The sequence below is a fragment of the Alkalihalobacterium sp. APHAB7 genome (assembly GCF_048323755.1).
Lineage (GTDB): Bacteria > Bacillota > Bacilli > Bacillales > Bacillaceae_F > Alkalihalobacterium.
This window is the reverse complement of the sequence record NZ_JBLWFS010000019.1, coordinates 1-56,394: the sequence shown is the minus strand read 5'-3', so window position 1 is coordinate 56,394 and position 56,394 is coordinate 1. Positions and strand designations below refer to the sequence as shown.

The window sequence follows — 56,394 nt, the reverse complement described above, 5'->3', positions numbered from 1 at the left end:
ACCATTGGTGTTAGTAACCATTAATCATTGCTACTACTATATAAACCTGATAAAATATAAATTATCATAATATTATGTTATTATCATCACTTAAGATTTAAAGGAGAGTTTAGAATGAGTAAAGCAGAGATGAGAACAGTAGAGAAAAACGAAAAAGGGTATTTTGGGGAGTTTGGCGGAAGTTTCGTTCCACCACAATTAAACGCAGTGTTAGAGCGTTTAGATGAAAATTTTAATAAGTACAAAGAAGATCCTGAATTTGTAGAGGAATACTTGTACTATTTAAAAGAATATGTCGGTAGAGAAAATCCATTAACTCTAGCTGAAAGGTTAACTGAGAAATGTGGCGGTGCAAAAATTTATTTAAAACGAGAAGATTTAAACCATACAGGTGCCCATAAAATTAACAATGTAATCGGGCAAATTTTGTTAGCTAAAAAAATGGGTGCTCACCGCATCATCGCTGAAACTGGGGCTGGACAGCATGGCGTAGCAACTGCTACGGCATGTGCAATGCTGGGCATGGAATGTATCATTTACATGGGGGCTGAAGACACTCGTCGCCAGGAGTTAAATGTATTTCGTATGGAACTGTTAGGAGCAACGGTTGTCCCTGTTCATAAAGGTCAAGGGCGATTGAAAGATGCTGTTGATGAAGCATTAAATGACCTTGTTGAAAACTACGAGAACACGTTTTATCTTCTTGGATCTGCAGTTGGGCCACATCCATTCCCGACGATGGTTCATCATTTTCAGTCGATCATTAGTAAAGAATCGAAACGCCAGATTCTTGAAAAGGAAGGGAAATTGCCCAACGTTGTCGTTGCTTGTGTGGGTGGAGGAAGTAATGCCATTGGTGCCTTTTCCGAATACTTGCCAGAAGAAAATGTAAGGCTTGTTGGGGTCGAGCCTGAAGAAGCGGCAACTTTAACAAAAGGTACTCCTGGTGTCATCCACGGTTTCAAATGCCTTTGTTTACAGGATGAAGAAGGAAACCCGTTACCTACCCATTCGATTTCTGCTGGATTAGACTATCCTGGAATTGGACCAGAGCATAGTTATCTAAAGGTAACTGAGCGTGCCGAGTATTATTCTGTTTCTAAAAAAGAAGTATTAGATGCCTTTCAAACATTAGCTCGAATAGAGGGTATTATCCCAGCTTTAGAGAGTGCACACGCTGTTGCATATGCAATAAAAGAAGCACGCCATTTAAGCAAAGAGGATATCATTATCGTTAACATTTCAGGTCGTGGTGACAAAGATGTTAATGAAGTAAGGCGTTTGTTACAAGAAGAAAATGAATAGGAAAAATAAGAGGCTGACAGATTTGTCAGCCTCTTATTTTTTCGAAGATGTCTAGCTCCAGGTGCCATCGGCTCGAGGTCGTTTCGGTCCATCAAGCGTGTCTAAAGAGCAAGACACTTATTGCTGGCCCTCCAGCGCTTGTCGCCGATAAGCAGGCAACAAGCGCTTTTTTATGTCCAGCTCCAGCGATTACCGAGACTTCGCTAAACGGGCGCTTGAGCTTTTCTTAGTTATCTAAAACTTGGGAACACATAAGGTTGTTCCGGTTCATCAATAACTGTAATCTCTCTTAAGTGAATAAGTGGGATTTGATAGCCGTTGTAGTCTGTTTTATCAAGAATACCTGCAACATGAACCCACGTATCGTTTTCATATTCTGTTGCTAAGTCTGACTCTACTAAAGTTCCGTATACTGCCGCATCCGCAACACAACACGTCATGGCAAATCGAGCTACGACCAGTTGGTTATCTTCAAACTCAGGTTCACGGTAGACAAAGCCAGTAATGACAAGTTCTCTGCCGATAAATTGATCCATGTGTAAATCTAAGACCGTCATAATATCTAAATAATTATCATCAGTCACAATAATTCTTTGTTGATCTTTCATTTCCTCAGCTAGTTCTTGATAATATTGGTTAAAGCCTTCTTCAGTATAAAAGTCTTCAACAGAATAATGCTCTTCCGTTTCACCCAAACTATCAAAATAACCATCAGGATTTTCGAGAAAAGCTTCAGCTCTCGAAGTACTGCCCGTTGCTTCATTTGGATCGGTTGGTTTTGTTAATATTCCGCTTCCATATTGAACACCGCGGTTGGCAGCAACTGAACTATCCAAAACTTTATCCGGTAGAACAAATCCCATCACAATAGGGGCAACGAAGATGGAGTAAATTGCAATCTTCAATAGCGGTGAGCCTGTCATCGAATGATCCTCGCCACAATCACAATCAATCTCCTGATCATTCTTTCTGGTACTTCTAATGATTTGTACTACACCTAAAATGATAAAAACAACTAATGCAAAATACATAAATGGCATCATTTTAGGGGCAATGTAGTAGCGGATGTTTCCTGATAAAATAAAGGCAAGTAAGAGTAGTGAAAAACCAAGAAGGATAATCCCTCGAATATAGCTATGAAAGCTAAGATCAGTATTTTCTCTATTCATCTTATCCCTCCTCTGAATCTATTATAATACAAATAGTTGAAGTGCTAGAACTGAAATAAAAACAACAGAAGTAACAACGACAATAAAGCTAATGACAAATTTCACTCGGAAAAAGGCAAACAGCATAATAGTGTTTTTCAAATCTAACATCGGTCCATAAACGAGAAAGGCAATAATCGATCCGGTCGTGAACGTATTCCCGAAAGACGCGGCAACAAAGGCATCTGCTTCTGAACATAGGGAAAGTATAAACGCAAAAGCCATCATAACACCTGTTGATGACCACTCATTACTTCCGATTGCTAGTAAAATATTGCGATCTAACAGTGTTTGGAATAAAGCTGCTATAAAAGCACCTGCGATTAAATATTTACCCATTAAGAAAAATTCATCGGCAGCGTGGTAAAAGGTTTGTTTAATTCGATTAGGTTTTTTAGCCGTTTCGACTGGAATTACGACTCGCCCCGTCAACTCTTCTTTTGTCCACTTTAATTGATCTTTGTTTTTAAAGATAACGTACATAATGGCACCGATAATAATCGCTAGCACAAAGGCTAGTCCCATTCTAGCATATAGGACAGTTAAATCGGTACGGAAAGCATAGAAAGTCGATGCTGCAACAACGGGATTTAATATTGGAGCAGCAACTAAAAACACAACACCTACATGAAGGGGCATCCCTTTTTTTATAAGACGGCGAACAACTGGAATAATCGCACATTCACAAATAGGAAAGATGGCTCCTAATACAGCAGCTGGTAGTAACGCCATATAAGCGTTTTTTGGTAAGTATCGTTGCAGTGCATCTTCTGAAACATATATTTGAATGAGGGCTGAAACAAACACCCCAAGCAAAATAAAAGGAACAGCCTCAATGACAATTCCAAGGAAAATTGTATTTACATTAAGCATAACATCAGATACAGGAAAGGTTCCTTCTTTAAAACGTTCAATGTTAAAAAATAGAAGAAGGAAAAAAACAAGTAATATAACTCCGAATAAATCTTTCATCAGAGATGAAATTGAGGTTTTTAAATTCATAGTTCTCTCCTAAATAGGTAGATTTCTAGCTAAATAGTATTTTAACATAGATGATTAAGGTTTCGTAGTAGCAGAATAATTTGTCAAGAAAATGAAATGAAGTGCACAAATAGTAATGATTCTTATTTGTGAAAACACTCTATTTATTGTATGCTTATTTTGATAGATTATGCTAGTAAAGGTGGTTCAAATAACAATGGCTAAATCCATTCCAGTATACTTAATCACTGGTTTCTTAGGAAGTGGAAAGACAACAGTTCTTCAAAAAGCGGTTCAGGCAGCAAAAAATAAAGGTCTTAATCCCGCCCTTATTTTAAATGAATTAGGAGAAGTGAATGTCGAAGAAGGGTTGTTCGACAAAGAGCGAATGGTTGAAATGCTTAATGGATGTATTTGTTGTACGATTTCAGCAGATATGACGAGAGAGCTTGCAGTGTTCTTAGAAGTGAATGAAGATGTTGATATTCTTTTTATTGAAGGAACAGGAGTAGCGGACCCAACAGAAATTATTGAAGCACTCACACATCCTTCTTTAATTGATAAAGTTCAATTAGTGTCTACTATTGGAATGGTAGATGGCAGTAAGTTTCTTGAATATCAAAGTATTTTTTCAAGTTCAAGAGAGATTAGAGAAATTTTAAAAAAGCAAATCAATTCGTCTTCGTTAGTCGTTTTAAATAAAATGGATTTAATTAAAGATAAAGAATTAACTAAAGTTAGAAAGAAAATTGGAGATTTAGTAGATAAGCGAGCTGAATTTATTGAGACAACATATGGTGAGCTTAGTACGGATGTTTTATTAAAGGAAAGAGTATTAAATGCGGCGTATTCAATTACTTCTTGTGATGATAGTTGCGGTTGTAAGGAACATGAACATCATCAACATGACCACGGCGATCACCATCATAATCATATGTTTGAAGCTATCACATTACGTGATATACCTGCTGTGGATCGAATTAGTTTTGAGAGATGGCTTCAGAGTATGCCGAAAGTTGTAAGAAGTAAAGGAGTTATCCAATTAACAGAAACTCCACAATTGTTTCAGTACCAATATGCTTCAGGTCAGCTCATGTTAAATCGCAGCAATGATCAATTAGCAACGAAGCCTTGTATTATTTTAATTGGAAGCGAATTAAATGGAGAAGAGATCAGGAGAAACTTTCAGCAGTTAGTTCAAATATAAATAAAAAAGGCTGACACAGTAGTGTCAGTCTTCTTTAGTGTTTTAAATATCCATAATTGTATCTGGATTAATAAATAGTGCCACAAGAATTGCGACAATAAAGCAGTAAATTGCGAAATAGAAAAGCTTACTTTTCTTTAAGAATTCAATGAGCCAAACAATACCTAGCCATGAAAAAATAAAAGTTGAAATGAATGAAACGATTAGAGCCGGTGCACCAATTGAACTAAACATTCCGGAACCGAGTTCGTCTATAGCTAAAACAGAAGACCCAAGAATAACTGGGATTACAAGTAAGAACGAGTAACGCACGGCAGTGTCTCGACTTAACCCTACTAATAGAGCAGCAATTAAAGTTGCTCCAGATCTTGAAATACCAGGAAGGACAGCGAGTGTTTGCCCTAAACCTACGATGATCGAATCTTTAAAAGTCATATCTTTTTCGGTACGAGAGCCGTACTTGTGAAATCTTTCAATAAAAATAAGTGCAAGTCCAGTCACAGTTAAAGCCACTGCAATGAAATATGGCGTTTTCATCGTGTCGCCGACTACGTCTTTTAATACAAGTCCAAGTCCCCCTGTAATTCCGGTTGCAACTATGATATATATCCCGAAAAAGAAATGTATTTTGTTTGCTTTAGAACGGTCTACAAAGAATTTGAAAAACCCTGTAATAACATCGACGATATCTCTTCTAAAATAAATCATTACAGCTAGTATGGATGCTAAATGTAAGTAAATTTCAAAGGCTAGGCCTGGAAAAGTATATCCGAATATCATTTGTGTAATAACGATATGAGCCGTACTTGAAACAGGGAGAAATTCAGTGATCCCTTGGACGAGACCGAAAATAAAAGCTTCGATGATAGACATAAAAAGCCCCTTTCTTTAAATAAGCCAATAAATAAAAATAACTAAACCGAGTTAATTCTAGCAAATATTGAGAGAATAATAAAGAAACAATTTCATTAAAAAAGTGGAACAGTGTAATAAGATTGTCAATCTCTTTTTTAGTATTCTTATTATAGCCATGTTATGATAATTGATATAATGTAAAGTACGGTAAGGAATGAGGGAATTAGATTGAATAGACGCTTAATTAGTATTCTTACTTTAGTTATTGCTGCGGGCTTAATAATTTTTGTTATCGCCACAGACCGGGAAAAGCCTTTAGGTGTTGAAAAAGGATTGAAAGCAATTGATTTTACTTTACCTGTCTGGGGTGAAGAAGGTGTTGAAGCGTCTCTTTCTGACTATGAAGGAGATGTGATTATCTTAAATTTCTGGGCGACGTGGTGTCCTCCTTGTAAGGATGAAATGCCGGATTTCATGCAATTTCAAGATGATTATGGGGATCTGGGCCTCCAAGTCGTAACTGTAAATATGTACTACTACGAAAGAAGAGCAACGGTAGAAGAAGATATACAGAATTTCATGGAAGAGGTAAATGTGACTCTGCCAACGCTCCTTGATATCGAAGGAGAGGTTAACAATACGTACCAACCACCTGGCTTCCCAATGACTTATATTATTGACCGAGACCGCGTGATCCAACAAGTTGTACGCGGTGAAGTAAACTATGAAATGCTCGAACGCCTAGCCCTGCCAATAGCGAAGGAGACTGATTAAATCAGTCTCCTTTCTTGATTTACAGCAATAAAGGTACGTGGCACCATTAACACACTAAAGCACTAATGGTGCCGCGTACCTATACATAGTTTGTTAAATATTGGTTATGATAGTAAGGGTGTGTGTTTACGGAGTAGGAGTGAGTGTTGTTATGTATAGGGATGAGGTAGTCATTGTAAGAAAGATTATTTTTGAAGACGATGATATACAGCTATTAGAAACGTCTGGTGGAGCGGGGCGCGCGATCTTGTATCGTACGTTCTTTCCGAAAGTACAAGAGCACCAAGAAGTTGTTGTTAACGTAACGGCAACTGAGCTAAAACTAGGTACGGGTGGTTGGGATATTGTAAAAGCAATTCCTCAAGCTCATTCACATAAAGAATTGACAACTGATGGTCATATTATGAAAGTCAGATATATGCCTAATCAACATAGTGTTCTAGCTGTGGAAGCACAAGAAAGTGAAGAACACTCGTTGTTTCATACATCCTTTAGCTTGAACGAGCGACCAGTTTTACTAGCAGAATTACACAGTATGCTGCCACTTGTTTACGGTTTAATAAAAAGTTTTTCTGCAAGTATGAAATTAACGGTGATTATTAGTGATGAAGCGGCATTGCCGTTAAAGATAAGTGAACATTTGAGGATTTTAAGTAAAGAAGAACAGTTTCATTCGATTACCGTAGGCCAAGCATTTGGAGGGGAATTTGAGGCAGTTAATCTAATCACAGCAATTCAATATGCCGATCAGAAGTTAAAGAGTGATGTTATTCTTATAACCTTAGGACCTGGTGTCGTTGGAACAGGTACCGTTTATGGTTTTAGTGGAATGGAATTAGCGAATTGGGCGAATATTGTTGGAAGTTTAGAGGGGCAACCTGTATGGATACCAAGGATATCCTTTGCTGATGAGAGAGAAAGACATTATGGCATCAGCCATCATACATTGACACCATTAAAGAAGTTTACATGGAGTAAAAGTCTGGTCCCATTACCGCTTCTATCAAATTCTCATCAAGCGGAAACTCTCAGGGAACAAGTGGAGTCTATACAAGAGCAACATTGCATCAAATGGGTGGAAACAAAATCTTTTCAAGAAGAACTAGCAGGAGCATTAAAATGGTATCCGAAACAAATAAAAACGATGGGGAGAACGTTTGAGGACGACCCAACGTTTTTTTATACCGTTGCAGCAGCTGTGTTTACTGTAATCAATCAAAAGAGAAAAGATTAACGTTTGGTTGTACTATTTCTCCATTGCTCAACGGTTTCGTATCTTTTCATATATTGTTTTAAAAGCGCTTTAACTTGCCATGCCTTACCGACTAAAGTGACCCCTTTATTGGTTATATAAACTTTCATAACTTCACCTCTTGTAATAGGTAAGAATCTCTAAACAACTATGATAGACTGTATGTAAAATTAATATGATTTAGAACTGGGGGATATGATATATGTCAAAACAATTCTATGAAAAAACACTTAAATCAGAAACATTGTATGAAGGGCGTATTATTGATGTCGTTTTAGAGGATGTTGAGTTACCAGATGGGAAAACAAGTAAAAGAGAGCTTGTAAAACACCCAGGAGCTGTTGCTATTATACCTGTCACGAAAGAAGGAAAAATAGTACTTATACGCCAGTTTAGAAAACCACTTGAACGAGCAATCGTTGAAATCCCAGCAGGTAAACTCGAAAAAGGAGAGAAGCCTGAAGTGTGTGCAGTAAGAGAATTAGAAGAAGAAACTGGGTATAAGACCAACCAATTGGAAAAAATTATTTCTTTCTACACTTCACCTGGGTTTGCAGATGAATTAGTCCATATTTTTTACACAGATCAATTAGAGTCAGGAGTAGCAAATACAGATGAAGATGAATTTGTCGAGAAGATAGAAGTAACATTAGAAGAAGCTGAAAAGATGATTGAAACGAATGAAATCTTTGATGCAAAAACAGCCTTTGCTGTTCAATGGTTAAAACTAAAAAACCAAAAATAAGGTGATACGATTGCCGCAATACTTTGTAGATTTGCACATTCATATAGGAAGAACTAAATCGGGGAAGCCTGTAAAAATTACAGCATCTAAGTCGTTAACACTAACTAACATTGTAGATTACAGTAATCGGGTAAAAGGATTAAATATTGTTGGCATCATTGACTCTCACTCGCCAGAAGTTATCGAGGAGTTAAGAGGTTGTATACATAAGGGTGAAGCTAAAGAGCTTACTGGTGGTGGAATTCAATTTTCTAATGGATTGGTACTTATTTTAGGTTCTGAATTGGAGATTTATCATGAGAGTTGCGATGGACCATTTCATGTATTAACGTACTTCCCGACGATTGAAGCGATGGTTACCTTTAGTGAGTGGCTATCTGAACGTGTAACCAATATAACACTAAGCACACAAAGGGTGTATGAAAATAGTGATAGTATCCAATTAAAGGTGAAAGACCTTGATGGAATTTTCATACCAGCCCATGCCTTTACACCTCATAAAGGGATATACGGGAAAGGCGTTCAAAAGAGTTTAACTGAAGTTTTCCAACTTTCCGATATTGATGCAATTGAGTTAGGATTAAGTTCAGACACAAATCTAGTAAACGGAATTGCGGAATTATCAAACATTTCGTTCGTTTCTAATTCTGACGCTCATTCTTTAGAGAAAATAGGAAGAGAATATCAACTTGTCCAAATGGAAGAGCCAAGCTTCAACGAATTAGTTTTGGCCCTTCATTATAAAAAAGGGAGAATGATTGTTAAGAACTTTGGTCTACATCCAAGACTCGGTAAGTATTATCATACATCTTGTGAACAATGTTTCACTCATGTGGGTGAACAAACGGTTTGTCCAAAGTGTTCAAGCAGTAAAATTACAAAAGGTGTATTTGAAAGACTGGAGGAATTAAACGATCCAAATCATAAAAAAGTAAACCGGCCGCCTTATGTTCACCAAGTTCCATTAGAGTTCATACCAAAGCTAGGTCCAAAAACATTAATGAAATTAAGAGATTACTTTGGAAATGAAATGAACATTATTCACCACACCAGCTTGTCACAGTTAAAAGAAGTAGTGAGTGAGCCCGTTGCTAAGGCTATTGTATTGAGTCGAACAGGGGAATTATCCATCAGTGCGGGTGGTGCGGGGAAGTACGGGAAGGTGGAATAAAAATTAATAGATTTCCAGTCATAGACCTCTACTAAATATCATAGATTTAACTAACAGGATGTTTAGGAGGGGCCATAATGAGAGGAAATCGCAATCGATTTGGACAAGTGGTAGCCAGTCATATAGATGAAAATCGTTCCATTTATATTTTTACGACCATTTTATTTTTAATGGGAATTATTTTTGGTGCAATTATCGTTAACAGTCTAAGCCTGACACAGAAACACGATTTATACATGTATTTAACGCAATTTTTTGGGCAAGTATCCGACGGGCAAATTGCTCAATCATCGGCTATGTTCACACAGAGCTTTGCACACTATGCAAAGTATGTAGGTTTAATGTGGATCTTAGGTTTATCAATTATAGGGCTTCCAGTCATACTCATATTATTGTTTTTAAAAGGAGTTGTCGTAGGATTTACCGTAGGGTTTTTAGTTAATCAAATGGGCATGTCAGGATTTCTCCTTTCTTTTGTCTCGGTTATGCCACAAAATTTTGTGCTCGTACCAGCCTTTATCATTGTCGCTACTGGAGCGATTTCGTTTTCACTCATCATGATACGTAATCAATTTATAAAAAGAAGTAATCAACCCATCTTTCCTCTTTTCATTAGGTACTCGATGTTAATTCTCTGTGTCGGAGCGATCTTAGCGGTAGCATCCGCATTTGAAGCGTATATTTCTCCTTATTTAATGAAAATTGTTGTCAGTAACTTTATGTAATTATTATTATTTAATATTAATTATAATTAGTTAATAATAATGATTATCCTTTGACACCTTCTATTGGAAACATTATAATATATAAAGATTATCGTTTGTTTTCAATGGAGGGGGGGTAAACCGAATGGAGAAACGAGTTGAACGGATAAAGAAGCAACTTCATTCACAAAGTTATAAGCTTACGCCACAGCGGGAAGCAACAGTGAGAGTTCTACTTGAACATGAAGAAGATCACCTGAGTGCGGAAGATGTTTACCTTCTAGTAAAAGAAAAGTCACCTGAAATTGGCTTAGCAACAGTTTATAGAACGCTAGAGCTATTGACTGAACTAAAAGTAGTGGACAAAATTAACTTTGGTGACGGTGTTTCACGTTACGATTTACGGAAAGAAGGCGCCGACCATTTTCATCATCATTTAGTTTGTATTGAATGTGGTTCAGTTGATGAAATTCAAGAAGACCTTCTTGGTGATGTAGAGAAAATTGTAGAACGTGATTTTAACTTTCAAATAAAAGACCATCGTTTAACGTTTCATGGGATCTGTCACAGATGTCATGATAATAAAACAACAGAAGAAAGTGATTAACCCTTTTGCTCATTTGAAAAGGGTTTTTTATATTGCTGTTCTGGCCTTCCGTATCACTTCATGGGTCAAAGATAATAGAAATATTATACTTTTTATAGAAACTTGTACTAATGAGGTATAAACACGATTTATCTTGGCATATCTTGTATTAAGAGAGTTACCTTTCTCAATGGTCTTCTGTTGTTAGAAAGGTTGCTAGGAGGTCGGAGTGAAATGAAATCATGGTTAGAGGCCATTTGGAATACACTAAAAGTTTTTGTACTATTTATGGGATGCACACTTTTGTTCTATTATGGTATTCTATGGGTAAGTGAAGAGTATGAAAGTTATCATCGATACGATGAGCCGAAAGGAAGAGCTGTAAAGGTCATACAAATGGAACAAGTGAATGAACAGCCGACATGGTTTGATAGGTTAATGTTTTTCTATCATTATGGAGAGTAGCACACATTAAATGGTTAGGGGAAGTGGCCATGCTAGATCATATTGAAGATTTTATCCACTATAGTATGGTAGAACGAGGACTTTCGAGTAATACCATTGAATCCTATCGTAGAGATTTGCGTCAATATATGAAGTACATGAAAGAAGTAGAACAAATAAGTTCTATCAATGCATTTGATCGAAACGGAATATTAAACTATTTATATTATTTAAAAGATAAAGGTAGAGCTGATACGACAATTGCTAGGACGATTGCGTCTATACGATCTTTTCATCAATTTTGCTTGCGAGAAAAAATTGCTGAAGGAGATCCAACTGTACATATCGAAACTCCAAAGGCAGCTAAGAGGTTACCAAAAGTACTTTCTACTAAAGAAGTTGAGGCTTTGCTCGAGGCTCCGAGTGGGAATACAGAATTAGATCTTCGAAATCAAGCCATGCTTGAAGTGCTCTATGCTACAGGAATTCGTGTTTCTGAACTATGCCAGCTCGAACTGCAGGATGTACATATAACGATGGGGTTTGTTCGTTGTATTGGAAAAGGAAATAAAGAACGAATCATTCCACTCGGTTCGAAGGCTAGCGAAGCTTTTGAAAAGTATTTATCTGAATCTAGACCTAAACTGATGAAGAAAAATCAACATCAGATTGTGTTTGTTAATCATCATGGTAAGCCATTAACAAGGCAAGGCTTTTGGAAAATATTAAAAGGGTTGGCTCAAAAAGCAAATATAAACAAAGAGTTAACGCCTCATACGTTAAGGCACTCTTTTGCAACCCACTTACTTGAAAATGGAGCAGACTTACGTGCAGTCCAAGAGATGTTAGGTCATGCTGACATTTCAACAACACAAATTTATACACATGTAACAAAAGCAAGATTAAAAGATGTGTACGCCCAGTATCACCCAAGGGCGTAATTTCTTTTTCGATCAAGACGTCTGACATCAGACAAGTGAAGTATATAAAAAATGTAACAACCTAACTAATAGGGTTTTGCTCTATAATTAACATAACGTAGTGCATATTATTTCCTATAGTGTTAGGGTATAGTAAAAAAAGGTACGAAGCATTGGAGGTCATTATATGTCAACTTATCGTTTTAAAAGAATTTTTATAGTTGTGATGGACTCAGTTGGTATTGGAGAAGCGCCTGATGCAGCCAAGTTTAATGATGAAGGTGCAGATACATTAGGTCATATAGCAGAACATATGAATGGATTACATATGCCGAATATGGCAAAGTTAGGTTTAAGTAATATAAAGGAAATTAAAGGTATACCCAAAGCCAATCAACCGCTTGCTCATTTTGGAAAAATGCAGGAAGCATCAAATGGTAAAGATACAATGACTGGACATTGGGAAATAATGGGTCTTAACATACAAGAGCCATTTCTTACATTTCCAGAAGGGTTTCCAAATGAATTAATCGAAAAGATTGAGGAGATTACAGGTCGCAAAGTAATTGGAAATAAGGTAGCCAGTGGGACAGAAATTTTAAAAGAGTTAGGTCAAGAACATGTGGAGAAAGGTGCGATCATCGTCTATACTTCAGCTGATTCTGTTCTTCAAATTGCCGCCCATGAAAACGTTGTACCGATTGATGAGTTATATGATATTTGTAAAAAAGTACGTGAACTTACAATGGATCCAAAATATATGGTCGGCAGAATAATCGCAAGACCTTTTATTGGAGAAAAAGGAAACTGGCAACGAACGGCCAATCGCCATGATTATGCGATAAAGCCATTTGGTCGTACGGTAATGAATGAATTAGCAGATGCACAACTTGACTCCATCGCTATTGGGAAAATTAGTGACATCTATGATGGTGAAGGAATTACTCAGTCCATGCGAACAACGTCAAATGATGATGGGATGGACAAATTGTTAGAAAGTATCAATATGGACTTTACCGGAATTAGCTTCTTAAATCTAGTTGATTTTGATGCAAACTTTGGTCACAGAAGAGATCCAGAAGGATACGGCAAAGCTCTAGAAGCCTTCGATCAACAATTAGCTGATGTTCTCGAACAACTAGTAGATGATGATTTGCTCATTATTACAGCAGATCATGGTAATGACCCTACCCACCAGGGTACCGATCATACGCGAGAATTTGTGCCTCTTCTTGTTTACTACAAAGGCATAGAAGTCGGTAAAGATTTATCGATTAGGCAAACTTTCGCTGATGTAGGAGCAACTGTTGCTGATAATTTTTCTGTGAAAATGCCTGCATACGGTACTAGCTTCTTAAATGAAATTTAGGAGGAGATAAGATGATAAACAAGCAATTGATGACAGAAGCTGCGGAATATATTCGTAGTAAATTTAATAAGAAACCTCAAATTGGTCTTATATTAGGCTCAGGACTAGGAGTACTGGCAGAAGAAATTGAAAATCCGGTGAAAATCCCATACGATCAAATACCGAATTTTCCAGTATCAACTGTTGAAGGTCATGCCGGTCAACTCGTACTAGGGACATTACAAGGAAAAGATGTAGTCGCGATGCAAGGAAGATTTCACTTTTACGAAGGCTATACGCTAGAAAAAGTAACGTTTCCTGTTCGGGTTATGAAAGAATTAGGAGTACAGACTGTGATCGTAACGAACGCGGCTGGCGGTGTAAATGAAAGTTTCCAAGCTGGTGATCTAATGATTATTAGTGATCATATTAATAATATGAATCAAAACCCACTTATTGGTCGAAATGATCCAGAGTTTGGGGTTCGTTTTCCTGATATGTCGAATGCTTACTCTCCAAGCTTACGTAGTTTAGCAAAAAGAGTGGCTGAGAGTCTAAACATTTCAGTTCAAGAAGGAGTTTACGTAGGAAATACGGGTCCTTGCTATGAAACGCCAGCTGAAGTTCGTATGATACGTAAGATTGGCGGAGATGCGGTTGGAATGTCTACTGTTCCTGAAGTGATTGTTGCTCGTCATTCTGGTATCGAAGTTCTTGGAATTTCTTGTATTTCTAATATGGCAGCAGGGATTTTAGATCAACCTTTGACACACGATGAAGTGATCGAAACAACAGAACAAGTTAAAGAGCACTTTCTATCTCTAGTTAAAAACGTTGTGAAGGATATATAGGAAGGGGTAATACATATGGAAAACATGTTAGTAAAAATTAACGAGTCAGCTGCATTTATAGAAGAGAAAATTTCAGGGAAGCCAAAAATCGGTTTAATACTTGGTTCAGGTCTAGGTGAGCTGGCAGATGAAGTTCAAAATCCAGTTCAAATTCCTTATGGTGAAATTCCTAACTTCCCGGTTTCAACAGTAGAAGGACATGCCGGACAACTGGTCATTGGTCAACTTGAAGGAAAACAAGTAATTGCGATGCAAGGTCGTTTTCATTACTATGAAGGCTACTCCATGCAAGAAGTGACGTTTCCTGTTCGTGTAATGAAGCAACTAGGTGTTGAGTTGATTGTTGTAACAAATGCTTGTGGTGGAATGAACAAAGAGTTTGCTCCTGGAGATTTAATGATCATTACGGACCACTTAAATATGACAGGAGAAAATCCGCTTATTGGGCCAAATTACAATGAGCTAGGACCACGTTTCCCTGATATGAGCAGTGCTTATACACCTAAGCTTGTTGATTTTGTAGCACAAGTAGGAAATGAACTAGATATAAAACTCCAAAAAGGGGTTTATGCTGGTGTGACTGGTCCAACATATATGTCTGGAGCAGAACTTATTATGTTAAGAAATCTGGGTGGCGACGTAATTGGTATGTCTACTGTTCCAGAGGTAATTGTAGCAAGCCATGCACAAATGAAAGTGATTGGTATTTCTTGTATTACTGATATGGCAATTGGTGAAGATTTAGAAGGAATTACTCATGAGCAGGTAGTTGAGGTCGCGAACCGCACAAAACCAAAATTTATTAAGCTTGTTAAGAAAATTGTAGCAGATGTCGAGCTGTGAGGTGTAACATTCAATGAGAATGGTCGATTTAATTGAAAAAAAACGAGATGGTGCGGAATTAACCAAAGAAGAAATAGAATTCATCATTAAAGGGTACACAAATGATGAGATTCCGGACTATCAAATTTCTGCATTTGCGATGGCTATCTTTTTTCAAGATATGACACCGCAAGAACGTGCATCTTTAACGATGGCAATGGTTGAATCTGGTGATCAAATAGATTTATCAGAAATAGAAGGAATAAAAGTGGATAAGCATTCTACTGGTGGAGTAGGGGATAAAACAACAATTGCGTTAGCACCCTTAGTAGCAGCTGCGGGTGTTCCTGTTGCTAAAATGTCTGGCCGTGGCTTAGGTCATACCGGTGGAACAATTGATAAACTTGAAGCAATCCCTGGTTTTCATGTAGAAATTGATACGAGTGAATTTAGTGAACTCGTTAATAAAAATAAATTAGCAGTGATCGGACAAACCGCAAACTTAACACCTGCTGATAAAAAGCTTTACGGCCTACGTGATGTAACGGCTACGGTTAATTCCATCCCGTTAATTGCAAGTTCAATTATGAGTAAAAAAATTGCGTCTGGAGCAGATGCGATCGTTTTAGATGTAAAGACCGGCTCTGGTGCCTTTATGAAAGAGCTTGAAAAGTCTAAAGAATTGGCAGAAGCGATGGTTGAGATAGGAAATAATCTTGGTAGACAAACAATGGCAATTATATCAGACATGAACCAACCGTTGGGATATTCAGTTGGTAACGCTTTGGAGGTAAGAGAAGCAATTGAAATGTTAAAAGGAAATGGACCTGATGATTTGCTAGAGCTTTGTTTGACGCTGGGCAGTTATATGGTTTTCCTGGCAAAACAAGCAACTTCAATTGAGGAAGCAAGAGCTAAGCTCCAAGAAGTGATTACTAATGGGGCTGCAATCGAAAAGTTAAAAGCGTTTATTGCCGCTCAAGGTGGCGATTTAACTGTTGTTGATGATCTTGATAAGTTACCGACTGCGTCATTTGAAATTCCAATTAAGGCAACTGAAAGTGGCTACATCTCTAAAATTGTAGCTGATAAAATCGGCTTAGCGGCGATGACGTTGGGAGCAGGAAGAGCAACTAAAGAATCTTCAATCGATTTAGCTGTTGGAATTATTCTTCATAAAAAGATTGGAGATCAAGTAAAAGAGGGAGAGGCCATAGCAACTCTTCATAGTAATAGTGAAAATGTTGCGAGCGTTATTGAATTAGTCCAAGGGTCTTATACAATAGTGCAAAATCCAGTCAATCCTCCTACACTCATCTACAATACAATTTCATAAATACTCAGAGGCTAGCGCAATGCTAGTCTCTTTTTTCTATGGAGTTAAATCTTTCAAGTACATGTTTATGTCCTGATAGATCTGCCTTTTACACTTTACTTGAATTTCTAGTGCAACCAGCTACCAGCTACCCCTTTGATTACGAAGTTTCACATTTATATGTATAAACTTTTATGAATTGGAAAAAATTATTAGAAAAGAATTAGTCTTAATCTGTAAAAATCACTAACAAAATTGGAGGTCATTGGAACATGAGGGCTATCATTTCATCAATGTTATCGTTCGTACTCATTATGAGTATGTTTTCTACAAGCAGTTTAGCTGCAGAAAAAGGGGTACAGTTAGCGCCAGATGCTTCTTCTGCGATATTAATTGAACGAGATACTGGAGAAATCTTATTTGAAAAGAATAGTGACAAAGAATTACCACCGGCAAGTATGACGAAAATCATGACGATGCTTTTAATTATGGAGGCACTCGATAAAGGTAAAATTAAATATGATGATAAAGTCCGCACAAGTGAACGAGCAGCATCGATGGGTGGTTCACAAATCTTCTTAGAACCTGGAGAAGAAATGACTGTTACTGATATGCTAAAAGCAATTGCGGTAGCTTCAGGAAATGATGCTTCAGTAGCTATGGCAGAACATATTGCAGGTTCTGAGGAAGAGTTTGTTCGTATGATGAATGAAAGAGCAAAAGAGCTTGGACTTCAAAATACAAACTTCAATAACTCGAATGGATTGCCTTCACCTGACCACTATACGACAGCAAAAGATTTAGCGATGATGTCAAAAGAATTATTAAAATATGAGGATATTACAAACTTCACAGGAATTTATGAAGATTACTTACGGCAAAACACGGACAAACAGTTTTGGCTCGTCAATACAAATAAATTAGTTAAATTTTATCCAGGTGTGGATGGATTAAAAACAGGATATACGAGTGAGGCGAAGTATTGTTTGACAGCGACTGCAGCGAAGAATGGGATGCGTGTCATCTCTGTCATTATGGGCGCTCCATCTCCTAAAGAGAGAAACCGTCAAGTTACGGAAATGCTAGACTATGCCTTTAGTCAATATATGACACATAAGTTGTATGATCGTGACCAGGAACTTGCACAAGTAAAAGTGAGTAAAGGTGCAATTAATAAAGTAGGAGCTGTTACAGCTGAACCTGTTTCATTGTTAACGAAAAAAGGTGAAACAGTTGAAGATATGACAGAAAAAGTAACAATTGTAGAGGACCTAAAAGCACCAATTAAAAAAGGTGATAAATTAGGTACGTTAATTATTGAAAATGAAGGGCAGGTCGTTTCCGAAACAGATCTTGTTGCAGTTGAAGATGTGCCGTCTGCTTCTTGGTGGCAATTATTTAAACGTACATTAGGTAAATTTGGTCAAGTCCATTAAAAACAATAGCAACGAATACGCCAAATACTTTGAGAAACTTTGTTATCTTTTGACGAATGGGATATAGAATTATTACTATTTACGACTAAATTTCACTAGTTTTGTCACCGAGAAGGAGTAAGCAGGTGAAATATAGAAACTCTCTCTAGCAGAACATTATGGGACATGATTAATTAAGTATGTTCCTACTACCATTGAGGGAGTGAGACCAGTGAGTTTAATCATTGATTTAGAGCAAAGAGGCAGTGTTTTGTTAGTTCGCCTCGAAGGTGAGCTAGACCATCACACAGCAGAGCAATTAAGAACACAAGTTGAAAGACAGTTTGTGGATCAAGATTTAAAGCATATCGTTTTAAACCTTGAGCAACTTTCATTTATGGATAGTTCTGGTCTAGGAGTAATACTTGGTCGCTATAAACAAGTGAAAAATAATGATGGAGAAATGGTTGTCTGTGCAATTTCACCAGCAGTTAAACGACTTTTCGAGATGTCTGGCCTATTTAAAATTGTAAGGCTTGAGGAAAGTGAACAATTTGCCTTGCAGACATTGGGGGTGGCTTAATCAATGAAGAATTCTATGGAGATAAAGTTCTCAGCTTTAAGTCAAAATGAGGCATTTGCTCGGGTAACTGTTGGTGCCTTTGTTGCACAACTTGATCCGACGATGGAAGAAATTACAGAGATCAAAACAGTCGTTTCTGAAGCAGTTACAAATGCGATTATTCATGGCTATCATAATCAGCCAGAAGGAACTGTTTTCATTTCAGTAACACTAGAACAAGATACGATTGAACTCATTATTCGTGATGAAGGTGTAGGCATCGATAATATCAACGAAGCGAAACAGCCGTTATATACAACGAAGCCAGAGTTGGAACGGTCTGGTATGGGCTTTACGATCATGGAAAACTTCATGGATGAACTTCAAGTCATCTCTGAACCGATGATGGGTACAACCGTATATTTAAAAAAATATCTATCAAAAAGCAAAGCCATGTGCAATTAAGGAGTCCTGCCTATGGATGTGGAGGTTAAGCATGGAAATAACGATGCCTACTTAAAAGATGATGAAATTAAAAAGCTTATTGAACGAAGTCAAGCAGGTGATGTAGAAGCTAGGGACTTAATTGTGAACCGAAACACTCGCCTTGTTTGGTCTGTCGTCCAACGTTTTTTAAACCGGGGATATGAAGCAGACGATTTGTTCCAAATTGGTTGTATTGGCCTAATTAAATCAGTCGATAAGTTTGACTTGTCGTATGATGTGAAGTTTTCAACGTATGCTGTCCCAATGATTATCGGTGAAATTCAACGCTTCCTGCGAGATGACGGAACGGTTAAAGTGAGTCGATCGATAAAAGAGTTGGGTAATAAAATTCGTAAGGTCAAAGACGAACTTTCCAAAACGTTAGGACGAGTTCCTACGGTAAATGAGATTGCTGAAAAACTAGAAATCTCTCCTGAGGAGGTAGTATTTGCAGGAGAAGCAAGTCGTTCATTAACGTCCATTCATGAAACAGTCTATGAAAATGATGGAGATCCTATTACGCTTTTAGATCAAATCGCTGATCAAACGGGTAATAAGTGGTTTGATAAGATTGCTCTAACTGAGGCGATCCGCCATTTAGATGAACGAGAACGACTTATCGTATATTTGAGATATTACAAAGATCAGACTCAATCTGAAGTAGCTGAGCGACTCGGAATATCTCAAGTACAAGTTTCAAGATTAGAAAAGAAAATACTTGAACAGATTAGAGACCAAATGGGCGATTAGTCCTTTGGTCTTTTTTTCTTTGGTCTAGTCATTACATGTTACAGCTATGAGGGCATATATTATGATCTTTTATTTTTTAGATGATGATGCTTAATAAGCATTCTTTATTAATCAGAGTAACTGTAACATCGCTTTTCATAACTAAAATACATAATTTAGTACTTAATGCAAATCATAACCATACTAGGACAATTTAGATAGTAATTTCCTGTTTTGGAGGGAGAGGTATGAGTGAGCTTTTAGTCTATATCCGAATGAGGCATAAGGTAGAGGTTAAAGCAAATCAGCATGTAAAAGTTGGAGAATTAGCACAGATAATTGCTGAACCTTTAATAAGGGAGAAGATCATTCACCTTCCAATCCACCAAGTGAAGCCGAGTGATAAAAACTTTGTATTAATTGATGTAATGAAAGTCATTATTGCAATAAGTGAGGCTGTTCCTCACAGTGATGTTCAATCGATTGGGGCTGCACAGACAATCCTTGAAGTGAAAATGAAATCAAAGAGGATTGAACCTGTTTATTTTGTATTCATTTGGCTACTTTTATTTATCGGTGCTGGTATGGCAATTATGAACTTCCATGAAGATGTCAGCATGAGGGAAGTTCATCAACGGATGTTCACTACAGTTACTGGGAATGAAATTGCTAAGCCGCTGTTATTACAAGTTCCGTATTCCATCGGATTAGGGTTAGGGATGATTATATTCTTTAATCATGTCTTCCGAAAACGATTAAATGAAGAACCTAGTCCTCTTGAAGTTGAAATGTTTAAGTATCAGCAAGACTTAGACCAATATATTACGCATCACGAAAACAGTGAAAGTGAAACAAAGTTGAATGACCATTGAAGCTGTGTTAACGATCCTAATTGGTCTAGCTGGAGGTCTTGCGGTTGGGAGTGGATTTGTTGCTTTCTTAACGGTGCTCGGGGTCGTCCCTAGACTTACTCAGTTATCAAAAACAGGAAAGTATATTCATATATATGAGTGGGCTGTTGTTTTGGGCGCTTTAACAGGTTCAGTGTTTAGTTTAAATGATATTGTTTTATATTTGAGTGCTTTTTTACTTATTCCAATTGGATTAGCAGAGGGAATTTTTATTGGTTTATTGGCTGCAGCACTGACAGAGGTTCTTAATGTGCTACCTATACTTGCAAAACGCTTAGGTATTGCTGAAAAAATAATTTTATTGTTAATGGCTATCGTTTTAGGAAAGGTCTTTGGTTCGCTTTATCATTGGATTTACTTTGTAGATCGATAGAAGGAAGGTCATGGAGAGATGGAGGACAATAAAAAGTTACAAAAAGAGTTTCAGAAAAAAATCAAACCTTTTCAACCTAAAGCCCACTACTTAAAAAATGGATTTAAAGCTTATGTAATAGGTGGAATTATTTGTGCATTTGGACAAGGTATTTCAAATTACTATTTAAGAGTCTTTGATTTAACAGAAGCTACCGCTGTAAGTCCTATGATTGCTACTTTAATCTTAATTGCAGCTTTAATGACAGGTTTAGGTTTTTTTGATCGACTTGGCCAATTTGCAGGTGCAGGTGCACTCGTACCTGTTACTGGTTTTGCAAATGCAATAGCAAGTGCGGCTTTAGAACATCGTAGTGAAGGACTTGTACTTGGAATTGGAGCTAATATGTTTCGTATAGCGGGTGCTGTTATTGCGTTTGGAGTTGTTTCTGCTTACTTAGTAGGATTAACAAGGTTGTTAGTTCAAACGTTAATTACCTAAGAGGGCTAATAGAAGCCTTCTTTCCAAACTCAAAAGAATTGGAGAAATCAAATGAATATCAATCAGCAACAAACATGGCACTTTAAGGAGGATATTTTTGTAGAAGCAGTGGGTACAGCGGTTGGACCTTATGAAAGCAATGGCCCATTGAATGACAGTTTCGATAAGTGTTATGACAATCTATATTGTGGTGAAGATAACTGGGAATTAGCTGAACGCCGATTAATGACAGATGCCATTTCAATCTGTTTACAAAGAGCTAACAAAAAAGAAAGGGAAATTAGTTTAATGTTGGCTGGTGATCTGCTCAATCAGAATGTTACATCAAACTATGTAGCTAGACAAATGAAGATCCCCTATTTAGGAGCATTTTCAGCTTGTGCTACTGCGATGGAGACTGTTGCGATAGGTGCTTCCTTAATTAGTGGTGGATTTGGCAACCGAGTAATTGCTGCAACGAGCAGTCATAATGCTACAGCAGAACGGCAATTTCGTTATCCGACTGAATTTGGGGGACAAAAGCCAGACACGACCACTTTTACGGTGACTGGTGCAGGTGCAGTACTTCTTAGCAAAAAACCTTCAACTATTAGAGTTACGCACGCAACAATTGGGAGGGTTGTTGATATGGGGATAAAAGACCCTTTCAATATGGGAACGGCGATGGTACCAGCAGCGGTGGATACCATATTAACTCACTTTAAGGAAACGGGTAGGTCTGAAGAGGATTACGATTTAATTGTCACAGGTGACCTATCAACAATAGGAAGTAAGGTACTTAAAGAGCTCCTGCGAGAGCAGGGAATTAAACTAAAAAATAAACATCAAGATTGCGGTGTGATGATTTTTAGTAGAGATCAACCTGTATTTGCAGGAGGTAGCGGATGTGCTTGCCCGGCTGTCGTTACATATGGACACTTAATAAAACAAATGCAATTAGGGAAATTGAAACGAATGCTTGTCGTTGCGACGGGAGCATTAATGAGTCCAACAATGATGCAGCAAAAAGAGTCAATACCTTGTATTGCTCATGGTGTTGTTTTTGAATCAGAGGTGGTTGAGCAATGATGGAGTATATCATTGCATTTGCAGTAGGTGGGTTCATTTGTTTCATTGGGCAAATACTTCTGGATGTTTTTAAGATGACACCTTCACATATGATGAGTACTTTAGTCGTTGCTGGAGCTCTATTAGATGGATTTCATTTATATGACAGACTCATCGATTTTGCGGGAGCTGGAGCAACAGTACCAATTACCAGTTTTGGACACTCTTTAGTCCATGGTGCAATGACAGAAGCTGAACGTTATGGATTTTTAGGGGTAGGTATGGGGATTTTTGAAGTCACTTCTGTCGGTATTTCCACGGCAATTTTATTTGGATTTTTAGTTGCTGTTATTTTTAAACCTAAGGGGTAATAGGATGAAACCACGAAAAAAAGTGATTTTAATTACCGATGGAGACGAATCAGCTAAAAAGGCAGTTCAACATGTTGCCAAAGAAATTGGCGGCAGGTGTATTTCTAGTTCAGCAGGAAACCCTTCAGTTTTAGGTGGGCAAGAATTAGTAGACTTAATCCATAAAACTCCCTATGATCCAATCCTTGTTATGTTTGATGACTGTGGTTATAAAATGGAAGGTCCAGGAGAACAAGCATTAAGATATGTAGCAAGTGACCCAACGGTTGAGGTGATTGGTGCTATAGCTGTCGCATCACATACTCACTTTGCAGAATGGACAAAGGTTGATGTTTCAATTGACAGGTTTGGAAATTTAACAGAATTTGGTGTTGATAAAAATGGATTACAAGATATTGAATTAGGGAGAATAGATGGCGATACTGTCTATATTTTAGATGAATTGGAAATTCCTATCGTTGTCGGTGTTGGTGATATTGGAAAAATGGGAGGTTTTGATACGGTTGAAAAAGGATCGCCAATTACGAGGAAGGCAGTTGAACTTATTTTAGAACGGAGGGGATGAAGAATGAGTAAAAATTTAATTAACCCTGAAAAGCAACCAATCACTAATAATATATTTGATAATGAAACGGCTATAAAAAGTCGTATAGGTATCGGTACAAGCTTCGATGTTGGAATTCGAAAATTTAATATTTTAGGAAAGCAAATTCAAGTGTATTTTGTTAATGGCTTGTGTGATACACAATTTATCATTGAATTGTTTAAAGAATTAAGCAGACTTGACGGAAAAAATGAAAAAATAACAAATGCAAAACAAATGATAGAAAATCATCTAGTTCATCAACAAGTTGAAACGGTTAAAACCATTGATGATGCGATTACGCAAATGTTATCTGGATTGATCTTCATTCTACTAGAGGGTGAAGATGAAGCGTTTGTTATTGATGTAAGAAGTTATCCTGGTAGAGGACCTGATGAACCGGATACGGAACGGGTAGTAAGAGGTGCTCGTGATGGATATACAGAAAACATCATTCAGAACACAGCGTTAACGCGAAGAAGGATTCGAGATGAGCGATTACGTAACGAAATTATGCAAGTTGGTGTCCGTTCAAAAACGGATGTGTGTATTTCTTATATCGAGGATGTAGCTGATCCCGATCTCGTGAAAATAATAAAAAAAGAGTTAGAGTCCATACAAATAGACGGACTAACTATGGCAGATAAAGTGGTTGAAGAATATATTGTTAAACAAGGCTTTAATCCATTCCCGCTTGTACGGTATACGGAAAGACCAGATGTTGCAGCCACTCATTTATTTGAAGGACACGTTATTATAACCGTCGATACATCACCGAGTGTCATTATTACACCTACTACGTTATTTCATCATGTTCAACATGCTGAAGAATACCGACAAGCTCCTGCTATAGGAACCTTTTTAAGATGGGTTCGTTTTTCAGGAATGATCTTAGCTTTGTTTATTCTTCCGCTTTGGTTGTTGTTTGTTATGCAACCAAATTTATTACCAGAGATGTTGGAATTTATTGGTCCAAATGAAACAACGAATGTTCCTGTTTTTGTACAAATTGTACTTGCTGAACTTGGAATAGAATTACTGAGGATGGCCGCCATCCATACTCCGTCCCCTTTAGCAACCGCATTAGGGTTAGTTGCGGCATTATTAATAGGTGAAATTGCAATTAATGTAGGATTGTTTGTGCCAGAAGTCATTTTATACGTCGCTTTAGGAGCGATTGGAACATTTGCTACACCGAGTTATGAATTAGGGATAGCGATGAAAGTAGCAAGGTTAGCATTATTGTTAGTTGTAGCTATCTTTAAATTACCAGGATTTGTTATTGCTTCAACGATATTTATTTTACTTCTAACGATGATAAAATCTTTAAATAAACCATATTTATGGCCATTATTGCCATTTAATCCAGCTGCCTTTTGGCAAATTCTCGTTCGAGTTTCTGTGCCGTCCGTTAAACGGCGTCCTAGCATAGTCAGTCCAAAGGATCCGATTAAACAATCATAAATTAATATGTATAAGACATATCGTTAACAATGTTGCCACTTAGCAAGGATTATGATAAAGTGTACCTATTAATTGTATAAGTCCCTCATTTCTTTATGAAACACGGGGTAGAGGTGCAGTGAGAATGAGTATGTCTGAAGAGCGAGATGGAAGCGATGATTCAGGCAGAAAGGTCGATTTGCCGAAGTGAAAGAGTGGTACCATCCTATTCTTTTACTGGGGTGTCATTAAAAAAGTGACACACTGTCACTGTTAAATACAGTGGAGTACTATTCTACAAATGAGGTTACTCTTGCTATGGCTCGGTCATAACAGCTAGTGTAACTACATTAGCTGTTTTTTTATTAACCAAATAGGTAGGTATCTCACCTTTCATTTATACAATTAGAATATAAAACGGATCTCCAATCTCTCATATATAGAAGGAATATTTTTATATGTTGTAGATTGTTAGTTGATGCGAAGATAGGAGAGAGAAACGATGCACTTACATGGTACAAGTAGAGTTAATGACATTGGCCACCTGGAAATTGGTGGAATTGATACAGTTGAACTTGCGAAGCAATACGGAACTCCTCTGTTTGTTTATGATGTTTCACTCATTCGACAGAAGGCAAAAGCATTTAAAACGGCATTTAATGATTTAGATGTAAGAAGTCAAGTTGCTTATGCTAGTAAAGCATTTAGCTGTGTTGCAATGGTTCAACTCGCAAATGAATTAGATCTAAGCTTAGATGTCGTTTCAGGTGGGGAACTGTATACGGCAATGATTGCTGGCTTTCCTATGGAGCGTGTTCACTTTCATGGGAATAATAAAAGTCCAGAAGAAATAGATATGGCTGTTCGTGCAAACATAGGTTGTTTTGTAGTAGATAATTTTTATGAATTAGAATTATTAAAGCAAGCAGCAAATACACATCAACGTAAAGTATCTATATTATTAAGAACAACTCCAGGTGTAGAAGCACATACACATGATTATATTACTACAGGTCAGGAAGACTCTAAATTCGGATTTGATTTGTTAAGCGGGCAAGTAGATCGGGCAATTGAGTGGGCTTTGGATTGTGAGCAACTTGAATTACTAGGAATTCATTGCCATATAGGTTCACAAATTTTTGAAACGACTGGATTTGTCTTGGCTGTTGAAAAGCTTTACACTTATATTGAAAATTGGTCTAAGTCATTAAACTTTGACTTAAAAGTATTAAATTTAGGTGGAGGTTTTGGTATTCGTTATATTGAAGGCGATGAACCATTACCGGTTGGTGATTATGTAAAAGCTACGATTGAAGCTGTTCAACATCATGTGAATAAATTGAATTTATCAATGCCGGAAATTTGGATTGAGCCAGGTCGATCACTAGTTGGTGACGCGGGAACAACTCTATATACATTAGGTTCACAAAAGGATATTCCTAATGTCCGTCATTACCTTTCAGTTGATGGTGGAATGACAGATAACCTTCGCCCAGCCTTATATCAAGCGAAGTACGAAGGAATTCTTGCTAATCGTGCTAATGATCAAGTGGAAACGAAGTATTCGATAGCTGGTAAGTGCTGTGAGAGCGGTGATATGCTCATTTGGGATTTACCGCTTCCGAAAGCCAATCATAAAGATGTATTAGCTGTTTTTTGTACAGGCGCGTACGGGTATTCCATGGCTAATAATTATAACCGAATTCCTCGTCCGGCAGTTGTATTTGTAGAAGATGGAGATGCGCAATTAGTGGTTGAAAGAGAAACGTATGAAGATTTAGTTCGTTTTGATTTGCCGTTAAATACGAAAGAAAAAGTGTAATAAAATAATAAAATCCACTCTCTGCGGTTGTAAGAGAGTGGATTTTTTCTGTGGAGGCCATGATCTTATTGAATGTGTTCATATGATGTTTTATAGTCCGTTTTTCTGTATTTATTGTCTTATTTTTTAAATTTTACTGTCCAATTCTTTCTAACTGTTAATTTATGAAACTGTGAACTTTACCTTTGTTGAGTCGTCTTCTTCAGCCGCTCGATTTTAGAATTATATCTAGTAGAACTTGGGAGTTAACCTAGCAACCTACTAATGTTTTGTAGTGTAATTCGTTTTATGATAGACGGCAGGAGGCGAATTTATGAAAAAAGTCATACTTGCACTAGTAGCTTTAATTTTTTTACTACCTCAACAAGCTTTTGCCCACTCTCATACACTAGCTGATCGTATTATTGAAAGTGGTAAGAAGTATATTGGTACCCCTTATCAATTTGGAGCTCCATTAGGAAACACTTCTAGTTTTGATTGTTCTTCTTTTTCTGCGACTATCTTTGGTGAACATGGAATAACCCTTCCTCGTGTCAGTCGGGACCAAGCGAGGGTCGGTGTTCAAGTAACACTTCAACAATTACAAAAAGGTGACTTATTATTTTATGATACAAACTTTGATGGGCAAATTAATCATCTTACAGTGTACATAGATAATAACGAGATGATTCATGCGTCAAGCAGCCGAGGTGTTCATATTACGAACCCATTTTCGAATTATTGGAACGAGCGTTTTGTAACTGCACGTCGAGTCATTCCGGCAGAGCAACCTGCTGCTCCAACTCAAACTACAAGAACAGGCTCAACGTATGTGGTTAAGTCAGGTGATACTTTATCACATATTGCAAGAGATCACGGTGTTACTGTTCAGCAATTAAGAGATTGGAACCGGTTGACTTCTGATACTATCTTTGTCGGTCAAACATTACAAGTACAGGCACCTACCCAAGCTCCACCTGCATCGAATGTTTCAGCACCAACTAGCTCTGGGACGAATCATGTTGTCAGGGCAGGAGACAGCTTATGGGCCATTAGTAGAACATACAATGTAACAGTAAATCAATTGATGGAATGGAATAACCTTAATTCATCGACTATCCATGTGGGGCAATCATTACGAGTTAGTTCCGCTCCACTAGATAGAACATATACGGTACAGTCAGGTGACAGTCTTTGGAGAATCGCCACACAAAATGGTACGACTGTCCAAGTAATAACGGATTTAAACCAATTACAGTCAACGGTTATTCATGTTGGACAGACACTTAGATTGCCATAAAAGTACAGGTATAAAATGTTTCAAAAATAAAAAGCTGAAGGTGCTATGTTTAATTTGGCCCTTCAGCTTTTTCTCTTTTGGAGAGTTCATAGGTGTCTACAAAGTTATATATAGAGTGACTCAGCAATCAAGATTTATTAAAAATCAGGGAGCTGCTTAAGTGAACATCATTCTATAGTGGAAAATTTCACATTAGGTTCGTTTTATAGTAAAATGAAGCGAATGTGAAATTCAACATTTAGGAGGACTTACATAATGAAAAAAGGAAGCATCAAATTTGAAAATGGGGAACAAATCGTTTTTGAATTGTTCTCAGAGGAAGCACCAAACACTGTAGCCAATTTTGAAGAGTTAGTAAACAAAGGGTTTTATAATGGTTTAACGTTTCACCGTGTTATTCCTGGTTTCGTAGCACAAGGTGGTTGCCCGACTGGTAATGGTACTGGTGGAAGTGGAAAAACGATTAAGTGTGAAACAGAAGGTAACCCACACAAGCACGTTGCTGGTTCTTTATCAATGGCGCATGCTGGGAAGGATACTGGTAGCAGTCAGTTCTTCATCGTACATGAACCACAACCTCATTTAGATGGTGTGCATACTGTATTCGGTCAAGTAGTAGAGGGAATGGATACTGTATTACGCATTCATCAAGGAGATGTAATGTCTGAAGTAAAAGTTTGGGAAGAGTAATAAAAAAGAGGTTGACTCATTAGAGTCAGCCTCTTCTTCGTTCTGAATATCTTTTAGTTGACGAAACTTATTATTTAAGGATACAATTTAGAAAATGAATAGGTTTTCAATTTATTCCTTCGGGGCAGGGTGAAATTCCCTACCGGCGGTGATGAAACGATTAGTTTCTTAGTCCGTGACCCGTTATGGAGAATACTCATAACGGTGGATCTGGTGAAACTCCAGGGCCGACAGTGATAGTCTGGATGGGAGAAGGAAGAGAAGAGCGCGTATATGTACAGAGGTGGAATCTGTTTTTTTAGCATATCCATCAAAATATTTTTTGTTTTTTGTACAATTATACTAATGTTTATTTAGTTATGTCTTTTCTTTCGAATCTTATATAAAGAGGCTGTCCCAGTCCAAATCGTACGAACTGCTTAGTAGAGTATGATCATTTGGATTAGGGGCGCCTCTTTTTTTAGTAAACGATTAAGAAATATAAAATCGGAGATATCTAGCCCCAGGTGCCATCGGCTCGAGGTCGCTTCGGTCCATCAAATGTGTCTAAAGATCAAGACACTTTTTGCTGGCCCTCCAGCGCTTGTCGCCGATAAGCTGGCACCTTGCGCTTTTCTTGTTATTACATGATAGAAAGAGGCTAGAACGATGAATGATCGACAGTATATGGAACTCGCTATACAAATCGCTCGTTCGGCACAAGGGCAAACGACCCCAAATCCACTAGTCGGAGCTGTTGTAGTAAAAGATGGACAAGTTATTGGAATGGGAGCGCACTTGAAAGCAGGTGAAGCTCACGCTGAGGTTCACGCCATTCGGATGGCGGGAACGAAAGCAGAAGGGGCAACGATATATGTAACTCTTGAGCCATGTAGTCATCATGGAAGAACCCCTCCTTGTGCGGATTTAATTATTAAGTCACATATAAAGCGAGTGGTTATTGCTACAACTGATCCCAATCCAAAGGTTAGTGGAAGAGGGATAGAGAAGCTAAAGAATGCAGGAATAGATGTAGAAGTTGGTTTAATGAAAAAAGAGGCCGATGAATTAAACGAAGTCTTTTACCACTTTATAAAGACGAATAAACCTTTTGTCACGTTAAAATCTGCTGTAAGTCTTGATGGTAAGATTGCGACAGTTACTGGGGATAGTAAGTGGATTACAAGTAGCGAGGCTCGAGAGGACGTTCATTACCTTAGACACACGCATGATGCGATCTTAGTTGGTGTGGGTACAGTAATAGCGGACAATCCAAGCTTAACGACCAGGATCCCCAATGGAGGAAAAAACCCAATTCGAGTTATTTTAGACTCTAAGTTGCGTACTCCATTTCATTCAACTGTTGTTACAGATACTAGCTCAAAAACATGGATTTTCACGACAGATTGTGCGGACAATATAAAAAAAGAACAATTAGAACAATTAGGTGTTACCATTCATTCATTAGGGGATACCATCGAAATTGACAAACTTTTAGATATTTTAGGAGATAAGGGAATTACGTCTTTGTTTGTCGAAGGTGGAGCAACTGTAAATTCTAGCTTTTTGAAAGAGCGAGCAGTCAATCAAGTAATAACTTATATCGCTCCTAAACTAATTGGAGGAGTTTCGGCGCCGAGTTCTTTTGGTGGTGAAGGCTTTACGACAATGTCTGAAGTATTAGAACTTGACCTATTGAAAGTTGAGCAAATAGGCCCTGACATAAAAATTACTTCTATACCAAAGGGGGCAAGATAATATGTTTACAGGAATTATTGAAGAGCTAGGTACGATAGGGAATATACGACAAAATAATGAAGCTGTTGTTATGACGATTCAAGCCAATGAAATCTTAAATGATGTACATTTAGGTGATAGTATCGCTGTAAATGGTGTGTGTTTAACAGTTACATCATTTGATAATCATAGATTTACCGTTGATCTCATGCCAGAGACAGTTAGAAGTACAAGTTTGAAAACTTTGCAACGGGGATCAAAGGTGAACTTAGAACGTGCCATGGCTGCAAATGGTCGTTTCGGAGGTCATTTTGTTTCAGGTCATGTGGATGGAATCGGAAAAATAAAAAAACGTGAAGCGGTTGACAATGCCGTATATTTTCAAGTCGAAATTTCGCCTGAACTAAGGAGATATGTTTTATACAAAGGTTCAATTGCAGTTGACGGTACGAGTTTAACGATTTTTGGAGTCGATGAAACTTCTTTTACGGTTTCAATTATTCCACACACTTTAAGTGAAACCGTTATAGGTGCAAAGCATCCAGGGGATATTGTTAATATCGAATGTGATATCGTCGGAAAATATATTGAACAGTTTATTACAGCAAGGGTACCACAACAGGGCACGAATAATTCTCTTACAGAAAGCTTTTTAGAAGAGCATGGTTTTAAATAAAAGGGGGGAAAGTCATGTTTGATCCAATTGAAGAAGCCATTTATGAATTAATGCAAGGTCAAGTTGTTATCGTGTGTGACGACGAGGACCGTGAAAATGAAGGTGATTTTGTATCACTGGCAGAGAAAACGACTCCAGAAGTAATAAATTTTATGATTAAGTATGGAAGAGGTTTAGTTTGTGCCCCTATTACAGAAGAGCGTGCAAAACAGTTAGATCTTTTCCCGATGGTCGATCATAATACAGATCCGCATGGTACAGCTTTTACAGTTAGTATTGATCATCATACAACGACGACAGGTATAAGTGCACATGAGAGATCAGTAACAGTTCAAGCTTTAATTGATGATGAAACAAAGAAACATCATTTTAAACGACCAGGTCACATCTTCCCGTTAGTTGCTAAAGATGGGGGAGTTTTAAGACGTGCTGGGCATACCGAAGCAGCAGTTGACTTAGCACGACTTTCAGGTGCGAAGCCAGCAGGTGTTATTTGTGAAATCATCAAAGACGATGGAACGATGGCTCGTGTACCTGATTTACGAAAGATTGCAGATGAACATGAGCTGAAAATGATTACAATTAAAGATTTAATTGAATATCGCCATCGTAAAGATAAGTTAGTGGAAAGAGAAGTTGAAATTAATTTACCAACTGATTTTGGTGATTTTAAAGCAATTGGTTATACAAATGTGTTAGATGGTAAAGAAAATATTGCACTTGTTAAAGGTGAAATAACTCCTGATGTACCTACGTTGGTTCGAGTTCATTCAGAGTGTTTAACTGGGGATGTGTTTGGTTCGCATCGTTGTGATTGTGGTCCTCAGCTTCATGCGGCCTTAGCACAAATTGAACAAGAAGGTAGCGGGGTTCTTCTGTACATGCGTCAAGAAGGGCGCGGAATTGGACTTATTAATAAATTGAAAGCATACAAGTTGCAAGAAGAAGGTTATGACACTGTAGAAGCCAATTTAAAATTAGGATTTGCACCTGATCTCCGTGAATATGGCATTGGCGCACAAATATTACGTGAGTTAGGCATTACAAAAATGAAGTTATTAACGAATAACCCAAGGAAAATAAAGGGGTTAGCGGGTTATGGTCTTGAGGTTGTGGACAGAGTTCCGCTTCAATTGCCGCACAATGTTAATAATGAAGGGTATTTGAAAACAAAGCATGAAAAATTAGGACATATGCTTCATTTTTAATAAAAAATTTATATCAAAACTAAAAGATATATTATAGGCTACATGGGAATTTTTACTAAAATTTTACAAGCTGAATGGAGGGGGAATACATCCCCTTCTCATACATAAGGAGGAAATAATAATGGGAAAAGTATTTGAAGGAAATTTAGTTGGTTCAGGTCTTAAAGTAGGAATCGTTGTCGGGCGTTTTAATGAATTTATTACGAGCAAGTTATTAGGCGGTGCTGAAGATGCACTTAAACGTCACGGTGTTTCTGAGGAAGATGTAGATATTGCTTGGGTACCTGGAGCTTTTGAAATTCCATTAGCTGCTAAAAAAATGGCTGAAACAAATAAATATGACGCTGTTATTACACTTGGGACGGTCATTCGTGGTGCTACACCTCACTTTGACTTTGTTTGTAATGAAGCTGCAAAAGGTGTATCAAGTTTGTCACTTCAAACAGGGATACCAGTTATTTTTGGAGTATTAACAACGGATACGATTGAACAAGCAATAGAAAGAGCAGGTACTAAAGCAGGGAATAAAGGTTGGGAAGCTGCAGCCGCTGCAATTGAAATGGCAAATTTAAGTCGCGCGTTTAATCAATAAGCGGTGTAACATTACATCGAAAATTGTGTGAGATGTAGTTTTACCTTCTTATTAGTAAAAGGCAAGGCAAAACTTTAATAATTGTAATATGGGCGATCTATAGAAGGTGTTGAGTAGAGAGTGTAGCAGTGAACATGCTATGCTCTCTTTTCGTTTGACTTATCTCAAAGTCGATATCTAAAAAGAGGGTCGCAGAATTTTTAAATTTAGTCGGTGTTCTGATAAAAAACTACCTTTAACCTATTAACATTTTTATGAAATTGACATATTTTATAAGTAACGTTTATCTAAATTTTCATAAACAACACACAATATTTCATCAGAATGTGATAAAATTTAGTTTGATAGCTTACGCATCACAGGTCTAGAATGATTAAAGAGGGATTGATATGCTAATAAAATATAAATCTACTTACAAAAAGATTGCGATGGGGCTATTATCATATATGCCGAAGCAAAAACAAATTAAAACGTTACAAGAAACAATAGAAAAATATGAACATGATGACAGATGGCAATTATTTTTATGGAAAGAAGAAGATATTGTAGGTGTAATTGGCATTTATGAAGACGGTGATGGAGATTTTGAATTGTGCCACGTTTGTGTAAACCCGTCCTTTCGTGACGAGGGAATTGGTAAACAAATGCTCCAAGCAGTTCAAGAAAGAATCACGGGTAATCTTAAACCAAATAAGGATACAAAAGACTTTTATTCTGCGTGTTTACTAGACGTATAAAGGTTGACTGATAGTAGTGTTAGGCACCTCGAAGATATAAATACTATCTAGACTTATGTATCTTATATAAAAGAACGAGGGCCAAAACACTCCATGGTCAGCCTTACTTTTTTCTGTTCTTCAATTGTTTTTGTCGAGATCTCTCATTAATAACGTCTTCGCGGTTGCGTAGTGAGTGTTTATTTATGAGATAACGGTCGTTAAAGTCGCTAGGAATACACCATTGAAGGTTTTCTTTTTTACATTGATTTGTACAAGCATGAAGGAGACTGTCATCTTCAATGGGAATATTATAATCTTGATAAGGCAGTTTGTTCTCAATATTCTTTTTAATAATAGGTAAGTCCATTAATAGTTGTTTACTATTTATCCCTAAATCTGAAACCTTTGTTTTCTCTTGCCCCAATATACGTATTGCACTTGTGATCATTCGCTTGGCACCCTCATAGTTTTGTCGACGGTAATGATAAAGGCCGACTGAAACTTGAATAAACCCTACCCAAACCTTTTCTTTACCGCCTTCTTCGGATTTCCAGTGCTCCTCTAATACTTCATGACACTCAAAAAAATCACGTTGACTATGAAAGTAAATTAAATAGTCTATAAAAGCTTGTGGATATTTCATGAAATGACTCCCCCATCGAGTTAGTTAATAAAAGTGTATCATATGCAAATTCGTTAGGAAAATGACAAGACTCTCTGATAAAAGACTAAACATAAATGAAAATAATCAATATCGTGGGATGAAAAGTATGATATAATCCTGTCTAGCAACGGTTTTAAATAGAAATTGGTGATGAGATGAACAGTCAGTACAGTGTGAAACTGGACACATTTGAAGGTCCTTTAGATTTACTGTTACATTTAATAAATCAAGCAGAAGTAGATATATATGATATTCCAGTCGCTAAAATAACTGATCAGTATATGCAATATATCCGAACGATGCAGGAGTTACAATTAGACATAGCAAGTGAATATTTAGTGATGGCAGCAACGTTACTAGCCATTAAAAGTAAGATGTTACTCCCAAAGCAACAAGAAGAATGGGACAATGTTGAAAGCATTGAAGTAGATGAAGATGATCCACGTGAAGAGCTTATGATGCGTTTGATTGAATATAGAAAGTTTAAAGAAGCGGCAATGGAGCTTCAAGATCGTCAAGTGGAGCGTTCATTAATTCATACGAAACCCCCAGTTAACCTTGAAAGGTATTTTCCAAAAGAGGAAAGAAAAGAAGTAACGTTAAAAGGGATTACTCTATTTGATATGCTAGATGCTTATAAATCTATGCTTAAGCGTAAAAAGATGCAAGCGCCCGTGGCAAAAACTGTAAGAGGTCAAGAGTATTCGATCGAGACGAGAATGGGTGAGATTATGGAGGATTTAACCCGTACCGGTGGAAAACGAAGCTTTTACTCGTTGTTCCCTGTTCCTGAACGATCACACATTGTTATCTCTTTTTTAGCTGTATTAGAATTAATGAAGAAAAATGCCATCATTTGTGAACAGGAAAATAATTTTTCTGACATCATGATCTACATCAAGGAGGAGGGGTCTATTCATTGACGCTGTTTAATCCAATTAGTTTAGATGAATTAAAAGGTATAATTGAAGGATTATTATTCGTAGCTGGTGAAGATGGACTTACAGAAGAACAGCTAGCAAACATTCTAAAAGTGGAACGAGAAACGGTGCAAGATGTGTTACGCGATTTAGAAGTTGATTTAACAGAAATAAATCGCGGCATGCAATTAATTGAGATGGCTGGTGCTTATCAATTAACAACCAAACCAGAGCATGCACTTTACTTTCAGCAATTAGTAGAAGCGCCGGGACATACAGGCTTGTCTCAGGCTGCACTTGAAACTCTAGCGATTGTAGCTTACAAACAGCCCATAACCAGGGTTGAAATAGAAGAAATACGCGGGGTTAAAACGGAGAAAGCAATTCAAACGTTAACGGCAAAATTACTGATAAAAGATGTAGGACGTGCAGAAGGTAGTGGGCGTGCGATATTATATGGTACTACAAAGGAATTTTTAGATTACTTTGGCTTAAAATCTCTAAAGGAATTACCACCTTTACCAGATCAAGTCGACGAAGGGTTCTTGGAAGAGGATGCAGATCTATTTTTTAAGAAGTTTGAGGAAGGAATGGAGACGCTCTTAAGTGAGGACAACAGTGAAAGTTAATATGATATAATTAGAATATATTACATTACAGTTAGGAGAGGTTGTTGTGATTATATTAAAGGCTGAAGGAATTGAACTAGAAAAGGAAAAACCCAACACGTCTGAAGATTTCTTCAATCGTTCTACTGTAACATATACTGATAATGGACAAGAAAAGGAGCTAAATGTGTTATATGTACGTTTCTTCGATGAACAATCATCAGAGATATCTCCTTTTAAAGAAGATCCCATTTTAGCAACAAATCAGAGAGAAATAACATTTAAAGATATCGTGGCTTTAGTTTGCTTGTTGCAAAATCCGGGTAATAAAGAGAAAAAGCGAGTATACATTAATGAACTTAAAGAAATGGAATCTTTATTTAGGGACGTTGACCCTGAGCAAATTAAAGGAATTATGAATAACCTCGTCACACAAGGAAAAAGCCAATTGTAATATATACATAAGAACCTTTTGCAAAAAATAGTAAGGTGTTCTTGTCCGAAGTGTCGTATAATATAGTTATTATAAAAATGGAGGTGTCACCACCATGGGGAATACATTGGTTGAAAGCCAATTAACATTAGCACATGATACTTTAAAAGGTATTTGTGAAAAAATAAGTACGTACCTAAATGAAACAAAATTAACAGAAATGTTAAGTGAAGATAACCAAACAGATGAAGAATATTACAAGGCGGTTCTTTCTTCATTGCGTCGTGTACTAGTTTTTTGTGAAGAAGGTAAAGATGCAAGTGAAGTCATTCTAAATGGAAAGACGTTCCGTAAAACAGCTGCTGAGAAAACATTATATTGGGTTTATCATAATTGCATCGAGGAGTTTTTTAACCCTCGTATTGATAACTGGTTTGAAGACAGTCGTTCTGCGTATACTGGGAAAAATGCAATTAAATTTTCAAAACCCGTACCGGAATCTCTAAAGGATCTAATGAAATCCATTGAAGGTCCATTTCAATCGATTCGTGAAGAACTGGAATATTATGAAACAGATTTTCAAACAAAGATGCTTCATACAAAGTAAGCAAAAAAAGTGCAGCCATATGCTGCACTTTTTTATTTGTTTCTTGGTGCGGTGGGGTCACAATCTGGCATAGTAGTTTCGCTTGATTCTGCCAATTTTATTAAGTAGTAACATTCTTCTCTTGCCATATGATCGGCCATTAGTTCTGAAAATGTCCCTAACAACTTATTTGTCATTTCAAGTTCTTCGAGTTCTCTTAGAAATACTTTGAAGAGCTCAATTTCTAACTCTACTTGATCATTAAAACGATGAAGTGCTGGGAATTTATCGACATTTGCTCGCAAATACCCGGCCAATTCAACAGCTTTGATATAAAAATCTTCAAACGTCTCTGTAAACTCTTCACTTTTTTTACTCAATTTCTTTTCAACCATATCTAGTTCACCTGTAATGGCATCTGCATGGCCGGCAGCATCGAGAAGCCAAACGAGGTGATGATGGAGAGGGTGAGTTACAGGGGGGATGTTTTCTTCCACTAAATAAGGAAGAATACGTAAATACTCATCGACTTCATTGACCATATGATTTAAAAATGTAGGTGGTAAACCAATTTCAATTTCACCAATTAAATGCTCACGAATGATGTGAAGTTTAAATTCTCGAATTCCTTTGGCTTGCTCTAGAGATAGTTCAGTCAGTTGTTGTAACGGGTCGCCACTAATTTCTTGACGTGATATTTCTAATAATTGGTCAAAGGTTTCAATGTATTGTTTGGCGATCTCGACTTCTTCTTCCTCAATTGGGGATAGTGCATCACGGATAAATCGAGCATGATCACCTAATACTTGCAACCAAAAACGATGTTCAAATAAAGCAACCTCTTGAAATGTGTTCAAAAAGACCCCTCCTAATCGTTCGTTCATCAACCATAACATATGTTATAAACGCCTAGAATGTGATTATCACCAAGTGGGGTTGTATAGGCATATAGTAGAGCGATGACTGCGCGTTTAAGGAGGAGACATTATTAATGGAAGCCTATCAAAAGCAACTGCAAGTTTGGACCGGGAAATTAGAAGAAGCATGGTCTAAATTAGATGTAAATGTAAAAAAGAGGTTAGAACAAAGTGAAATCCAAAACTTTGAGGAAAATTTGCAACATGTAAAAGGTTTATTGGTACAGCGTACAACTACCGATAAATTAAAAGCTGAAACTGAAAAGCTATATGAAAGTTGGGATCAGATTACACAAAATATGAAACGAGCTGAACAAGCTGGTGCTGCGGGAAATGTTCCTCTTCAGCCTGTACCTATTGGAGAACACCAACTTCCACCGCTACCCTATAGTTACGAAGCACTTGAACCTTATATCGCAGCCGAGATTATGCGATTACACCATCAAGAACATCATCAAAGTTATGTGGATGGATTAAATAAAGCAGAGAAAAAGATGGAGCAGGCTAGAAAAACAGGTAATTTCGATTTCATAAAGCATTGGGAAAGAGAAGCAGCTTTTAATGGGGCTGGGCATTACTTACACACGATCTTTTGGAACGTTATGAGCCCAAAAGGAGGTGGAGAACCGACTGGGGAGTTAGCTAATCAAATTATAAAAGATTTCGGTAGTTTTCAACAATTTAAAAAGCACTTCTCAGAAGCAGCTAAAAAAGTAGAGGCTGTCGGTTGGGCGATATTAGTGTGGGCACCAAGAGCCCATCGTTTAGAAATTCTCCAGGCTGAAAAGCATCAAAATTTAAGCCAGTGGGATGTTGTTCCATTATTACCGCTAGATGTTTGGGAACACGCCTACTACCTACAATATAAAAATGAACGGGAACCGTACATTAATAACTGGTGGAATGTCGTAAACTGGCCACATGTTAGTGAACGATATATGAAAGCTCGTGAATTACGGTGGGAGCCGTTTTAATAGAAAAGAGGCTGACTGTCTAACGTCAGCCTCTTCCCTTATTTAAAAAACTGTAGAATGTAACCTTTTAAATCGACCATCCGTGGATTTTCAAACGGTTGATCTGTACCAGCAATAACGATAGCACCTAATGTATCATTTTTGTGTAAACCACCATGTTCTCCTCCATCTACGTGAAGAGGCGCACCTTCCGAATGGAAAGTATGACCTGGCTTTGCTGCTAAGGCAACCGCTGGGTGATGGTTACTGTTTAAGGCAGTGATTAGATGATTTAAAACGTCTGGAAAATCGGTGTAGCTTAATCGTGAACGTTTTTCATCAATTTTGAGACCAACTATTTCTTCATTACCTTCCCATTCCCACGTTTGTTCATATCGGTCAATCCAAGGGCCTCCAGCTCTAAAGCGAAAGGCATCGTTATAGTCTGGTGAAATGACATAGACCCAATCTTCGTCAATCCACGAAGCAAATTCAATACGCTTATCCACCATCGCTGTTTCTGCAAGATCTGGTAACAATCCAGTATGTTGTAATGGATAGATATAAGACATCCGATGATTATTAGCGATCACTATATCACCTTGTGTCGCATGGTCAGTTAATGGAGCGACAGAATATTCTTGGTAGATCTCGTGAAGCGGTATGGACATAGCAAATTCATCATCTAATAATTTATCTTGACCGTGATCTCCAAATACGATAAAAATGTTTTCCTCTAGGGCTTGATCCCAACTGTCATAGCTATTTAATATTTCTTGGAAGAAAGCTTCTGCTCTTTCAAAACCGACACGATAATGTGGACTATGATTATGAGCCTCTTTATCAAAACTCGGTAAAAATACAGCTAAAAAATCAGGCTGCTCTCCTTGTTTGATCATCTCACTTACGACTGTAACTGAATACTCATCATTTAGACCAAAGTTAGATAAAAAAGTATCGGGAACATCCTTTCCTTCCAGCGCTTTAGGTTTTACAGCACTTCCAAATGCTAAGAGGTCAGGACCTTTTGTTTGAAGGGACTCGTTTAAATTTAACCACTGGTCAAGTAAGACTGGCAGTGTCATATCATGAGTCGTTTGACCACGATAAATTAAAAAATTTACAGAGCCTGTCGAATACCTCTTTTGTTGTAAGACTTCATGTATCGTTGTTACTTGTGGACTTAGATGAGAATTGTTCAAATGATACAGTGAATCAATTAAGCTCTGTTTCATTCCCAACTTGATCATCTTTTCCATAGTTGAACCGTAATCAACAATTCGATTTTCATCAGGATTATACCAAACGAGACCTGGAACTTTATGAGCATCTGGCATTTTACCAGTCATTAAAGTACTTTCAATGACAACAGACATCGATGGAAAGGGTGCAACTAAATCTTTATGGTATTGACCATTTTCTATTAAGAATTCAAGGGCTGGTATTTTTCCTTTTTCTTTACTATTATCTATGAGCGAGCCCATCATCGAGTCAATCATGACAAGAACAACTTTCTTATCGGGCTTAATTTTATCTTGTTCAATTTGTTGAATAGTCGCGCCTTGATCGTTTGCTCCTTGGCAGGCAGATAAGAAAATGGTAAGAATAACGATAACGATGCGAAAAAACATGATCCCACTCCTTATGAACTGTATGTATTAATATAAAGGGAATCCCCTTCTAGCCATTCTGCATAAAAAACTTCTTTTTCATCAGTAATACCGTAAGTGAACAGCTGTTGTTTTAACCACGCTAGATTATAGCCGCTTTCTCTCAAATTATCGAGTAATATTTCCCCATCTAGAATAAGGGTGATTGGAAGACAGACCTTTTGAGGTGTCAGGTTTAAGTCCTTTTTATTCGGCTGTTCGTAATTGTCTTTTTTTAAAATACTAATGGACCCATTTGCTTCCAAAATCCCATATTGCACTTCACGAATTGAAAAAACATCTTTTTGGCGTAATAATTGTTGCAGCTGATTAATGTCCATTTGATCTTTTTTTAACTGTTGAAAATCAATTTTACCTTCACGAATGATAATTGACGGCTTTCCTTGTAGAAAGTTTCTTGTACCCTTGTATTTTTGTGTCAACCACTCAACGGTATAAATGAGAGTGCCCCATACAAACACAGCATAAATCACGTAATTTAGACCGATATTCTTATCATAAATAGCATTTCCGACGAGCTCACCGAGAACTAGTGCTGATATGAAATCAAAAGGAGTGAGTTGAGTGATTTGCGTCTTTCCTAAGACTTTAGTGATAACTAATAAAGCAAAAAAACCCGTAATTAGTTCAGTAGTTAAATAAAAAAAGTTAGTATTCAATGTTTTGCCCTCAACTAGGAATATAAAGTGAATGTTATGATTAGAATGTCCCAACAATGGAATAATTACTCAAACGAAAAAGGAGTGAGCATATTAGTGCTCAACTCCTTTTATTTTGATCAGTAATTGATCAATTTTTGGTAATATTTGGTTAGAGGCGGTTTGTATCCTATGAACTTCGCTTCCTTTTAAGTCAACAGATCCTTTAAACACGGTTTTAACTTTTCCTTGATCCGTTTTCCAATACGTATCAGCATATTGACGATATAAATCCCAATAAAAAGTGATCGCTTCAATTTGCTCAGGGGTAAATGCTTCAGAAAGTTCTTTATTAGAAAGTCCATGTGAGCTGGGTGCTTCTTCAATTAATTTAGGGTGTAAATTACTTACTTGTTTTGAAATCGCTTCTCTTACTTGTAACGCTTGTATAAAAACATACGATCTCCATTCATCCCTTAGTTGCTCAGTCCCTATTTTTTTTATGTTTGGATGTTGTAGTAATTCTTCAATTTGCCTTTGGTGCTTCTTTTCTTGTGCATTAAACGTACGGAATATATAAAACAGAAAAATGCCTGTGCACAAATTAACAATAAGTATTAATATCAAAACGGATAATAACATTTTACACTCCTTATTTTTACTTCCAGTATTTAACTACAATTATTTAGTTTTAATTATCAAATATTAGTATCGTACCATTATTATTTTTTTAGGAGGAACCACCATGACAGTAGCAAGCCAAGTAAAACAAACATTAGCAGGATTAAAGAGTGCACAAGCAAGTTTTGAAACCTTTGCTCTACAAACGGAAAATCAACAAGCAAAGCAAATGTTCCAAAACTTAGCGCAACAAACACAAGGAATAGTAGATACATTAACACCACGTGTTCAAGAAATTCAACAAGAAGAACCACAATATAACGACTAATATTCGGCTAAAAGGTTGATGTGATAAACATCAACCTTCTTCTTACAATAAAAACAGTAAAAAATCTGTTACATATAAATATCGGACATTTGTCAAACTATAATCAATACGAAGCTAAGAATAGGGTGGTTTCAATGAAAATGTATTCCTTATTTATTTTAACCTTTTTGACGTTAGCTTGCATACTGAGTGGTTGTGGTCAAATGAACTTACAACAACAAGAACAAACTCCTTTGTTTATTGGTCAGGGAGCTATTATTGATCAAACGCAAGCTGATAATGCAAAAAAGATTGTCCTTTCAATGGATGAAGTTATTGAAGTAAGAGGGGTATCAAACCAGGACAACATTTACATCGCACCAACGGTTACACATTTTGATAGGCTCCATTTAGAAGGAATTAGAAAAGATGGTTTTGATCGAGTAAAAAAACGCTATCCTAACTCTACAATTTTTCTTTCAACGGATAAAAAAATATTTATGGAGCTTGAGAAGTTAGAAAGACAACTTAAAGAGGAAAGTATTTCAAAGGAACAGTTAGACAAAAGGTTAAAAAAGCTTGAAGAAGATATGAAAGGGTAAAGTGAGGAGCGAACTATGTCGGATCAAAAAAAGAAAAACTTAACACCAGTACAACAAGAATATCAAAAGTTTGCTAGTGAACATGAAATCAAACGGCCATGGTTTAAAAATTGTATTCGTGCGTTTTTTATAGGCGGTCTTATTTGTTTATTCGGTCAGTTTGTACAAACTTTCTTTTATACATTTTTTGATTTTACAGAACGAACTGCCGGAAATCCAACCGTGGCATTTATGATTTTTCTATCTGTTTTACTAACAGGGTTTGGTGTTTATGATCGAATAGCACAATTTGCTGGTGCTGGAACAGCAGTACCGGTTACTGGGTTTGCTAATTCTGTGGCTAGTGCTGCAATTGAACACCGTACGGAAGGGTATGTGCTTGGAGTTGGTGGAAACATGTTTAAGTTAGCTGGTTCGGTTATTGTATTTGGAACGGTAGCCGCGTTTGTAATTGCAATTATTAAAACGATTGCTATCCAATGGGGGGGATTATAATGCTTACTGGCCATCGAACTTGGACGTTTGAAACAAAGCCTGTCATCTTATCTACTGGTACTGTCGGTGGTCCTTTTGAAGCGAATGGAAATATTCCTGATGATTTTGATACGCTTCATGAAGATATGTGGATGGGACAAGACTCTTATGAGAAAGCGCATCGGGTATTGTTTGAGGAAGCTTGTAATAAAGCAATTGAAAAAGGTGGAATAGAAAAAGAAGTCGTTGAGTTTGTTATTGCTGGTGATTTAGTCAATCAAATTACGCCAACAAGCTTTGCTTGTCGAACATTGAGTATTCCATATATTGGGTTGTTTGGCGCGTGCTCCACTTCAATGGAAGGATTAGCATTATCGGCGTTCATCTTGAATGGTGGCGGGGCTAACTATATTTTGACTGGCTCATCAAGTCATAACTCAGCGGTAGAGAAACAATTTAGATACCCAACGGAATACGGTGCTCAAAAACCACCAACTGCTCAATGGACGGTAACTGCCTCAGGCGTTGGGTTACTAGGCAAAACAGGTGATGGTCCCAGAGTAACTTCTGCGACGATCGGAAGGGTCGTTGATATGGGATTAAGTGATCCATTCAATATGGGTGGAGCAATGGCCCCAGCTGCTGTTGATACGATTGAAGCTCATTTAAGAGACATGCAAGTTGGTCCTGACTATTATGATGTCATTGCAACGGGGGACTTAGGTAAGATTGGCCACTCTATTGCAATTGATTTATTAGCTAAGCATGGGTTAGAGCTCACAGAAGAGAAATTTCAAGATTGTGGGTTGTTGATTTACAGAGAGGAACAACCTGTACTGGCTGGTGCAAGTGGGTCAGGATGTTCGGCAGCAGTTACATACGGGCATTTACTTAATCGAATGAAACGTGGAGAAATTAACCGGATGTTAATTGTAGCGACAGGCGCTTTATTATCACCGTTATCATTTCAACAAAAAGAAACGATCCCGTGTATCGCCCACGCAGTTGCAATAGAAGCAGGGAGGTGAGGATAAACGATGATTTTCTTTTGGGCATTCGTAGTTGGTGGTATTATTTGTGTTATTGGACAAATTTTAATGGATGTTCTCAAACTTACCCCTGCACACACCATGAGTACGTTAGTTGTATCAGGGGCGATACTTGACGGCTTTGGTTTATATGAGCCTCTAATCGACTTTGCAGGGGCTGGTGCAACTGTTCCAATTACAAGTTTTGGTAACGCATTAGTTCATGGTGCGATGGCAGAAGCTGAAAAACACGGGTTAGTCGGTGTGATTACAGGGATTTTTGAAGTTACGAGTGCAGGTATTTCAGCAGCTATAATATTTGGTTTTTTTGCAGCATTAGTTTTTAAACCTAAGGGATAGGGAGGGATTTAGTATGACAGTAGCTTCACAGGTAAAACAGTGCCTTTCTTCACTCAAGGGAATTGAGGCATCCTTAAATACATTTTCCATTGAAACAGAAGATGAAGAAGTGCGCCAAGTATTTCATGAAACATGCTTAACGACTAGAAAGGTAATCGGCGACATTGAGAAGAGAATTGGTGAACTTGAACGAGAAGAGCCTCAATATAATGGATATTAGTTAATGGAGGTTTCAAGAAAGGAGGGTTTCATTTGCCGGGCTGGTTAGAAATCGTTTTACGCTCATCCGCTGGTATTATAGTGGTTCTATTTGGAGCAAAGCTTTTTGTACGTAAGGCAATAGGAGAGCTTTCTTATTTTGAGTTTATCGTAGCGGCAGCGGTGGCTATCATTGTCGGAATTGGTTCTGTAGCAATAAGCATCCCCCCTGGCCATGTAGCCATTGCATTATTTTTGTGGGTTTTTATCCCCTATATTATCGGTTCACTATCCGTTAAAAGTAAGACATTTCGTAATGTGATTGGCGGTAAAGGAATCCCAATCATTAAAGACGGTAAAGTTCTTGAAGATAATATTAGAAAAGGCCGTTATACGACAGACGAATTGTTAAGTAAATTAAGAACAAAAGATGTCTTCCGTGTTGCAGATGTAGAGTTTGCCGTTCTAGAACCGAATGGAGCAGTAAACGTTCTATTAAAGAAAGATTATCAACCTTTAACGCCTAAAGATATGCAAATTCAGGTAGCCCCGATAAAACAGCCAGAAACAGTGATAATGGACGGGAAAATACTAGATGAACCACTTGCTACGATTGGCTTTAATCGGAGATGGCTAGAACATGAACTTGATAAAATAGGGGTTGCCATTGAAAATGTTTATATTGGTCAAATTGATTCATACGGAGAATTAACGATAGATGTGTTTGATGACCAAATTGAAATTCCAGAACCTGTTGAAAAGCCACTCCTATTTGCATCAATTAAAAAATGCCAAGCAGATTTAGAAGTTTTCTCCATGCAAACTGACTCAGAACAGGCAAAAAACATGTACCAACGTTGTGCTAAAGAAATGGATGAGGTTATGAAAAAATTAAAACCATTACTAAGATAAGAGGCAGTTCTGTGGGCTGCCTCTTGTTTCTTTTTTGATAAGAAAGTATAAATATTGACTGGCTTGATTTTAACAGCTTTATTTAATTTATTTTTAACTTTAGTCAATTTATTTTCAACTTAGTTCACCTTATTTTTAACTTTGCCGGTTTTACATTCAACTTTTTCACTTTACCGATTTCTCGACAAAAACTTACAAAAATCATGTGTTCCTTTGTCTCATGAGGTGTGTTCCAGTCCGTACGTCGTTGAACGGGCCTTGTGCTTTTCATATTTCATTTCACGTTAATGATAAAAAGGAGGCATGTGTTGCTCTTCTTTTTTTAATGAAATATGAAGTTCTTGATTTTGATTAATTGAAGCAAAAAAAATTCGATTCATCTGTGGTATATTTCTTTTTTGTAATTCTTCAATGAGCCACGGACGATCTAAGCCTAAATAAGTTAGAATGTCGTCGTAAATCTCCCCTTCTACGATTAAAGGCAAAGCTAAACTGAGATTTTTCTTATCTAAATTCATATCTTCAAGTGTTACTTCCATTTTATTCTCTTGCTTCATTACACTAATTTTTCCATCTCCTTCAATGATCGCAACTTTAACCTCACTTATATCAAAAATATCCTTCTGCCTTAACATTTGTAAAACATTATCAATGGTATACTGAATCCTTTTTAAGTTTTCAACTAACACTTTTCCATCTTGAATGACTAATGTAGGTTCAAACGTAAGTTTTTTACCTAATTTTCGATTGGAGATTAATAAACGAGCAACAGACTTATGAAGTAATGGAATGACAATAACAGCTAAATAGGTATATATATGATCAACTGTTGGGTCAGCAATATCCGCGCCAATAACATTAGACAATGTAATAATAATGAGAAAGTCAAAAATAGGCATTTCGCCAAGTGATCGTTTCCCCATATAAATTGTGACCATTAAAAACAATGGAAAAATCGTGAAGATACGACCCAGTATAATGAGAGACTCTCTTAGTATATCGTCCATAAATTTATCACCAAATCACTTAATTTTAAAGGCTCTTCCTGACAGTGTGATGGTTAAACGGTTCAAAAGCAACAAAGCATACGAAAACAGCCATTTTAATAGAAAGAATTCAGGGATAGTTTTCACAAATAGGTGGAGAAGTATTCCAATTTATTAGGAGTTGGACAAATTTGTTCATACTTCATTTTCTTGCGCATACACTTGTACAAACTACTATTCAGGCGGGGATTTATATGTACATGAGAAAAAAAGTACTAATTATATGTTTATCTATTAGTTTATTACTTTCTACATTTTCATTTACGAGTAAAAGTGAGGCATTTTCGGTCTCTGCACAAGGGGCTATTTTAATTGAACAATCTTCTGGTCGAGTATTATATGGGAAAAATGAACACCAACAAATGAGGATTGCTAGTATTACCAAGATCATGACAGCGATTATAGCTATCGAATCAGGGGAAATGGAAGAGTATGTAAAAGTTTCAACACGAGCAGAAGGAACAGAAGGATCTTCACTTTACTTAAAAGCTGGAGAAAAAATAAAACTAAAAGACCTAGTATATGGACTTATGCTTCGGTCTGGAAACGATGCTGCTGTTGCAATAGGGGAACATGTTGGCGGAAGTCTTGAAGGTTTCGTTTACTTAATGAATCAGAAAGCTCAAGAAATCGGCATGACTCGAACCGTTTTCTCAAACCCACACGGACTAGATGATCATGAAGAACATTATTCAACCGCTTATGACATGGCAAAGCTTACACAGTATGCAATGGAGAATGAGCAATATCGAGAAATTTCATCAACTAAAAATTATAAGGCACAAAGAGAAGGTGAAGTTTATAGTTACTGGCAAAATAAAAATAGACTTTTAACTCAATTATACAAATACTCTACTGGTGGTAAGACAGGTTTCACCAAAAGAGCGAAACGAACGCTTGTCTCGACAGCAACAAAAGATGATCTAGATTTAATTTGTGTAACCTTAAATGCACCAAGTGACTGGAACGATCATATGAACCTTTTTAATTCTGCATTTGATCGATATAAAGTTGAAACTCTTGCAAAGGAAGGGACGATAAAAGGAATTAAAGACGAGTTCTACAAAGATAGAGTCTATATTCCGTATACATTTAAGTATCCACTAACCGTAAAAGAAAGAGAAGGTGTAAAAAAGGATATCACATTATATCGACCACCAAAAGGTGAAGAGGCCGATAAGATTTATATGCCACAACCTGTTGGGAAATTAACCATTTCAATGAATGGTAAGACATTAAATAGTATCCCACTGTATTTCTTAACGCCAGTAGAAGAGGAGAAAAAAGGATTTTGGTCTCAAATAAAGGAAATTTTCTTTCTCACTTTGGGAGTGAAAATCATTGATTAATATCATTTGGGTGACAATGCTCGTCATTGGACTAATCTTTGCAGGGATAAATGGTAAGATGCCCGAGGTAAATGAAGCCATTTTTGCAGGTGCTAAAGATGCAGTCACCATTTGCTTTGGGTTAATTAGTATCCTTGTCTTTTGGTTAGGGATGATGAAAATTGCACAGAGTGCCGGTTTGTTAGATGGACTAGCAAAACTATTGAGACCAATAGCAACTAGATTGTTTCCGGAAGTACCTAGTAATCATCCAGCAATGGGGTACATTCTTTCCAACATGACAGCAAATATGTTTGGGTTAGGAAATGCCGCTACACCCATGGGGATTAAAGCAATGCAAGAGTTACGCAGGTTAAATGGTGACCGAGACGAAGCTAGTCGATCGATGATTACTTTACTAGCGATCAATACAGCTAGTATTACATTAATACCAACGACGGTTATTTCCATTCGTATGACCTATGATTCAGTGTCACCTACAGAAATTGTCGGAACAACGATACTTGCTACGTTTTGTTCAACAGTAGGCGCGATTTTAATTGATCGTTATTTTTATTATCGTCGAATGAGGAGGAGGTAAGCATGGGATGGATAACGATAATATCAATATGGATAATTCCAATGCTTATCGCTTTTATTTTGTTATATGGAACGTACAAAAAAGTACCTACGTATGAAACGTTTGTTGATGGGGCTAAAGAAGGCTTTTCAATGGCCATTTCAATCATTCCTTATTTAGTTGGAATGCTTGTAGCTATATCTGTTTTTCGTGCATCAGGAGCAATGGACTTTATTATCGATTCATTAAGGCCGATATTACATGCTATTGGTGTTCCTAGTGAGATCGTTCCTCTTGCAATGATCCGACCTATTTCTGGAACAGGCGCTTTAGGCATGACGACAGATTTAATTGCTACATATGGTCCGGATTCTTTTATAGGTAGACTAGCCTCTACAATGCAAGGAAGTACAGACACAACACTGTATGTATTAACCGTTTATTTTGGAGCGGTTGGGATTAGGAAAATGGGTGATGCGTTAAAAGTTGGACTATTAGCAGATATAGTTGGTATTATTGCTTCTATTGTTATTGTTACATTAGTGTTTGGACCGTAACTATAAGAATTAACACTAACTTCGGTTAGTGTTTTTTTATGCTAGATAAAAAATAAAAGTATTGATTATTAAGTCTAGCTTATCTAATATGTAAAAAGTGACAATAATTAACCTATAATAATGAAAACTTGAGAATTTACATCAGAAGCTTTAAGATGTTCAATGAGGTGAAAATATGGAACGATTACAAAAAGTTATTGCCCAAGCGGGTGTAACATCAAGAAGAAAAGCAGAACAATTAATAGTTGAAGGAAGGGTAAGTGTTAACGGTCAAATAGTTCGTGAATTAGGAGTTAAAGTAAACGCTAATAAAGATGACATAGAAGTAAATGGAGTGCCAATTGACCGGGAACAACCGGTTTATTTTTTGCTATATAAGCCAGCAGGGGTTATCTCCAGTGTATCAGATGACAAGGGTCGAAAAGTCGTAACCGATTATATTGAAGCCGAGGAAAGAATTTTTCCAGTAGGGAGACTCGACTACGATACTTCGGGACTTATTCTTCTAACAAACGATGGCGAGTTTGCTAATCTTTTGATGCATCCAAGACATACAATTGATAAAGTCTATGTCGCAAAAATTAAAGGTGTACCAACAAGAGAGCAGTTAAAGCAGTTAAAAGACGGGATTCGTCTAGAAGATGGGAAGACGGCACCAGCAAAGGTAAAGGTACTTTCAGTTAATAAAAAAAATGAAACATCCATTGTCCAATTAACGATTCACGAGGGAAGAAATCGTCAAGTTCGACGAATGTTTGAAGCGCTTGGCTATCAAGTCATGAAACTTAAAAGAGAAAGTTATGGTTTCCTTGATCTGAAAGGGTTAACGCCTGGAGAATTCCGCCCTTTAAAACCTATAGAAGTTAAACATTTTCGAGAAATAGCTGTCACAGAAAAGTCATAATCATTGCTAAATAAGTAACACACCATCGTTATAATGAGACTGAAGGTAGAAAAATATCGAATTTAAAACAGTTAGAAAGAATAATGTCATTCTTTCTAACCTCTTTTTAAATTTTCTTCAAACTTTTTTCATACTTCTTTGAAACAATCACATAGTCAAATCATCTGTGAGTAAAAGGTAGTTGAGAAGAAAGAAGTGGGCGTATCAAAGTCGATTTCTACCAATCTAACAACACTTCTTACTTTTGGGATAAACGCCCCACGCGTTTTTCTTTATGAGAGGGGAGAGCATAATGAAACAAAGAAGGCTTATTATTCGTAGTTCCATTTTAGCAATCATCTCGATCGCTATCGGTTACACGTTCTATATTAACTTCTTTTCAGATCAATCGGTTGTTCGCGCAGGAGATAAAGCAAAGAATTTTGTCGTTGCTGATTTAGTCGGCGAAACGATTGAATTAAGAGAATTAGAAGGGAAAGGTGTTTTCTTAAACTTTTGGGGAACATTTTGTCCACCGTGTGAAAAAGAAATGCCAATCATGGAAGAACTGTACCATGAGTATAAAGATCAAGGCATTGAGATCATCGCACTGAATGTAGATGAGTCTGATTTGGTTGTTCAAAATTTTGTAGACCGCTACAAGCTGTCGTTTCCAGTCGCTATCGACAAAGGACGGAAAATTACAGAAGCTTATGGAATTCGTCCACTTCCAACTACGATTTTAATTGATGAACATGGGGAAGTCGTTCGAGTGCATAGTGGGTTTATGGACGAGCCCGTCGTAAGAAAATTTTTAGAAGAGATAAAACCGCAATCCTAATGAGGTGTTCACATGAGTAAAGAAATTAAATGCGAATGTGGTCATGTCAATCCATTTGGAACTGAAATCTGTGAATCGTGCGGAAAACCTTTAGAAGCAGAAAAAAGCGAACTTCTGAACATGAGGTATGAAGGTGTAGCACGCCGATCGCAAACCTACAATCGGACGATTATCGATAAAATATGGAACTTCTTTTCTTCCGTAAAAGTAGGAATATGGATTATCGTGATTACTCTCGTTGCGTCATCGATAGGAACGATTTTTCCACAAGAAATGTATATACCACCTAGAGTTAATCCAGCACGATTTTACGCGGAAGAATACGGGGTTTTAGGTCAACTCTATTACCAGCTTGGTTTTCATGATCTTTATGGTTCATGGTGGTACATGTTATTAATAGCAGCCCTAGGAGTTTCTTTAACGATTGCAAGCTTGGATCGTGTAGTTCCATTATATCGTGCTCTAAAAACACAACGAGTAACGAGACATGAAAACTTTTTGAAGCGTCAACGAATTTTTGGAACTTCAAAAGTGAGTAATGATGATGCAGCAATTGCAAAAGTTAAAGAGAATTTAGAAAAACGTAAGTATAACGTATCTGAAGAGAATGGCAACCTTGTAGGTGAGAAAGGTCGCTTTTCACGTTGGGGTCCATACGTTAACCATATTGGAATTATTATCTTTTTAATTGGTTGTATGTTACGTTATTTCCCAGGTATGTATGTCGACGACTTTGTTTGGATCCGTGAAGGGGAAATTGAGGTTATTCCAGGTACCAATCAAGAGTATTACTTAAAAAATGAAAAGTTCATTGTTGAGTTATATGATGAAGACGATGAGGTATTTGGAGAAGCCATTAGAAACTCTGGAGCTACAGTCGTTAAAACGTATCAAACGAATGCAGTACTATATAAAAGAGAAGAAACCGATACAATTGGTGCAGATGCAGAATTGGTAGAAGTGGATCGCCATGAAATTCTAGTAAATCAGCCATTTAAATTTGATGGTTATGCACTATATCAAGTCGATTACAAATTACATGAGTTAAATGTAATGAGCTTTAATATGCTCCGTAAAGGGGCAGAAGAACCGATTGGAGGCTTTTCTGTCAATCTATTTGATCCACAAGCAGAATATGACTTAGGAGATGGGTATAAGGTAAAAGTTCGTCATTACTTCCCTGATTATTTCCTAAATGATCAAGGACAACCAACCAGCCAGTCAAGAATTCCTAATAACCCTGCGTTCATTTTTGAAATGGTATCCCCTGAACATCCCGATGGAGAAGTAAGTTTCTTAGCCATTGGACAAAACTTAGAACCTTTCGGGGAGAATGACTACCAATTACGATTTGATGGTGTGGAAACTAAAAATGTTACTGCCTTAACGGTTCGAAAAGACTATACACTTGGTATCTTAATTGTTGGTGGATTGATCTTCATGATTGGACTCATTCAAGGCTCATATTGGGTGCATCGTAGAATTTGGGTTCAACGTATTAATGGAGAAATTTGGATCGCTGGTCATACGAATAAAAACTGGAACTCTTTGAAAGATGAAGTCGATCGAATGATCGAAGGAACTGAACTTTCTTCTCCAGTTGACCAAGTGGCATTAAAGAAAGATGAGAAACAACCTAAGGAGGAAGTGCAAGATGGCAGCTTTAAGTAGTAATTTATTAATGGTTGCTTTCTTCTTGTATTTAGCGTCGACTATCTTCTTTGCTGTATCGATTACAGGGAAGAAGTGGCGTGACAAGCAAGGAGAAATGAGTGGTAACCGTTGGGGAACATTCGGATTTATTTCTGCGATCGTCGGTTTTTTATTTGCAATGGGTTTTTTTATTACACGTTGGATCGTAGCGGGGCATGCACCTGTAAGTAATATGTTTGAATATACGACCTTTTTAGGAATTATGGTAGGACTTGCTTTTATTATCATTTACGCTATTTATCGCTCCAACATACTTGGCTTATTTTCGATGCCAACCGTCATGTTGATTATAGCTTATGCATCGATTTTCCCAAGCGAAGTAGCACCTTTAATTCCTGCTTTACAAAGTATCTGGTTGAAAATACATGTTATTACGACTGCATTAGGACAAGGGATACTTGCGATTGGTTTTGTTGCAGGTTTGATTTATTTACTTCGTACTATCGATTATTCTAAAAAGGATAAAAAGACGAGATCTTTAGAGTTTATTTTATACAGTATTATTGCAACAGTTGGATTTATACTAGTAGGGTATCTTTTTAATGCATTAAATTATGAGGCATCCTTCTCATATGTTAATGAAAAAGACCAACCAGCGGAAATGGTCTATAATTTACCACCATTACTAGGACCAAACGAAGGTCAATTGTTAACAGAAGACCGTATGAGTCCGTGGCTTGAAATGCCTGCTTGGTTACGTAGTGATGATGCGAATACTGTAGTTTGGGCCTTGTTAGCTGGACTTGTGTTATATTGGTTATTACGTTTAATCTTTAGGAAGCCAATCGGTGCGCAAATTCAGCCTATCTTAAAAGGAGTAAATGCAGATCGTGTTGATGAATTAAGCTATCGTGCAATTGCGATCGGGTTCCCAATATTCACACTCGGTGGCTTAATTTTTGCAATGATATGGGCACAAATTGCTTGGACACGCTTCTGGGGTTGGGATCCTAAAGAAGTTTGGGCTCTTATTACATTCTTATTTTATGCGGCGTATTTACATCTTCGACTTTCTAAAGGTTGGCATGGTGAACGTTCGGCATGGTTATGTGTAATAGGGTTTGCAATTATCATGTTTAATCTTGTATTTGTTAACTTAGTAATCGCTGGTTTACACTCATATGCGTAAGGAATGAGGCTGACTCAAATTTTTGAGTCAGCCTCATCATTGTATCGTTTTGATTATTGTTGAAACATGGTAAAATAAAGAGTATTATGTCGTAGCGCACATTTTTTGTACTATTTGTTTATATTTGGGAGGTAGAGTTAATGGAACATGAGGCAAAGATTTTAGTAGTAGATGATGAGGAGCGTATTCGTCGATTACTAAAGATGTACTTAGAGAGAGAAAACTATGAAGTAGAAGATGCTGAAAATGGTGAACAAGCATTAGAAATGGCTTTAAATGAAGATTACGATTTAATTTTGCTTGATATTATGATGCCTGGTATAGATGGAATTGAAGTATGTCAAGAGTTACGTAAGACAAAAGCAACTCCTATTATCATGCTTACAGCAAAAGGTGAAGAGGCAAATCGTGTTCAAGGCTTTGAAGTGGGAACTGATGATTATATTGTAAAACCTTTCAGTCCCCGTGAAGTTGTTTTACGTGTGAAAGCTCTTTTACGTCGATCTTCTTCAACCAAATTTTTGCAAACGGATACAGGTTCAAAAGATATTCTTGTTTTCCCGCACTTAACGATTGATAATGATGCACATCGTGTAACAGTAGAAGGTACAGAAATTAATTTAACACCGAAAGAGTATGAATTACTTCATTATTTAGCATTATCACCGGATAAAGTATTTTCACGGGAACAATTATTAAAAGATGTATGGAATTATGACTTCTTCGGAGATCTAAGAACAGTTGATACTCATGTGAAACGATTACGTGAAAAGTTAAATCGGGTGTCTCCGGATGCTGCGAGCATGATATCAACAGTCTGGGGTGTAGGTTATAAATTTGAGGCAGTGAAAGGGTAATGCTTTGGCGGAGTGTTGTAGGTAAGCTATGGTTTACGATCCTACTATTAGTTTCTGTTTTATTGTCTATATTAATGGTCATGCTTCTTCAGTACTTCGAGAAATTTCATGTGATTGAAGCTGAATCACAGCTCATGAATCATGCAAAGATGGTAGCAACAATTATTGAAGAATATGAAAATGAAGAGACCGCCCTCTCAACTATTTCTAAAATCGCAGAGTCTTATGAGACAAAAGTAGTCATTATTCAAGGTGATGATTACTGGTATTCTTCTAATGATACAGTCAATGTTGATTTACCTATTGCGACTTTTTTTGAAGATCCTATTCTTTCACAAGTTTTTGAACAGGGTGAACAAGTTGTCAGTCAAGGTGACTTTCCTTTTTATGAAAATGGTGAAGAAGTTCATACAGAAGTCATGATCGTCGGTCGTCCAGTTCAAATCGTAGATGAGATAGGTGCGGTATTCTTATATCAATCTCTATCTGCATTAGAAGAAACGACAGGTGAAACGAAAAGAATTATTTATTTTTCTGCAGGTATTGCGATAGTATTAACGACGGTTTTTGCGTTTTTCTTGTCGTCAAGAATTACAGCACCTCTTCGAAAAATGCGGCAAGCATCGATGGAAGTTGCCGAAGGAAAATTCGATACGAAAGTCCCGATTTTAACAAATGATGAAATTGGCCAACTAGCAATAGCTTTTAATCGAATGGGTCGGGAGTTAAATCGTAATTTAATGGCATTAAGTCAGGAAAAAGAACAATTATCGAGAATTTTAAGTAGTATGGCTGATGGCGTTATTACAATAGATCGTAAAGGGAAGATTGTTGTTACGAATCCACCAGCCGAACGTTTCTTACAAGCTTGGTACTACGATCAAGGATTAGACGGTAAAGCCGATGATTTGCCAAAAGCGATTAAAAAATTATTTCAACAAGTTGTAGCGATTGAAAAAGAACAAGCAATGGAAATCGATATACAAGGAAGAAGCTGGGCGATCATTCTTTCCCCACTCTACGATAAAACTTTTGTTCGTGGTGCTGTAGCAGTGATTCGGGATATTACTGAAGAAAGAAGACTAGATAAGCTACGCAAGGACTTTATTGCCAATGTATCTCATGAGCTTAGAACGCCTATTTCGATGTTACAAGGGTATAGTGAAGCAATTATTGATGATATTGCTCAGACAGATGATGAGAAAAAGGAAATTGCGCAAATTATCTATGATGAATCTCTCAGGATGGGCCGACTCGTCAATGAACTTTTAGATTTAGCTCGAATGGAAGCAGGCCATATTGAGTTACAGCTCCAAGTTGTAAATGTAATAGAACTTTCCGAAAAGATTAATCGAAAGTTCCAAGGGCTAGCGAAAGAACAAGGTATTACTTTGACGGCCCATATTGATGAGAGCTTGACACCTGCCCCTCTTGACCCTGACCGTGTAGAACAAGTGTTAACTAACTTAATTCATAATGCAATCCGCCATACAGATAAAGGTGGCACTGTGCAATTAAAAGTTCAGCAACTTGAAAACTACTTACGGTTCGATATTGAGGATAGTGGTTCAGGTATACCAGAAGAGGATTTACCTTTTGTTTTTGAACGGTTTTACAAAGCTGATAAAGCAAGAACTCGTGGCCGCTCAGGAACTGGACTTGGCCTTGCCATTGCTAGAAATATTGTGGAAGCACACGGTGGCGAAATCTCGGTCCATAGTAAAATCAATGAAGGTACGACATTCACTTTTCAAATTCCTCGAAAAATAGAAGATTAAATGGAATAGCAACGAATAATCTTGTTTCATAAGAAACAAATTTCTGCAAAAGAGAAGTCATTATGACTTCTCTTTTTTTGTTCGCCCAGCATGGGCGAACTCTAACGGGTGAAAGTCCCGAGTACGACCTTGTAGCGGTAAGTACATAGCCAAAAGCAAGGGTGTCCATGGTGACGTGGAATCTGAAGGAAGCTCGAGGCA

At 37.2% G+C, this 56,394-nt stretch carries 65 protein-coding genes and 2 riboswitches (1 of these 67 only partly in view); of the genes, 55 read left to right on the top strand and 10 right to left on the bottom strand.

The genetic code is table 11. From position 1 onward, the window contains the following. Window positions 1-24: the 3' end of a citramalate synthase gene (cimA, locus tag ACNSTQ_RS16640; protein WP_418200942.1), read on the top strand. 1,605 nt of this gene lie to the left of the window's left edge; 24 of the gene's 1,629 nt are visible here — the last part of the coding sequence; the start codon falls outside the window, past its left edge; it ends in the stop codon at window positions 22-24. Between the two features lie 90 nt (window positions 25-114). Next, window positions 115-1,305 (top strand): tryptophan synthase subunit beta, encoded by a 1,191-nt coding sequence (gene trpB / locus ACNSTQ_RS16635; protein WP_418200941.1) that lies wholly within the window; start codon window positions 115-117, stop codon window positions 1,303-1,305. A 230-nt stretch (window positions 1,306-1,535) separates the two neighbouring features. Here trpB and ACNSTQ_RS16630 read toward each other — a convergent pair whose 3' ends face one another. Further along, window positions 1,536-2,474 carry a TIGR03943 family putative permease subunit gene (locus tag ACNSTQ_RS16630; RefSeq protein ID WP_418200940.1) on the bottom strand — a complete coding sequence of 313 codons (939 nt, stop codon included), beginning with the start codon at window positions 2,472-2,474 and terminating at the stop codon, window positions 1,536-1,538. A 21-nt stretch (window positions 2,475-2,495) separates the two neighbouring features. Next, entirely contained in the window at window positions 2,496-3,515 is a 1,020-nt protein-coding gene (locus ACNSTQ_RS16625) for a permease (RefSeq protein ID WP_418200939.1), read from the bottom strand. A 196-nt stretch (window positions 3,516-3,711) separates the two neighbouring features. Between ACNSTQ_RS16625 and ACNSTQ_RS16620 the strand changes: the two genes are divergently transcribed. Further along, window positions 3,712-4,701 (top strand): CobW family GTP-binding protein, encoded by a 990-nt coding sequence (locus ACNSTQ_RS16620; RefSeq protein ID WP_418200938.1) that lies wholly within the window; start codon window positions 3,712-3,714, stop codon window positions 4,699-4,701. A 42-nt stretch (window positions 4,702-4,743) separates the two neighbouring features. Here the strand turns inward: ACNSTQ_RS16620 and uppP are convergent, their stop codons facing one another. Beyond that, window positions 4,744-5,574, bottom strand: coding sequence for an undecaprenyl-diphosphatase UppP (gene uppP, locus ACNSTQ_RS16615; RefSeq protein WP_418200937.1), 831 nt, complete (start codon window positions 5,572-5,574; stop codon window positions 4,744-4,746). Between the two features lie 210 nt (window positions 5,575-5,784). Between uppP and ACNSTQ_RS16610 the strand changes: the two genes are divergently transcribed. Continuing rightward, window positions 5,785-6,330 carry a TlpA disulfide reductase family protein gene (locus ACNSTQ_RS16610; protein WP_418200936.1) on the top strand — a complete coding sequence of 182 codons (546 nt, stop codon included), beginning with the start codon at window positions 5,785-5,787 and terminating at the stop codon, window positions 6,328-6,330. Between the two features lie 151 nt (window positions 6,331-6,481). After that, on the top strand, window positions 6,482-7,564 hold the full coding sequence (locus ACNSTQ_RS16605; RefSeq protein WP_418200935.1) for a DUF3866 family protein: 1,083 nt from the start codon (window positions 6,482-6,484) through the stop codon (window positions 7,562-7,564). Here ACNSTQ_RS16605 and mciZ read toward each other — a convergent pair. Further along, window positions 7,561-7,692, bottom strand: coding sequence for a Z-ring formation inhibitor MciZ (gene mciZ / locus ACNSTQ_RS16600; protein WP_418200934.1), 132 nt, complete (start codon window positions 7,690-7,692; stop codon window positions 7,561-7,563). The genes ACNSTQ_RS16605 and mciZ overlap by 4 nt on opposite strands. A gap of 92 nt (window positions 7,693-7,784) precedes the next feature. Here mciZ and ACNSTQ_RS16595 point away from each other — a divergent pair, with 92 nt between their 5' ends. The 29 genes from ACNSTQ_RS16595 (at window position 7,785) to ACNSTQ_RS16455 (ending at window position 33,608) form a co-directional block, all read left to right on the top strand. Next, the gene (locus ACNSTQ_RS16595; protein ID WP_418200933.1) at window positions 7,785-8,327 is read left to right on the top strand and encodes an NUDIX domain-containing protein; all 543 of its coding nucleotides are present in this window, start codon (window positions 7,785-7,787) and stop codon (window positions 8,325-8,327) included. Window position 8,328: 1 nt separating this feature from the next. Beyond that, the gene (locus tag ACNSTQ_RS16590) at window positions 8,329-9,498 is read left to right on the top strand and encodes an endonuclease Q family protein (RefSeq protein WP_418200932.1); all 1,170 of its coding nucleotides are present in this window, start codon (window positions 8,329-8,331) and stop codon (window positions 9,496-9,498) included. A 77-nt stretch (window positions 9,499-9,575) separates the two neighbouring features. Next, window positions 9,576-10,223, top strand: a complete 648-nt coding sequence (spoIIM, locus tag ACNSTQ_RS16585) for a stage II sporulation protein M (protein WP_418200931.1) — start codon at window positions 9,576-9,578, stop codon at window positions 10,221-10,223. A 124-nt stretch (window positions 10,224-10,347) separates the two neighbouring features. Continuing rightward, window positions 10,348-10,809 (top strand): Fur family transcriptional regulator, encoded by a 462-nt coding sequence (locus tag ACNSTQ_RS16580; RefSeq protein WP_275116680.1) that lies wholly within the window; start codon window positions 10,348-10,350, stop codon window positions 10,807-10,809. A 213-nt stretch (window positions 10,810-11,022) separates the two neighbouring features. Further along, entirely contained in the window at window positions 11,023-11,253 is a 231-nt protein-coding gene (locus tag ACNSTQ_RS16575) for a YqzK family protein (RefSeq protein WP_418200930.1), read from the top strand. A 29-nt stretch (window positions 11,254-11,282) separates the two neighbouring features. Continuing rightward, entirely contained in the window at window positions 11,283-12,173 is an 891-nt protein-coding gene (xerD, locus tag ACNSTQ_RS16570; RefSeq protein WP_418200929.1) for a site-specific tyrosine recombinase XerD, read from the top strand. Between the two features lie 166 nt (window positions 12,174-12,339). Next, complete coding sequence (gene deoB / locus ACNSTQ_RS16565) at window positions 12,340-13,521, top strand: phosphopentomutase (protein WP_418200928.1); 1,182 nt, start codon at window positions 12,340-12,342, stop codon at window positions 13,519-13,521. Between the two features lie 29 nt (window positions 13,522-13,550). Continuing rightward, a complete protein-coding gene (locus ACNSTQ_RS16560; RefSeq protein ID WP_418200967.1) occupies window positions 13,551-14,351 on the top strand; it encodes a purine-nucleoside phosphorylase in 801 nt (266 codons plus the stop codon). 15 nt (window positions 14,352-14,366) lie between these two features. Further along, window positions 14,367-15,194, top strand: a complete 828-nt coding sequence (locus tag ACNSTQ_RS16555; RefSeq protein ID WP_418200927.1) for a purine-nucleoside phosphorylase — start codon at window positions 14,367-14,369, stop codon at window positions 15,192-15,194. 13 nt (window positions 15,195-15,207) lie between these two features. After that, window positions 15,208-16,509: a pyrimidine-nucleoside phosphorylase gene (locus ACNSTQ_RS16550; RefSeq protein WP_418200926.1), complete on the top strand. Its 1,302-nt coding sequence runs from the start codon at window positions 15,208-15,210 to the stop codon at window positions 16,507-16,509. Between the two features lie 251 nt (window positions 16,510-16,760). Next, entirely contained in the window at window positions 16,761-17,924 is a 1,164-nt protein-coding gene (locus ACNSTQ_RS16545; protein ID WP_418200925.1) for a D-alanyl-D-alanine carboxypeptidase family protein, read from the top strand. Window positions 17,925-18,135: 211 nt separating this feature from the next. Continuing rightward, a complete protein-coding gene (spoIIAA, locus tag ACNSTQ_RS16540) occupies window positions 18,136-18,486 on the top strand; it encodes an anti-sigma F factor antagonist (RefSeq protein ID WP_418200924.1) in 351 nt (116 codons plus the stop codon). A gap of 3 nt (window positions 18,487-18,489) precedes the next feature. Next, window positions 18,490-18,930: an anti-sigma F factor gene (gene spoIIAB / locus ACNSTQ_RS16535; protein ID WP_418200923.1), complete on the top strand. Its 441-nt coding sequence runs from the start codon at window positions 18,490-18,492 to the stop codon at window positions 18,928-18,930. 12 nt (window positions 18,931-18,942) lie between these two features. After that, complete coding sequence (gene sigF / locus ACNSTQ_RS16530; protein WP_418200922.1) at window positions 18,943-19,701, top strand: RNA polymerase sporulation sigma factor SigF; 759 nt, start codon at window positions 18,943-18,945, stop codon at window positions 19,699-19,701. A gap of 227 nt (window positions 19,702-19,928) precedes the next feature. Further along, window positions 19,929-20,552: a stage V sporulation protein AA gene (locus tag ACNSTQ_RS16525; RefSeq protein ID WP_418200921.1), complete on the top strand. Its 624-nt coding sequence runs from the start codon at window positions 19,929-19,931 to the stop codon at window positions 20,550-20,552. After that, complete coding sequence (locus ACNSTQ_RS16520) at window positions 20,542-20,964, top strand: stage V sporulation protein AB (RefSeq protein ID WP_418200920.1); 423 nt, start codon at window positions 20,542-20,544, stop codon at window positions 20,962-20,964. The genes ACNSTQ_RS16525 and ACNSTQ_RS16520 overlap by 11 nt, the downstream gene beginning before the upstream one ends. A gap of 18 nt (window positions 20,965-20,982) precedes the next feature. After that, window positions 20,983-21,444: a stage V sporulation protein AC gene (spoVAC, locus tag ACNSTQ_RS16515; RefSeq protein ID WP_418200919.1), complete on the top strand. Its 462-nt coding sequence runs from the start codon at window positions 20,983-20,985 to the stop codon at window positions 21,442-21,444. A gap of 51 nt (window positions 21,445-21,495) precedes the next feature. Further along, window positions 21,496-22,512: a stage V sporulation protein AD gene (spoVAD, locus tag ACNSTQ_RS16510; RefSeq protein WP_418200918.1), complete on the top strand. Its 1,017-nt coding sequence runs from the start codon at window positions 21,496-21,498 to the stop codon at window positions 22,510-22,512. After that, entirely contained in the window at window positions 22,512-22,862 is a 351-nt protein-coding gene (gene spoVAE, locus ACNSTQ_RS16505; protein ID WP_418200966.1) for a stage V sporulation protein AE, read from the top strand. The genes spoVAD (ACNSTQ_RS16510) and spoVAE (ACNSTQ_RS16505) overlap by 1 nt, the downstream gene beginning before the upstream one ends. Before the next feature lie 4 nt (window positions 22,863-22,866). Further along, a complete protein-coding gene (locus ACNSTQ_RS16500) occupies window positions 22,867-23,427 on the top strand; it encodes a stage V sporulation protein AE (RefSeq protein WP_418200917.1) in 561 nt (186 codons plus the stop codon). A 3-nt stretch (window positions 23,428-23,430) separates the two neighbouring features. Further along, window positions 23,431-24,909 carry a spore germination protein gene (locus tag ACNSTQ_RS16495; protein ID WP_418200916.1) on the top strand — a complete coding sequence of 493 codons (1,479 nt, stop codon included), beginning with the start codon at window positions 23,431-23,433 and terminating at the stop codon, window positions 24,907-24,909. 100 nt (window positions 24,910-25,009) lie between these two features. Next, window positions 25,010-25,189, top strand: a riboswitch (Lysine riboswitch). A 201-nt stretch (window positions 25,190-25,390) separates the two neighbouring features. Beyond that, window positions 25,391-26,710 carry a diaminopimelate decarboxylase gene (lysA, locus tag ACNSTQ_RS16490; protein ID WP_418200915.1) on the top strand — a complete coding sequence of 440 codons (1,320 nt, stop codon included), beginning with the start codon at window positions 25,391-25,393 and terminating at the stop codon, window positions 26,708-26,710. Between the two features lie 313 nt (window positions 26,711-27,023). Continuing rightward, a complete protein-coding gene (locus ACNSTQ_RS16485) occupies window positions 27,024-27,989 on the top strand; it encodes a LysM peptidoglycan-binding domain-containing protein (RefSeq protein WP_418200914.1) in 966 nt (321 codons plus the stop codon). Between the two features lie 255 nt (window positions 27,990-28,244). Further along, window positions 28,245-28,679, top strand: a complete 435-nt coding sequence (locus ACNSTQ_RS16480; protein ID WP_418200913.1) for a peptidylprolyl isomerase — start codon at window positions 28,245-28,247, stop codon at window positions 28,677-28,679. Between the two features lie 111 nt (window positions 28,680-28,790). Then, window positions 28,791-28,940: riboswitch (FMN riboswitch) on the top strand. 387 nt (window positions 28,941-29,327) lie between these two features. Next, a complete protein-coding gene (gene ribD / locus ACNSTQ_RS16475; protein ID WP_418200912.1) occupies window positions 29,328-30,416 on the top strand; it encodes a bifunctional diaminohydroxyphosphoribosylaminopyrimidine deaminase/5-amino-6-(5-phosphoribosylamino)uracil reductase RibD in 1,089 nt (362 codons plus the stop codon). A 1-nt stretch (window position 30,417) separates the two neighbouring features. Then, complete coding sequence (ribE, locus tag ACNSTQ_RS16470) at window positions 30,418-31,071, top strand: riboflavin synthase (RefSeq protein WP_418200911.1); 654 nt, start codon at window positions 30,418-30,420, stop codon at window positions 31,069-31,071. Between the two features lie 14 nt (window positions 31,072-31,085). Further along, window positions 31,086-32,279, top strand: a complete 1,194-nt coding sequence (locus ACNSTQ_RS16465; RefSeq protein ID WP_418200910.1) for a bifunctional 3,4-dihydroxy-2-butanone-4-phosphate synthase/GTP cyclohydrolase II — start codon at window positions 31,086-31,088, stop codon at window positions 32,277-32,279. Window positions 32,280-32,400: 121 nt separating this feature from the next. Further along, on the top strand, window positions 32,401-32,871 hold the full coding sequence (gene ribE / locus ACNSTQ_RS16460) for a 6,7-dimethyl-8-ribityllumazine synthase (protein ID WP_418200909.1): 471 nt from the start codon (window positions 32,401-32,403) through the stop codon (window positions 32,869-32,871). 389 nt (window positions 32,872-33,260) lie between these two features. Beyond that, on the top strand, window positions 33,261-33,608 hold the full coding sequence (locus ACNSTQ_RS16455; RefSeq protein ID WP_418200908.1) for a GNAT family N-acetyltransferase: 348 nt from the start codon (window positions 33,261-33,263) through the stop codon (window positions 33,606-33,608). Between the two features lie 103 nt (window positions 33,609-33,711). Here the strand turns inward: ACNSTQ_RS16455 and ACNSTQ_RS16450 are convergent, their stop codons facing one another. Beyond that, window positions 33,712-34,233, bottom strand: coding sequence for a DUF309 domain-containing protein (locus tag ACNSTQ_RS16450; RefSeq protein WP_418200907.1), 522 nt, complete (start codon window positions 34,231-34,233; stop codon window positions 33,712-33,714). Between the two features lie 176 nt (window positions 34,234-34,409). On the opposite strand from ACNSTQ_RS16450, the gene ACNSTQ_RS16445 reads away from it, so the two are divergent. From ACNSTQ_RS16445 to ACNSTQ_RS16430, 4 genes are all read left to right on the top strand, one after another. Further along, entirely contained in the window at window positions 34,410-35,177 is a 768-nt protein-coding gene (locus tag ACNSTQ_RS16445) for a segregation/condensation protein A (RefSeq protein WP_418200906.1), read from the top strand. A 14-nt stretch (window positions 35,178-35,191) separates the two neighbouring features. Continuing rightward, the gene (scpB, locus tag ACNSTQ_RS16440) at window positions 35,192-35,803 is read left to right on the top strand and encodes an SMC-Scp complex subunit ScpB (RefSeq protein WP_418200965.1); all 612 of its coding nucleotides are present in this window, start codon (window positions 35,192-35,194) and stop codon (window positions 35,801-35,803) included. 46 nt (window positions 35,804-35,849) lie between these two features. Continuing rightward, window positions 35,850-36,236, top strand: coding sequence for a hypothetical protein (locus tag ACNSTQ_RS16435; RefSeq protein WP_418200905.1), 387 nt, complete (start codon window positions 35,850-35,852; stop codon window positions 36,234-36,236). A 94-nt stretch (window positions 36,237-36,330) separates the two neighbouring features. Beyond that, complete coding sequence (locus ACNSTQ_RS16430; protein ID WP_418200904.1) at window positions 36,331-36,822, top strand: DUF3907 family protein; 492 nt, start codon at window positions 36,331-36,333, stop codon at window positions 36,820-36,822. 32 nt (window positions 36,823-36,854) lie between these two features. Here ACNSTQ_RS16430 and ACNSTQ_RS16425 read toward each other — a convergent pair whose 3' ends face one another. Further along, complete coding sequence (locus tag ACNSTQ_RS16425) at window positions 36,855-37,658, bottom strand: DUF2935 domain-containing protein (protein WP_418200903.1); 804 nt, start codon at window positions 37,656-37,658, stop codon at window positions 36,855-36,857. Between the two features lie 134 nt (window positions 37,659-37,792). Between ACNSTQ_RS16425 and ACNSTQ_RS16420 the strand changes: the two genes are divergently transcribed. Then, window positions 37,793-38,692 (top strand): superoxide dismutase, encoded by a 900-nt coding sequence (locus ACNSTQ_RS16420; RefSeq protein ID WP_418200902.1) that lies wholly within the window; start codon window positions 37,793-37,795, stop codon window positions 38,690-38,692. Window positions 38,693-38,730: 38 nt separating this feature from the next. Here the strand turns inward: ACNSTQ_RS16420 and ACNSTQ_RS16415 are convergent, their stop codons facing one another. From ACNSTQ_RS16415 to ACNSTQ_RS16405, 3 genes are all read right to left on the bottom strand, one after another. Next, window positions 38,731-40,302, bottom strand: a complete 1,572-nt coding sequence (locus tag ACNSTQ_RS16415; RefSeq protein ID WP_418200901.1) for an alkaline phosphatase family protein — start codon at window positions 40,300-40,302, stop codon at window positions 38,731-38,733. A gap of 11 nt (window positions 40,303-40,313) precedes the next feature. Continuing rightward, window positions 40,314-41,000, bottom strand: coding sequence for a DUF421 domain-containing protein (locus tag ACNSTQ_RS16410; RefSeq protein ID WP_418200900.1), 687 nt, complete (start codon window positions 40,998-41,000; stop codon window positions 40,314-40,316). Between the two features lie 93 nt (window positions 41,001-41,093). Beyond that, on the bottom strand, window positions 41,094-41,621 hold the full coding sequence (locus ACNSTQ_RS16405) for a hypothetical protein (protein ID WP_418200899.1): 528 nt from the start codon (window positions 41,619-41,621) through the stop codon (window positions 41,094-41,096). Between the two features lie 103 nt (window positions 41,622-41,724). Between ACNSTQ_RS16405 and ACNSTQ_RS16400 the strand changes: the two genes are divergently transcribed. From ACNSTQ_RS16400 to ACNSTQ_RS16370, 7 genes are all read left to right on the top strand, one after another. Continuing rightward, window positions 41,725-41,928 (top strand): DUF1657 domain-containing protein, encoded by a 204-nt coding sequence (locus tag ACNSTQ_RS16400; RefSeq protein WP_418200898.1) that lies wholly within the window; start codon window positions 41,725-41,727, stop codon window positions 41,926-41,928. A 134-nt stretch (window positions 41,929-42,062) separates the two neighbouring features. Continuing rightward, a complete protein-coding gene (locus ACNSTQ_RS16395; RefSeq protein ID WP_418200897.1) occupies window positions 42,063-42,509 on the top strand; it encodes a hypothetical protein in 447 nt (148 codons plus the stop codon). A 15-nt stretch (window positions 42,510-42,524) separates the two neighbouring features. Next, complete coding sequence (gene spoVAC, locus ACNSTQ_RS16390; protein WP_418200896.1) at window positions 42,525-43,004, top strand: stage V sporulation protein AC; 480 nt, start codon at window positions 42,525-42,527, stop codon at window positions 43,002-43,004. Next, window positions 43,004-44,011 carry a stage V sporulation protein AD gene (gene spoVAD, locus ACNSTQ_RS16385; RefSeq protein ID WP_418200895.1) on the top strand — a complete coding sequence of 336 codons (1,008 nt, stop codon included), beginning with the start codon at window positions 43,004-43,006 and terminating at the stop codon, window positions 44,009-44,011. Before spoVAC (ACNSTQ_RS16390) ends, spoVAD (ACNSTQ_RS16385) begins: the two co-directional genes overlap by 1 nt. Before the next feature lie 9 nt (window positions 44,012-44,020). Beyond that, window positions 44,021-44,371 carry a stage V sporulation protein AE gene (gene spoVAE, locus ACNSTQ_RS16380; RefSeq protein WP_418200894.1) on the top strand — a complete coding sequence of 117 codons (351 nt, stop codon included), beginning with the start codon at window positions 44,021-44,023 and terminating at the stop codon, window positions 44,369-44,371. A 13-nt stretch (window positions 44,372-44,384) separates the two neighbouring features. Then, window positions 44,385-44,591, top strand: coding sequence for a DUF1657 domain-containing protein (locus tag ACNSTQ_RS16375; protein WP_418200893.1), 207 nt, complete (start codon window positions 44,385-44,387; stop codon window positions 44,589-44,591). Window positions 44,592-44,623: 32 nt separating this feature from the next. Beyond that, entirely contained in the window at window positions 44,624-45,481 is an 858-nt protein-coding gene (locus ACNSTQ_RS16370; protein WP_418200892.1) for a DUF421 domain-containing protein, read from the top strand. Window positions 45,482-45,765: 284 nt separating this feature from the next. Here the strand turns inward: ACNSTQ_RS16370 and ACNSTQ_RS16365 are convergent, their stop codons facing one another. Next, window positions 45,766-46,488 carry a DUF421 domain-containing protein gene (locus tag ACNSTQ_RS16365; RefSeq protein ID WP_418200891.1) on the bottom strand — a complete coding sequence of 241 codons (723 nt, stop codon included), beginning with the start codon at window positions 46,486-46,488 and terminating at the stop codon, window positions 45,766-45,768. Window positions 46,489-46,727: 239 nt separating this feature from the next. Between ACNSTQ_RS16365 and ACNSTQ_RS16360 the strand changes: the two genes are divergently transcribed. The 9 genes from ACNSTQ_RS16360 (at window position 46,728) to ACNSTQ_RS16320 (ending at window position 56,193) form a co-directional block, all read left to right on the top strand. Beyond that, window positions 46,728-47,876 carry a D-alanyl-D-alanine carboxypeptidase family protein gene (locus ACNSTQ_RS16360; protein ID WP_418200964.1) on the top strand — a complete coding sequence of 383 codons (1,149 nt, stop codon included), beginning with the start codon at window positions 46,728-46,730 and terminating at the stop codon, window positions 47,874-47,876. After that, entirely contained in the window at window positions 47,869-48,456 is a 588-nt protein-coding gene (locus tag ACNSTQ_RS16355) for a nucleoside recognition domain-containing protein (protein ID WP_418200890.1), read from the top strand. Before ACNSTQ_RS16360 ends, ACNSTQ_RS16355 begins: the two co-directional genes overlap by 8 nt. A 2-nt stretch (window positions 48,457-48,458) precedes the next feature. Then, the gene (locus ACNSTQ_RS16350; protein WP_418200889.1) at window positions 48,459-48,992 is read left to right on the top strand and encodes a spore maturation protein; all 534 of its coding nucleotides are present in this window, start codon (window positions 48,459-48,461) and stop codon (window positions 48,990-48,992) included. Window positions 48,993-49,167: 175 nt separating this feature from the next. Next, window positions 49,168-49,896, top strand: a complete 729-nt coding sequence (locus tag ACNSTQ_RS16345) for a pseudouridine synthase (RefSeq protein ID WP_418200888.1) — start codon at window positions 49,168-49,170, stop codon at window positions 49,894-49,896. A 292-nt stretch (window positions 49,897-50,188) separates the two neighbouring features. After that, window positions 50,189-50,716 carry a thiol-disulfide oxidoreductase ResA gene (gene resA, locus ACNSTQ_RS16340; RefSeq protein WP_418200887.1) on the top strand — a complete coding sequence of 176 codons (528 nt, stop codon included), beginning with the start codon at window positions 50,189-50,191 and terminating at the stop codon, window positions 50,714-50,716. A 12-nt stretch (window positions 50,717-50,728) separates the two neighbouring features. After that, on the top strand, window positions 50,729-52,387 hold the full coding sequence (locus tag ACNSTQ_RS16335; RefSeq protein ID WP_418200886.1) for a cytochrome c biogenesis protein ResB: 1,659 nt from the start codon (window positions 50,729-50,731) through the stop codon (window positions 52,385-52,387). After that, window positions 52,371-53,558, top strand: coding sequence for a c-type cytochrome biogenesis protein CcsB (gene ccsB / locus ACNSTQ_RS16330; RefSeq protein ID WP_418200885.1), 1,188 nt, complete (start codon window positions 52,371-52,373; stop codon window positions 53,556-53,558). The genes ACNSTQ_RS16335 and ccsB overlap by 17 nt, the downstream gene beginning before the upstream one ends. Window positions 53,559-53,698: 140 nt before the next feature. Next, complete coding sequence (locus tag ACNSTQ_RS16325) at window positions 53,699-54,415, top strand: response regulator transcription factor (RefSeq protein WP_418200884.1); 717 nt, start codon at window positions 53,699-53,701, stop codon at window positions 54,413-54,415. Beyond that, entirely contained in the window at window positions 54,415-56,193 is a 1,779-nt protein-coding gene (locus ACNSTQ_RS16320) for an ATP-binding protein (protein ID WP_418200883.1), read from the top strand. The genes ACNSTQ_RS16325 and ACNSTQ_RS16320 overlap by 1 nt, the downstream gene beginning before the upstream one ends. The last annotated feature ends 201 nt before the right edge of the window (window positions 56,194-56,394 follow it).

Excerpts from the sequence above, each read along its gene's own strand:
- trpB (WP_418200941.1), top strand. The coding sequence starts at position 115 with ATGAGTAAAGCAGAGATGAGAACAGTAGAGAAAAACGAAAAAGGGTAT.
- ACNSTQ_RS16630 (WP_418200940.1), bottom strand. The coding sequence starts at position 2,474 with ATGAATAGAGAAAATACTGATCTTAGCTTTCATAGCTATATTCGAGGG.
- ACNSTQ_RS16625 (WP_418200939.1), bottom strand. The coding sequence starts at position 3,515 with ATGAATTTAAAAACCTCAATTTCATCTCTGATGAAAGATTTATTCGGA.
- ACNSTQ_RS16620 (WP_418200938.1), top strand. The coding sequence starts at position 3,712 with ATGGCTAAATCCATTCCAGTATACTTAATCACTGGTTTCTTAGGAAGT.
- uppP (WP_418200937.1), bottom strand. The coding sequence starts at position 5,574 with ATGTCTATCATCGAAGCTTTTATTTTCGGTCTCGTCCAAGGGATCACT.
- ACNSTQ_RS16605 (WP_418200935.1), top strand. The coding sequence starts at position 6,482 with ATGTATAGGGATGAGGTAGTCATTGTAAGAAAGATTATTTTTGAAGAC.
- mciZ (WP_418200934.1), bottom strand. The coding sequence starts at position 7,692 with ATGAAAGTTTATATAACCAATAAAGGGGTCACTTTAGTCGGTAAGGCA.
- ACNSTQ_RS16595 (WP_418200933.1), top strand. The coding sequence starts at position 7,785 with ATGTCAAAACAATTCTATGAAAAAACACTTAAATCAGAAACATTGTAT.
- spoIIM (WP_418200931.1), top strand. The coding sequence starts at position 9,576 with ATGAGAGGAAATCGCAATCGATTTGGACAAGTGGTAGCCAGTCATATA.
- ACNSTQ_RS16580 (WP_275116680.1), top strand. The coding sequence starts at position 10,348 with ATGGAGAAACGAGTTGAACGGATAAAGAAGCAACTTCATTCACAAAGT.
- ACNSTQ_RS16575 (WP_418200930.1), top strand. The coding sequence starts at position 11,023 with ATGAAATCATGGTTAGAGGCCATTTGGAATACACTAAAAGTTTTTGTA.
- xerD (WP_418200929.1), top strand. The coding sequence starts at position 11,283 with ATGCTAGATCATATTGAAGATTTTATCCACTATAGTATGGTAGAACGA.
- deoB (WP_418200928.1), top strand. The coding sequence starts at position 12,340 with ATGTCAACTTATCGTTTTAAAAGAATTTTTATAGTTGTGATGGACTCA.
- ACNSTQ_RS16560 (WP_418200967.1), top strand. The coding sequence starts at position 13,551 with ATGACAGAAGCTGCGGAATATATTCGTAGTAAATTTAATAAGAAACCT.
- ACNSTQ_RS16555 (WP_418200927.1), top strand. The coding sequence starts at position 14,367 with ATGGAAAACATGTTAGTAAAAATTAACGAGTCAGCTGCATTTATAGAA.
- ACNSTQ_RS16550 (WP_418200926.1), top strand. The coding sequence starts at position 15,208 with ATGAGAATGGTCGATTTAATTGAAAAAAAACGAGATGGTGCGGAATTA.
- ACNSTQ_RS16545 (WP_418200925.1), top strand. The coding sequence starts at position 16,761 with ATGAGGGCTATCATTTCATCAATGTTATCGTTCGTACTCATTATGAGT.
- spoIIAB (WP_418200923.1), top strand. The coding sequence starts at position 18,490 with ATGAAGAATTCTATGGAGATAAAGTTCTCAGCTTTAAGTCAAAATGAG.
- sigF (WP_418200922.1), top strand. The coding sequence starts at position 18,943 with ATGGATGTGGAGGTTAAGCATGGAAATAACGATGCCTACTTAAAAGAT.
- ACNSTQ_RS16525 (WP_418200921.1), top strand. The coding sequence starts at position 19,929 with ATGAGTGAGCTTTTAGTCTATATCCGAATGAGGCATAAGGTAGAGGTT.
- ACNSTQ_RS16520 (WP_418200920.1), top strand. The coding sequence starts at position 20,542 with ATGACCATTGAAGCTGTGTTAACGATCCTAATTGGTCTAGCTGGAGGT.
- spoVAC (WP_418200919.1), top strand. The coding sequence starts at position 20,983 with ATGGAGGACAATAAAAAGTTACAAAAAGAGTTTCAGAAAAAAATCAAA.
- spoVAD (WP_418200918.1), top strand. The coding sequence starts at position 21,496 with ATGAATATCAATCAGCAACAAACATGGCACTTTAAGGAGGATATTTTT.
- spoVAE (WP_418200966.1), top strand. The coding sequence starts at position 22,512 with ATGGAGTATATCATTGCATTTGCAGTAGGTGGGTTCATTTGTTTCATT.
- ACNSTQ_RS16500 (WP_418200917.1), top strand. The coding sequence starts at position 22,867 with ATGAAACCACGAAAAAAAGTGATTTTAATTACCGATGGAGACGAATCA.
- ACNSTQ_RS16495 (WP_418200916.1), top strand. The coding sequence starts at position 23,431 with ATGAGTAAAAATTTAATTAACCCTGAAAAGCAACCAATCACTAATAAT.
- lysA (WP_418200915.1), top strand. The coding sequence starts at position 25,391 with ATGCACTTACATGGTACAAGTAGAGTTAATGACATTGGCCACCTGGAA.
- ACNSTQ_RS16485 (WP_418200914.1), top strand. The coding sequence starts at position 27,024 with ATGAAAAAAGTCATACTTGCACTAGTAGCTTTAATTTTTTTACTACCT.
- ACNSTQ_RS16480 (WP_418200913.1), top strand. The coding sequence starts at position 28,245 with ATGAAAAAAGGAAGCATCAAATTTGAAAATGGGGAACAAATCGTTTTT.
- ribD (WP_418200912.1), top strand. The coding sequence starts at position 29,328 with ATGAATGATCGACAGTATATGGAACTCGCTATACAAATCGCTCGTTCG.
- ribE (WP_418200911.1), top strand. The coding sequence starts at position 30,418 with ATGTTTACAGGAATTATTGAAGAGCTAGGTACGATAGGGAATATACGA.
- ACNSTQ_RS16465 (WP_418200910.1), top strand. The coding sequence starts at position 31,086 with ATGTTTGATCCAATTGAAGAAGCCATTTATGAATTAATGCAAGGTCAA.
- ribE (WP_418200909.1), top strand. The coding sequence starts at position 32,401 with ATGGGAAAAGTATTTGAAGGAAATTTAGTTGGTTCAGGTCTTAAAGTA.
- ACNSTQ_RS16455 (WP_418200908.1), top strand. The coding sequence starts at position 33,261 with ATGCTAATAAAATATAAATCTACTTACAAAAAGATTGCGATGGGGCTA.
- ACNSTQ_RS16450 (WP_418200907.1), bottom strand. The coding sequence starts at position 34,233 with ATGAAATATCCACAAGCTTTTATAGACTATTTAATTTACTTTCATAGT.
- ACNSTQ_RS16445 (WP_418200906.1), top strand. The coding sequence starts at position 34,410 with ATGAACAGTCAGTACAGTGTGAAACTGGACACATTTGAAGGTCCTTTA.
- ACNSTQ_RS16430 (WP_418200904.1), top strand. The coding sequence starts at position 36,331 with ATGGGGAATACATTGGTTGAAAGCCAATTAACATTAGCACATGATACT.
- ACNSTQ_RS16420 (WP_418200902.1), top strand. The coding sequence starts at position 37,793 with ATGGAAGCCTATCAAAAGCAACTGCAAGTTTGGACCGGGAAATTAGAA.
- ACNSTQ_RS16415 (WP_418200901.1), bottom strand. The coding sequence starts at position 40,302 with ATGTTTTTTCGCATCGTTATCGTTATTCTTACCATTTTCTTATCTGCC.
- ACNSTQ_RS16405 (WP_418200899.1), bottom strand. The coding sequence starts at position 41,621 with ATGTTATTATCCGTTTTGATATTAATACTTATTGTTAATTTGTGCACA.
- ACNSTQ_RS16400 (WP_418200898.1), top strand. The coding sequence starts at position 41,725 with ATGACAGTAGCAAGCCAAGTAAAACAAACATTAGCAGGATTAAAGAGT.
- ACNSTQ_RS16395 (WP_418200897.1), top strand. The coding sequence starts at position 42,063 with ATGAAAATGTATTCCTTATTTATTTTAACCTTTTTGACGTTAGCTTGC.
- spoVAC (WP_418200896.1), top strand. The coding sequence starts at position 42,525 with ATGTCGGATCAAAAAAAGAAAAACTTAACACCAGTACAACAAGAATAT.
- spoVAD (WP_418200895.1), top strand. The coding sequence starts at position 43,004 with ATGCTTACTGGCCATCGAACTTGGACGTTTGAAACAAAGCCTGTCATC.
- spoVAE (WP_418200894.1), top strand. The coding sequence starts at position 44,021 with ATGATTTTCTTTTGGGCATTCGTAGTTGGTGGTATTATTTGTGTTATT.
- ACNSTQ_RS16375 (WP_418200893.1), top strand. The coding sequence starts at position 44,385 with ATGACAGTAGCTTCACAGGTAAAACAGTGCCTTTCTTCACTCAAGGGA.
- ACNSTQ_RS16365 (WP_418200891.1), bottom strand. The coding sequence starts at position 46,488 with ATGGACGATATACTAAGAGAGTCTCTCATTATACTGGGTCGTATCTTC.
- ACNSTQ_RS16360 (WP_418200964.1), top strand. The coding sequence starts at position 46,728 with ATGAGAAAAAAAGTACTAATTATATGTTTATCTATTAGTTTATTACTT.
- ACNSTQ_RS16350 (WP_418200889.1), top strand. The coding sequence starts at position 48,459 with ATGGGATGGATAACGATAATATCAATATGGATAATTCCAATGCTTATC.
- ACNSTQ_RS16345 (WP_418200888.1), top strand. The coding sequence starts at position 49,168 with ATGGAACGATTACAAAAAGTTATTGCCCAAGCGGGTGTAACATCAAGA.
- resA (WP_418200887.1), top strand. The coding sequence starts at position 50,189 with ATGAAACAAAGAAGGCTTATTATTCGTAGTTCCATTTTAGCAATCATC.
- ACNSTQ_RS16335 (WP_418200886.1), top strand. The coding sequence starts at position 50,729 with ATGAGTAAAGAAATTAAATGCGAATGTGGTCATGTCAATCCATTTGGA.
- ccsB (WP_418200885.1), top strand. The coding sequence starts at position 52,371 with ATGGCAGCTTTAAGTAGTAATTTATTAATGGTTGCTTTCTTCTTGTAT.
- ACNSTQ_RS16325 (WP_418200884.1), top strand. The coding sequence starts at position 53,699 with ATGGAACATGAGGCAAAGATTTTAGTAGTAGATGATGAGGAGCGTATT.
- ACNSTQ_RS16320 (WP_418200883.1), top strand. The coding sequence starts at position 54,415 with ATGCTTTGGCGGAGTGTTGTAGGTAAGCTATGGTTTACGATCCTACTA.